Below are 53,735 nucleotides of genomic sequence, written 5' to 3' on the forward strand. Positions count from 1 at the left end.
CGGCGCCCGCGTGATGATCGCCGAAGAGGACCGCATCGGCGGCACCTGCGTCATTCGCGGCTGCGTGCCCAAGAAGCTCTTCGTCTACGCCAGCCGCTTCGCCGACGAGTTCGAGGACGCCGCCGGCTTTGGCTGGAGCGTCGGCAAGCCGCAGTTCGACTGGCCGACCCTGCGCGATGCCGTCGCCAAGGAAGTGACGCGGCTCTCCGGCCTCTACCGCAAGGGGCTCGACGGCGCCGGCGTCACGATTCGCGAGGAGCGTGCCGTCGTCACCGGGCCGCACGAAATCAGGCTGCAGAAGAGCGGCGAGGCGATCCGCGCCCGCCACATCCTGGTCGCGACCGGCGGCCACCCGGCCTTCGATCCGCCGATCCCTGGCGGCGAACTCGGCATCTCCTCGAACGAGGTCTTCCATCTGCCGCGCCTGCCCAAGCGCATGCTCGTCATCGGCGGCGGTTACATCGCGCTCGAGTTCGCCAGCGTCTTCGCCCGGCTCGGCGTCGCCGTCACGCTGCTGCATCGCGGAGACAATGTCCTGCGCGGCTTCGACGAGGATCTGCGCACCCGCCTGCGCGACGCGCTCGGCCATGCCGGCATCACCCTGCGCCTCGGCTGCGTGGTGAATCGCATCGAGCTTCTGCCGGACGGCACGCGCCGCGCCCATTGTGCCCATGGCGCGCCGATCGACGCCGATGTCGTCCTCGTCGCGACCGGCCGCCGCCCGAACACCGCGGGGCTCGGCCTGGAAGCCGCCGGCGTCAAGCTGGGCCCGACGGGCCAGGTCCTCGTCGACGCCGCCTCGCTTTCCAACGTCCCGTCGATCGCGGCGGTCGGTGACGTCACCGATCGTGTCAACCTGACCCCGGTCGCGATCCGCGAGGGCCACGCCTTCGCCGATACGACCTTCGGCGGCAAGCCGTGGACGGTCGACCATACCTTGGTCGCTTCCGCCGTCTTCACCACGCCGGAGCTCGGCACGGTCGGGCTCACCGAGCAGCAGGCGCTTGCCGCCGGCCGCCCGCTGCGCATCTTCGAGACCGGCTTCCGGCCGATGAAGGCGACGATCTCGGGCCGCGACGAGCGCATCTACATGAAGCTCGTCGCTGACGCCGAAACCGACCGGGTCCTCGGCGTCCACATCCTCGGTCACGATGCCGGTGAGATCGCCCAGTCGGTTGCCATCGCCGTCACCATGGGCGCGACCAAGGCCGATTTCGACCGCACCATCGCCTTGCATCCGAGCGCGGCCGAGGAACTCGTCACCATGCGCACGCCGCGCAAGAGCGCGCTCTGACGCAGGTTCAGGACTCTCGATCCGAGCGACGCCCATCATAAATCAGGCTTGCATTGGTCAGGCCGACATCGCGCGCCATGTGGGCGCTCAGCCCCTCTTGATCGAGACGGTCGTCGAGGGCGATCAGGCGATTGCGCCGGAAGCGGCGCAGCCGGGCCAGTACAGCCTGTATTACCGGCACTGAGCTGACATATCCATTGCTTCTGCTGACTTCGGCCGACATGATGCGGCTCCTGGAGTGGATTTCACTTGCACCCAGGGATGCCGCCGATCGATCCTGCGGACAAACCGGATTTCACTCCTGATGCATAAGGTCAGCTGATGGATGATCTGGCGATTGGCCTACCGCCGCTCAGCGCGGTGAGGGCATTCGAGGCGGCGGCCCGCCATGGCAGCTTCACCCGTGCCGCTGTCGAGCTCGGCATGACGCAGGCCGCGGTGAGCTACCAGATCAAGCTGCTGGAGGAGCGGCTCGGTCTGCCGCTGTTCCAGCGCCAGGCCCGCCGCGTCGTCCTGACCGAAGCCGGTGAGCGGCTCGCATCATCGGTGATGGAGTCCTTCGACGGCCTGCGCGCGGCCTTCGCCGCGGTCACGCAGACGGCCGAAGGCGTGCTCTCGATCCAGGCGCTGCCGACCATTGCCTCGAACTGGCTGGTGCCGCGCCTGGGGCTGTTCCAGTGCGAGAATCCCGGGTTGGCGGTGCGCATGGTCACGCAGGTCGGCCCGCACGATCCGCAGCGCGACGATTGTGACGTCGCCATCCACCGCGGCAATGGGCAATGGCCGGGGCTGGAGGCGCATTGGTTGATGAAGAGCGAGTTCACCCCGCTCTGCGGGCCGAACCTGTTCCGCGATCTCGGTCGCGCGCCAGAACCTTCCGACCTGCTGCGCGTGAACCGGATCGGCAAGGCCGAGGCCTGGGATCGCTGGTTCGCCGCCGCAGGCGTCGATTCCGAAACCATGCCGGCTGAAGCCCGCTTCGATCTCAGCGTGCAGCAGCTCGAAGTCACGGCCGCGCTTGCCAACAACGGCGCGGCCATGTGCTCGCCGATTTTCTTCCGGCGCGAACTGAGCGAAGGGCTGCTGATCCAGCCCTTCGACCTGATGCTTCCTGGTGGGAACGACTATTGGCTGACCTACCCTGTACGGCGCCGGACCGCGCGCAAGATCAGCCTGTTCCGCGATTGGCTGCTGGGCCAGGCGCGCGAGCCCGCGCCTATTTCGTCAGGCCCTTCTTCGCCAGCCAGTCCTGGATCAGCTGCGCCACAGCCAGATTATTCTTGTCCATCATGAGCATGTGCGAATTGCCGGTGATGCCGACGGCGGGCAGGTTGACGACGTCGACCGAACCTCCGGCGGCGGTGATCTTGTCGCCAAAATCGGTCGCGGTCTTGCGGATCGTCGGCCAGCGGGCATCCTGCTCGATATAGTCGCCGAACACCATCAGGACAGGCACGTCCTTCAGTGCCGCCGCCTTGGCCGGATCGCCGATGCCGGCCGGCTCGACCGCGATCAGCGCCTTGACCTTGTCGGGCCGAGCCTGCGCCACCTTGAAGCCGAACTGGCCGGACTGGCTGTGGAAGGCGATCACGCAGGGGCAGACCTTGTCGACCTCGGCGATATAGGCGTCGATGATCATCTGGTCGGTCGAGGTCCAGCGCGGCACGATCTGCTTGACGAAATTGTCGTAGCCCTCGGCCGGGAACTGGCTGCCCGGCAGGTATTTGCGCTTGGCAGGGTCGCCGTCGTAGCTGCCGCTGCCGGCGCCGATGCGGAAGCGCTCGAACGGGTTCGCCGTGGTCAGGAACAGCGGCTCGCCGGGGATGACATCGGGATACATCGCCCAGCTCGAGCGTCCGCGCTCGACCGCGTCGGAATTATAGACCGACCAGCCCTTGCGCAGGAAGAATTCGAGCCAGCCCTGGCGGCCGTCCGGCGTCGTCTCGTAATTGACGCCGGTCATGCCGCCGCCATGCCAGAGCAGCAGCGGTACGGTGCCTTTCTCGTTCTGCGGCAGGAAGTACTGAACGTACATCTGGCCGGTCTGGTAGGTGCCGTTCGGGTCGACGCGGGCAGGTGTGCCGCCGGGTGTGAACACCACGTCCTTGACCGGCCGGCCCGAAATCTCGACGAGCTTGCCGCCGACATGGAAGGAGCCCATGCCGCGCAGGGTGATCGGCTCCTGCGCCTGCTGGGCCTGCGCTGCTCCGAGGCCGCAGGCCATGCCGATAGCGGCCGCCAGAATGTGACGTCTCATGGTTCCTCCCGTCGCCGCCATGGGCGTTATCGATGCGCAGCCATCTTCGGCCGCGCCGCGCGAGGGAGACAATGGGCTTTGCGGGCGGGAGTGAAATGCTAATGCCGAAGCGATTGATGCGGGCGGCGCATCAAACCGCGCTCTGCCTCACTCCGCCTTGCCGAGATAGGCGGTCGCGTCGATCTCGACGAGGCAGTCGGGCGAGCCGAGCCCGTTGACGATGCAGGAGACGCGGTGCGGCGGCTCTTCGGCGAAGTTGGTGAAATAGACCTCGTTCATCGGCTCCCAATAGGCCCGGTCGGTGACGTAGACCGTGCACTTCACGATGTCCTTCAGGCTCGCTCCTGCCTCCTCGAGCAGCGCCTTAATGTTGTCGATGCATTGCTGCGTCTGTGCCCTGGCGTCGCCGGTCGCATATTTGCCCTGCAGATCCGCGCCGACGCAGCAGACGAACATGAAATCGCCGGCGATCGTCGCCTGGGCGAAGGGCAGGCGGCTCTTGTAGACACGCTCCGAGGAAACGCTGCGCTTGGGCATAAGGTCGTCCTTCTTCAGGCGTAGAGTTGGTTGAATCAATGTCCGAACAGGTTGAATCGCGCTCTCAGGCACTTGAAAAACGATCGTAGCGGAGCGTGCCAAGCACTTGACCGGATTCGCGCTTTCGCGTTGCGGCACATCGTGCTTGCCGTGACGGTGGCCAGCGACCATCTGCGGGTGTATAGGCCCCCCTTCGCGCCAAGATGAGGTTAATGGCAGGCGCGACGCGTGCAATCAGGAGCAAGACCCATGTCCGAGCGGTGGACGCCCGAGAGCTGGAGGGCAAAACCCGTCCAGCAGATGCCGGAATACCCGGATCAGGCAGCCTTGAAGGCGGTTGAGCAGCAGCTCGCCGGCTTTCCGCCGCTGGTTTTTGCAGGCGAGGCGCGCAAGCTCAAACGGGCGTTGGGCAAGGTCGCGGCTGGCGAGGCCTTCCTGCTTCAGGGCGGTGACTGCGCCGAGAGCTTCGCCGAGCACTCGGCCGACAACATCCGCGACTTCTTCCGGTTGTTCCTGCAGATGGCGGTGGTGCTGACCTTCGCCGGCGGTTCGCCGGTGGTGAAGGTCGGCCGCATCGCCGGCCAGTTCGCCAAGCCGCGCTCGGCCCCGAACGAGAAGATCGGCGATGTCGAGCTGCCGAGCTACAAGGGCGACATCATCAACGACAACGAGTTCACGGCGGAGTCGCGGATTCCCGACCCGCGCCGGCAGCTCGAGGCCTACAGGCAGTCGGCAGCGACGCTCAACCTGATCCGCGCCTTCGCGACCGGCGGCTATGCCAATCTCGACAACGCGCATCGCTGGATGCTCGGCTTCGTCAAGGACAGCCCGCAGTCGCATCGCTATCAGGAGCTGGGCGACCGCATCACCGAGTCGCTCGACTTCATGCGCGCCATCGGCGTCGATCCCGAGACGCATCCCGAGATGCGGACGACGGATTTCTACACCAGCCACGAGGCGCTGTTGCTCGGCTATGAGCAGGCGATGACGCGCACCGACTCGACCACGGGCGACTGGTACGCCACCTCCGGCCACATGGTCTGGATCGGTGATCGTACTCGCCAGCTCGACCACGCCCATGTCGAGTACTTCCGCGGCATCAAGAACCCGATCGGCCTGAAATGCGGGCCGTCCCTCAAGCCGGACGAACTGCTCAAGCTGATCGACGCGCTCGATCCGCAGAACCAGGCCGGCCGCCTCGTGCTGATCGGCCGCTTCGGCGCCGACAAGGTTTTCGACCACCTGCCGGCTCTGGTGCGCGCCACCAAGCGGGAAGGGCGCAATGTCGTCTGGTCCTGCGATCCAATGCACGGCAACACCGTCAAGGCGGCGAGCGGCTACAAGACGCGGCCGTTCGACCTGATCCTGACCGAGGTGAAGAACTTCTTCGCCGTGCATCAGGCGGAAGGGACGCATGCTGGCGGCCTGCATCTCGAGATGACCGGCAAGAACGTCACCGAGTGCACCGGCGGCGCGCGCGGCATGACCGACGCTGATCTCAACGACCGCTACCACACGGTCTGCGATCCGCGCCTCAACGCCGAGCAGGCGCTGGAACTCGCCTTCCTCGTCGCCGAATTGGTCAAGCGCGAGCGCGCCGGCAAGGCACGGCCGGAGGTCGAAGCGGCCGAGTGAACCAAAAGGTGACGGGCCGGCTTCATCGGCCCGTCACCTTGACCGCCTAACCCCCGCCTCCCATGGTCGACGCCGAGAGCGGCTGAAGCCGACGAGGCGCGGGGAGAGGGCGATGAAGCTCAAGTTTGCAGCGGCGCTGGCCGCTTGTCTGGTCGCAGTTCCGGTGCTGGCACAGGACGCTGCGAAGAAGCCGGCGGCTCCGAGCGGGCGCTTCGTCGAGATCGCACGCTTCAAGGCGCAGTCCGCACGCCAGGCTGCGGCGGTCGATGCCGGCCATGTCTACGCGATCACAGATCGCGCCATCGCCAAGCACGACAAGACGACCGGCGCCCTGGTCAAGGAATGGAAAGGGGCCGAGGACGGCCCGATCATCCATCTGGACAGTGGCGCGGTGATCGACGGCAAGCTCTACGCCGCCCATTCCAACTATCCGGCCTCGCCGATGACGAGCTCGGTCGAGATCTGGGACGCGCAGACGCTCGAGCATGTCGGCTCGCACAGTTTCGGCATCCTGCTGGGTTCGCTGACCTGGCTCGACAAGCATGATGGCGCCTGGTGGGGCGTCTTCGCCAATTACAGCCGCGTCTTCGGCCAGAGCCAGCAGCCCTACGGCAATTCCTACTGGACGACGCTGGTGAAGTTCGACGAGGCCTGGAAGCCGGTCCAGGGCTGGACCTTCCCCGCCGCCGTGATCAAGCGGGCCGAGCCGATGAGCATGTCGGGCGGCAGCTGGGGCAAGGATGGGCTGCTCTACGCCACCGGCCACGATCACAAGGAGGTCTACGCCCTGCGGCTGCCGAAGATGGGCTCTGTGCTGGAGCTGGTTGCGACCTACCCGATCGAGGGCGAGGGGCAGGGCATCGCCTGGGACCGCAGCGGCGCCGCGGATACGCTCTGGATGATCAGCCGGGCGAAGGCGGAGCTGATCGGCCAGCGCTTCGAGCGCTGACCGGCGCGGATTAGAATTTCAGTGCGGCGGCGACGCGAGCGGTGTTGACCGTCACCGTCGTGCCTTCGACCTCGGCGAAACGAATCAGCTGATACTCCCCGCGGAGGATGAGGTTGTCGGTCACGGCCCATTCCACGCCGGCGCCTGCGCTCAGGCCGAAGCCGTAGACGTTCTTCTTGGCGCCACCGACGATCGACGGATTGGTCGGCGTATAGCCGGCCGCGTAGAAGGCTTCGGTCGCGCCCGTCATCGGATTCGTGCGCGTCAGGAACCAGGTCGAACGGATCGACGAGACCGTATTGAAGCGACCGACAGCGCCACCGATCGTGGCATAGGGCATGAGGCGGCCATAGGCCCAGCCCATCCGTAGTCGGGCGGTGGCATAGTCGTTCAGCTTGGCGCCGTGACTGGTGGTGATGTTGACGTCGTTCAACCCTTCCGAGGTGGTGATGCGCCGGCCGATGAAGTCGTTGAGAGTGTATTCCTGGCTCGAGCGCGTATAGTCCACTTCGAAGCCGAGGACGACATCGTCGAAGAGGTAGTTGTAACCAACCATGCCGAAGAAGTTGGAGCCGCTGTCGCGCTTCTCGGCGAGATCGCCGACCAGCGAACCGATATTGCCCTCGGCGCCGAGAACCGTGTTGCGGAAGGCGTAGTTGGCCAGCGTGCCGAGACCTTGATCAGGCTTGAATTTCGTATCGCTGGCACCGGCGCCGCCGCCGAAATAGAAGCCTGACCAGTCGAAACGCCCGCCTCCGAACATCGGCGGCGCCTCGACCGGCTGTTCGATCTGCGAGCCCCTGAGGTAGTCGGCGCCCTGCGCCGCTTGCGGCAGAGCGAGCGCGCAAGCCAGTGCGATGACGGGGGCGAGGGCGGCGGTTGATGCAGCACGCATCGCGTGTCTCTCCGAGCAAGGGCCGACGCAGCGGTTGAGCTGGCCCGGAGACGATTGATGCGCTGTTAACCCTAATACGCGGTTAATGAGGTTGCCGATCCGGCCCGCCTCTGGAAGAGATCGCCCGCGCATGAGCGTGATTCCGGAAGTGGCCGGAGGAGGGCGGATGATCCGGCACATCGTGTTCTTCACCGGGAAGCACGCCGACGATATCGACAGGATCCGGCGCCTGCTCGGCCGGCTCGGCGAGATCCCGCATGCACTCGCTTTCGAGGTTGCGGCCAATGCCAGGATCGACCCGATCGGCGATGCCGCCGACATCGTCGTCTACGGCGAGTTCGCCGACGAGGCCGCACTCGCCGCCTGGAAAGCCCACCCGATCTATGACGAGACGACGCAGGCGGTGCGCCCCTTGCGCGAATTGCGCTGGTCGGCAGATTTCCAGTCGGCGCTCCGCTGACCTGACCCTGCGCAAACGCAGGGGCGGGCAGGACGCCGGCCCGTTGCTGGCGCATCGGCCGCGGGCTACATCCGGAGCATGACTAAGACGTCTCTTCGCCTGGCGCTCGCCCAGCTCAATCCGATCGTCGGCGATGTCGCCGGCAATGCGCAGAAGGTGCGTGTCGCCCGCCGCGAGGCGGCTGCCGGCGGCGCCGAGCTCGTCATGTTCCCGGAACTCTTCCTCTCGGCCTATCCGCCGGAGGATCTGGTGCTGAAGCCGGCCTTTCAGGACGCCTGCCGCAAGGCCTGCGAGGACCTCGCCCGCGAGACTGCGGATGGCGGCCCGGCCGTGCTTGTCGGCCTGCCCTGGCTCGAGGACGGCAAGCTCTACAACGCCTATGCGCTGCTCGATGGCGGCCTGATCCAGTCGGTGCGCTTCAAGGTCGACCTGCCCAATTACGGCGTCTTCGACGAGAAGCGTGTGTTCGAGCCCGGCCCGCTGCCCGGCCCGGTCGTCTTCCGCAACCATGTCCGCCTGGGCATTCCGATCTGCGAGGACATCTGGGGCGAGGAGGTCGTCGAGTGCATCGCCGAGACCGGCGGCGAGATCCTGCTCGTCCCGAACGGTTCGCCCTTCCGTCGCGGCGTGATCGAGGAACGGCTCAACGTCGCCGTGGCCCGTGTGGTCGAGAGTGGCCTGCCCATGGTCTACCTCAACCAGCTCGGTGGCCAGGACGAGCTCGTCTTCGAAGGCGCCTCCTTCGTCCTCAATGCCGACCGCAGCTTCGCCCACCAGCTTCCGGCCTTCCGCGAGGCTGTTCGCATCACGGACTGGGAGCGTGGGCCCGATGGCTGGAGCTGCCTGCCGGGCGAGGTGGTCGCCGTCGAGGCCGGTGACGAGGCCGACTATGCCGCCTGCGTGCTCGGCCTGCGCGACTATGTCGAGAAGAACCGCTTTCCCGGGGTGGTGCTTGGGCTGTCGGGCGGCATCGATTCCGCCATCTGCGCCGCCATGGCCGTCGACGCCCTCGGGGCCGAGCGCGTGCGCTGCGTGATGATGCCCTATCGCTTCACCTCGCAGGAAAGCCTGGACGATGCCAAGGCCTGCGCCGACGCGCTCGGCGTCCGCTACGAGATCGTGCCGATCGCCGATCCCGTGGAGGGTTTCGAGCAGGCGTTGGCCGAACTCTTCGCCGGCACCAATCGCGGCATCACCGAGGAGAACCTGCAGAGCCGCGTGCGCGGCACGCTGCTGATGTCGATCTCGAACAAGTTCGGGCCGATGGTGGTGACGACCGGCAACAAGTCGGAGATGTCCTGCGGCTACGCCACGCTCTATGGCGACATGAACGGCGGCTACAACCCGATCAAGGATCTCTACAAGACCGAGGTCTTCCGGCTCTCCGCCCTGCGCAATCGCTGGAAGCCGGCGGGCGCGCTCGGACCGGATGGCGAGGTGATCCCTGAGAACATCATCGTCAAGCCGCCGAGCGCGGAGCTGCGCGAGAACCAGAAGGACCAGGATTCGCTGCCGCCCTATGACGTGCTCGACGACATCCTCGCCTGCCTGATCGAGCACGAGATGCGCCTCGCCGACATCGTCGCCCGCGGCCACGGTCTGGAGACGGTGCAGAAGGTCGAGCGGCTGCTCTATCTCGCCGAGTACAAGCGCCGGCAGGCGGCGCCGGGCGTCAAGGTCACCCGCAAGAACTTCGGCCGCGACCGGCGCTACCCGATCGTCAACCGCTTCCGCGATCCGGGCGAGCCGGCGCATGAGCCGGACCGCTCACTGGTCAAGGGCGTCGGCAAGGCCGGCGGCGAGAGTTTCGACTTCTGAGCAAGGAACCGTGCCGTCATTCCGGGGCGCTGCGCAGCGGCGAGCCCGGAATCCATATTCGCCGACGCTGCCGAATAGGGCATTGCGGGGGCGGCCTCTCGATTGTCGTCGTGTTCATGGGTTCCGGGCTCAGGCCTGGCGGCCTGCCCCGGAATGACGACTGGGAGACGCAATCCAGACTACAGCCAGAACCCGCCGATCTGGTTCGCTGCCGGATTGGCGATGCAGGCGGTCATCCGGTCGAGCCAGATGCGTTGGTATTTGGCATTGGCACCGTGCTGGGTGTCGATGTCGTAGCGGCGCTGGATCAGCTTGACGCGCTTGTTGATGTGCAGGTCGACGAGGCTGTTGAGCTGCGTCACCAGCCCGCCGATCGTCGGGGCGCGGGCGATGGTGAGCTGATGCGCCAGCGCGCGGCAAACGACGAAGCCGACATCGTAGTGGAACTGCTCATGAGCCAGCAGGCCCGCGTCCAGCGTCACGCCGATCCGGACCTGGGCGTTCGGCCAGACCTCGATGTCGTTGGGCACGCCAAAGGCATAGTCGGTCCCGACCATGCGGGCGCCCTTGTCGAAGATCTCGTATTCGAAGGCCGTATAGGCGTCCTGCACCGTGCCGTCGGCCGGGTCCATCACCACCGGCACCTGCAGGAAATCGCCGGCCTTGAGCTTCACCGGCAGGCGCGAGGCGCTGACCACGACGCCGGCTGGCGCCGGGTTGTTCGCCATGTGCAGGAAGGTCTTGCCACCCGGATCGACCCTGGAATCCGGGCTGGTCATCTTCAGGAAGACCTGCTGGTAGCGCTTGATCCCGCCTCTGGTCAGCGGTCCGCAATCGCCGTCGACCTCAAGCAGATCGATGCCGAGCGCGGCCGTATGCGGGTTGATCATCGCCTGGACCAGGCGCGTATCGGGAACCGTATTCTTGCCGCCGAGCCCGACTGAAGCCGTGATGCTCATCCTCGCCTCCCAGCGCAGACATCGCCATCCCCATCGCATCCTAACCTTGCGTCAATCTGCGCCGTTGTCGATCTCCTTTCGCGAGGCCTGCGCCATGCCCTTGCCCTCGGGCGCGTCCCGCGCGACAAGCGGCCGGTCATGACCACTCCCTTCGTCCGCACCGCCCCGTCGCCGACCGGCTATCTGCACATCGGCAACGCCCGCTCGCTGATGTTCAACTGGCTTTTCGCCAAACGGCATGCCGGGCGCTTCCTGCTGCGCTATGACGATACGGACCAGGCGCGCTCGAAGCCGGAGTTCGCCGAGGCCATCGCCGAGGACCTCGCCTGGCTCGGTGTCACCCCCGATGCCAGCATCAAGCAGTCAGAGCGGATCGCGCTCTATGACGTGGCAGCCGACAAGCTGCGCGCCGCCGGCCGCCTCTACCCCTGCTATGAGAGCGCCGACGAGCTCGACCGTAAGCGCAAGCGCCAGCTCGCCCGGGGCCTGCCGCCGGTCTATGACCGCGCCGCGCTGAAATTGACTGCGGAAGAGCGCGCCAGCCTCGAAGCCGAAGGCCGAAAGCCGCATTGGCGCTTCCTGCTCGACTGGGAGGAGATCGGCTGGGACGATCTCGTCCGCGGCCCGTCCCATGTCGACTGCGCCTCGCTCTCCGATACGGTGCTGGTGCGCGAGGACGGCACTTATCCCTACACGCTGCCCTCGGTCGTCGACGATCTTGACATGGGCATCACCCATGTCATCCGCGGCGAAGACCATGTCACCAACACCGCAGTTCAGATCCAGATCATGCAGGCGCTGGGCGGGGCGCTTCCGGCTTTCGGCCACCACAACCTGCTGACTACCGCGAGCGGCGAGGGGCTGTCGAAGCGCCTCGGCCATCTCTCGCTGCGGGGCCTGCGCGAATCCGGCATCGAGTCGCTGGCGGTGGCGTCTCTCGCCGTGCTCACCGGCTCGTCGGACGCGGTCCGGCCGGTGTCGAGCCTCGACGAGCTCGCCGGGCTGGTCGATCTCGCCCATGTTTCGCGCGCGCCGGCCAAGTTCGACGAGCACGAGCTGGAGACGCTCTCGGCTCGTACCCTGCATCAGCTCGATTTCGCTACGGTCGAAGAGCGGCTGAAAGCGCTTGGCATTCCCGCCAGCGAACCATTCTGGCTAGCCGTACGCGGCAATCTCGCCCGGCTCTCGGGGGCGAAGGATTGGTGGCAGATTGCCGAGGGGCCGATTGAGACGCATATCGCCGATCCGGCGTTCGTGTCCGCAGCCGCCGCGCTGCTGCCGGCCGAGCCGTTCGATCAGACGACGTGGAAGAGCTGGACGCAGGCCGTTTCCGCGCAGACCGGCGCCAAGGGCAAGGCGCTGTTCATGCCGCTGCGCCAGGCTTTGACCGGCCTCGACCATGGCCCGGAACTCGCCGCGCTGCTGCCGCTGATCGGGCGCGAGAAGGCGCTGAAGCGATTGGCCGGCGAAGCGGCGTAACTCTAAAAAAAGCGCCGCCGGGATGACCGGTGGCGCGCGCATCGAACGGTGGGATCAGGCCGCGGCGTAGCCGACCGTGCCCTTGATCTCGAGGAATTCCTCAAGGCCGAAATCGGCGTATTCGCGGCCATTGCCGGACTGCTTGTAGCCGCCGAAGGGCGCGCCGGCGTCCCAGGCCGGGTAGTTGATGTAGACATTGCCGGAGCGCATCTGCGCCGCGACCTTGCGTGCCCGCTCCAGTGAACCCGACTGGACATAGGATGCCAGGCCATAGGGCGTGTCGTTCGCCCGCGCGATCACTTCCGCTTCGCTTTCATAGGGCAGGATCGAGAGCACGGGGCCGAAGATCTCTTCCCTGGCGATCGTCATCTCATCGGTCACGCCGCCGAACACCGTCGGGCGGACATAATAGCCGCGATTGAGGTCTTCCGGCCGGCCGGGGCCGCCGGTGACCAGTGTCGCGCCTTCCTTGATGCCGCTTTCGATCAAGCGCTGGATTTTGTCGTATTGCGTCTCGCTGACGACGGGGCCGAGGAAGACGCTGTCCGCCGACGGGGCGCCGACCTTGAGCGGCTCAGCGGTCGCCTTGGCGATGGCGAGCGCGTCCTCATGCAGCTTCGCCGGGACGAACATCCGGGTCGGCGCATTGCAGGACTGGCCGGAGTTGCGCATCACGCTCTCGACGCCGAGCTTCACCGCCTTCTTCAGGTCGACATCGTCCAGCAGGATGTTGGCCGACTTGCCGCCGAGCTCCTGATGGACGCGCTTGACGGTGTCGGCCGCCGCCTTGGCGACGAGGATACCGGCGCGGGTCGAGCCGGTGAAGGAGACCATGTCGACGCCGGGATGCCTAGCGATCGCCTCGCCGACAGTCGGCCCGTCGCCGTTGACGAGATTGAACACGCCCTTGGGCACGCCGGCCTCGTGCATCGCTTCGGCGAAGATGATCGCATTCATCGGCGCGATCTCGGACGGCTTCAACACCATGGTGCAGCCGGCGGCGAGGGCGGGCGCGACCTTGCACATGATCTGATTGATCGGCCAGTTCCACGGCGTGATCATGCCGACGACGCCGATCGCTTCCTTCGAGATCAGGGTCGAGCCGCGCAGCTCCTCGAACTCGAAATTCTCCAGCGTCTCGATCATCTTGGAGAGATGCGCCGTGCCCATCCCGGCCTGCGCCCGGTGGGCGAGCTCCTTCGGCGCGCCCATCTCGCGCGACAGGGTGTCGGCGACCTCGGAATAGCGGGCCTTGTAGGCCTCGAGCAGGCGGCGCATCAGCGCCAGGCGCTCTTCCTTGGAGGTCGCGGCGAAGGCTGGGAAGGCGGCGCGTGCCGCCGCCACGGCCTTGTCAACATCCGCCTGGCTGCCGAGCGCGATCTGGGCGAAAGCCTCCTCGGTCGAGGGATCGATCACGTCGAGCGTCTTCAGCCCGCCGGCGGGATCGACCCAGGCTCCATCGATGTAGAATTGAAGGGCATGGGACATCGGCTTCTCCTCGCAGGCTGCGAACGACCGCGTTGCATGCGGAGGATCACCGACCCACCATGCCGCGATCGCTATGTTGAGATAGATACAGCGTAGCAGCGCCGCTCCCCGGCTGTCACCGCGCGGCCGGCGAATAGGGGGAATGTCGGGCGCGGGGGAGGGCGGCGGCCGATACGACCCCGCCCGATGCCTAATGCTAAGGGCGTGGCCCGACCACCGGCCGGTCGGTCAGCTCGGGCGGCGCACCGAATTTGCGGGCGATCAGGCCCGGTATGCCCGGCGCCCTGCCATAGGCTTCGCAGGTCGCATATTTATGCGAGGCGCCGAGCCAGGAGCGCACGCGCTGTCGGGATGGCAGGGAGATGTCCAGCCCTTCAGGCTCTTCGCCAGTCACGAGGATGCGCGCGAACTCGCTGGCGAATGTCGAGGCGAGGCCATAGGCATCGGATACCTCGGATATCGTGGGCGCGTTCTGGATCGAATTGGCGCCGCGCCCCCAGACCATCGCAGCGCGCTGCATACCGCTGCGGTCGAGTGCTTCGGCCTCGACGGAGAGCCCTCCCAGCCCCACAGGAAGGCGCGGGATGCTGACCGGCAAGGCGAAGCCGCTCCCCAGGGTTACGATGGTCGAGACCCCTGCCATCGTCTTGTCGGTGAGGGTTATGTCGGTGACCACCGCCCGAACGGTCAAATCGGCCTGCTGGCTTGGCGGCACCATCTGGTATTTGTCGCTCAGGGCCACGCACAGCTCTCGGTCGAGCGCATTGGTGACCAATGCCTGGTCGGCGGGATTCCTTACAAGGTTGCGAAGATTCGCGGCTAGGGTCGTCGGAATGATTTTCGCCGTCTTCGCCGCGACCAATCCCAGGCCGTCGACATAGGTCCGGGTCTTCGACAACTTGCCCTTCTCCTCGCCGAGCTGCCGGTAGGTCGAAAGAGTGCCGGCCTGCTTTGGCGGCACCGTTGCGCAGCCGGCCGCCGCCAGCGCCATAGACAAGGAAACGCACGGGCCGGTATGGCGCATACCGGCGATGCGCGATGGCAGGCGGAGGAACAGGGCAGCTGGCAAACGCCTCGTCACGATCGTCATCCTCATCGCCGATGTCTCTTCGGCGAGGCTGGCGACTCAGTGTTGCCCTGGGGTTGCCTCCTTTTGCATTGCAGTATCCAAGTCGGCTCCGAGCATGATGCGCGGGTTCTTCCTCACTCATGCCGGTGCATCGCCGACTCGTGCTTGGTGTCGCGCATGGTCGAATAGACCAGCAGCGAGATGAAGATCACCGCCGAGAGATAGTAGTAGAACCACTGCTCGTGACCCTGCTGCTTGAAGAACAGAGCGATCGCCGGGGCGGTGCCTCCGAAGATCGAGACCGTCAGCGCATAGGGCACGGCGACGCCGGTGGCGCGGATCGAGGTCGGGAACAGTTCGGCCTTCACCACGGCGTTGATCGAGGTGTAGCCGGCGACGAAGAGCCAGGCGCCGGAAATCAGCAGGAAGGCGACCCAAGGCGATTTGGTCTGCTCCAGCGCCGACAGGATCGGCACGGTCAGCAGCGTTCCGGCGACACCGAAGAAGATCAGCAGCGGCTTGCGGCCGATCCGGTCGGAGACCCAGCCATAGATCGGCTGCAGGATCGAGGCGAAGATCAGCGATCCCGCGATGACATAGGTGGTGGTGATGTCGGTGAGGCCGACCGTTTGCTTCACGAAGGTCTGCATATAGGTGGTGAAGGTGTAGAAGGCCGCGGTGCCGCCGGCCGTCAGCCCGACCACGATCGCGACCTCGCGCGGGTACTTCAGCAGGCCGCGCAGCGAGCTCTCCTTCTTCTTGGTCTTGTTGGCTGCGGTGAAGGCCTCGGTCTCGTGCATATGCCGCCGCATAAACATGGCAGTGACAGCGAGCAGCGCACCGATCACGAAGGGGATGCGCCAGCCCCAGTCGACCAGCTGCTCATGGGTCAGGAAGACGTTCTGCAGGAGCAGCAGCACCAGGATCGCGGTGAGCTGCCCGCCGATCAGCGTCACGTACTGGAAGCTCGAATAGAAGCCGCGGTGGTCGGGATGGGCGATCTCGGTGAGATAGGTCGCGCTCGCCCCGTATTCGCCCCCTAAGCTCAGACCCTCGATGACCCGCGCCAGCGCCAGCAGCACCGGCGCGGCGAAGCCGATCGTCTCATAGGTCGGCGTCAGCGCGATGATCAGCGAGCCGAAGCACATCATCAGCACCGAGATCGTCAGCGACAGCCGCCGCCCATAGCGGTCGGCGATATGGCCGAACAGCCAGCCACCGATCGGGCGCACGATGAAGCCGGCGGCGAACAGGGTCGCGGCGTTGAGCTGCTGCACCACGGGGTCGTGCGAGGGGAAGAATTTGGGCGCGAAATAGAGCGCGAAGGCGGTGTAGGCGTAGAAATCGTACCACTCGACCAGGTTGCCGACCGAACCGATGAAGATCGCCTTCAGGCGTCGCGCCGTATCGGCGACATCCATGCCGTGAGGGGCGGGGGTGGCGGTTGCTGGATTCGACATGGCTCGCTCCGCGTTTTCAGGCGGCGCGAGCAGCAGCGGGCGCCGGCAGCTATACGCTGATCTACGCCTTGCGTTCCTTGCCAGTCAGCGGCGAGAAATGTGGTCGGAATTGCTTCTGGTGCATGACAGGCGCGGCCTTAGGGCCGCGCGGTCGCGCCGACACCGAGATTGGGCGCGAGGTTCGGCGCGACGATCCGCACCGTGCGCCGCTCGCCGGTGACGCTCTTGCTCTCGCGCTTCAGGCCGTCGCCCTGCTGCAGCGTCTTCTCGCCGTCGATCCGCTGTGGGCCGACGCCGGCGGATTCGGTGCTGGCGGTCGGCACGTTGGCGTCCGGCGTCGGCTCGTCGCCGGGAGCGGCCTGGAGCGTTGTCGGGGCAGGGGCCGGCGGCGTATTCGGCTTGGCCTCCGCCGTATTGGCTGCGCCCTTCTTGCCGCGCTGCGGTTGCTCGGGCTTCGGCCGCGACAGTTCCTGCGAACGCTGCTCGGTGACGATGATGTCGCCCTTGCGCTGCTCGAGCATCTGCTCGGCATTCGCCAGCGCCTGGGCCCAGCTCTGGCCCTGGGCCCGGCAGGTGCAGGAGGCGTCGAAACTGCGAGTGTATTTCAGCGCGTTCGGCAACGACGAGTAGGGCTGCCCGGTGGTACGCGCTACCGCGTTCTGGATGTCGCCGCCGCTGCTCATGCCATAGGCCAGCGTCTCGGTGCCGGGGCAGAGCGACTGGCACATCTCGTCTTGGCTCTCGCGCCCGCCCGGACTGTTGGCGAGCGGGAAGAAGTAGCCGTCGCAACTGCGCACGCAGACCGAATAGGGCCCACCTTGGCGCGCGCCGCCCTCGGTGGGCTCGCGCGGCTCGTCGGGGTCGAGCTCTGGCAGGGTCGAATCGATCTCGCCACGGCGAGGCTCGATGCCGAAGATCGTCTCGAAGAAGCCGCGCGGCTGCGCCCGGCAGTTGTTGTTGATCAGCGCGGCGAGCTGGGCGCGGCGCTGCTCGACACCGCCGCCCTGGGCCTGTTGTTGGAGCTGGGCATATTGCTGTTGTAGCCCGCCGAGCTGGGCCCGGATGCCGCCGCATTGCGGCGGCGGCGCCTCGCCGAAGAACAGGAAGCCGCCGCGGTCGCAGCCCATCGCCCGGTACTGATTGGAGAGCTGCGCAAGTTGGCCGGCGACGCGCTGCGCCGCCTGAGCGGCACGGGCATCGCCACCGCGCTGGCCCTGCAGGCTGGACAGCTCGGCCCGCCAGTTGTCGCAAGCCGGCGACTGCGCCAAGGCTGCGCCCGTCAGCGCGGCGAAGGCCAGCGCCGGAGCGAGCGCGCGTCGAAGCGAAGCGAAAATCATCGAAGGCAGAGTTGCTATCCCTGTGACTCATCCCATGCCGGCGTCGGTCGCCTGCGCTGTCAAAGCACATGCTACAAACGCGACGGAACTAAGGAGGCGCCTGCCGGATCGCCTGCGAAAGCCGATTCGGAACGTCGCCCGGAGGCTTTGCGCATCGCATATCGCGCCCCGGGCGACAAATCACCCGCTCCGGATCACGGTTTCGAGATCAGGCCTCCTCGGTCTGGTAGGCGCCGGCGAGATGGCGGCCACGCTCGGTCAGCACCGCCAGCACGCGCTCGAAGACGCGCAGCTCCTCCGGCGAGACTCCCTCGATCCAGCGCTCCTCGAAGGCCAGCGCCAGCGGCACGATCTGGGCGTAGAGGCGCTGGCCGGCAGGGGTGAGGGTGATGAAGGCCTCGCGTCGGTCGGCTCGGTTCTCCGCCCGCATCACCAGCCCGCGCTTGTCGAGTTCCGAGACGGCACGCGAGACCTTCGTCTTGTGCATCTGCGAGAGCTCGCCGATGTCGCGCGAGGTCAATTGGCCGAACTCGCCGAGCTGCGCGATCACCCGCCATTCCGGGATGCCGATGCCGAAGCGCGTGCCGTAGACGCGGCCGAGCGCCCGGCTGGCGAAGAAGCCAACCACGTTGAGTCGATAGGGCAGGAACTGCTCGAGATGCAGGGCGCGGTCCGGGGTGGTTTTTGGCTTCATTGACATTAGTTGCACATGTAACTAATTGGGGTGAGAGAAAAGGCCGCTGGCGGCCGCCGCGCGATCATTACCGAACGGCAGCGCCTGTCAAAGTGTGCGAGCATCTGATCGAAGAATGGACACCGTTTTTCGACGCAATACGATGCTCGACCAAGGCAAGGATCGTCCTGCGCCGACCGGGCCGGGCGATCGACGAGATCGGGAGGAGGCCCAGCCATGAACGTGCAGACCACGGTTCAATCGAGCTTCGGCGAGCAGGTCCGGGGCGGGCGCCGCTACATGTCGGGCTTCGGCAATTCCTTCGAGACCGAGAGCCTGCCGGGCGCGCTGCCGATCGGGCGCAACTCGCCGCAGAAGGCTGCTTACGGCCTCTATGCCGAGCAGCTTTCCGGCTCGCCCTTCACCGCACCGCGCTCCACGAACGAGCGCTCCTGGCTCTACCGCATCCGCCCGAGCGTCAAGCATGGCGGGCGCTGGAGGCTCGTCGACAAGGGGCTGATGCGCACCGCGCCCTGCCGTGACGAGACGCCGCCCTCGCTCGGCCAGTTGCGCTGGAGCCCGATTCCGCTGCCGCAGGAGAAGCTCACCTTCCTCACCGGCCTGCGCACTTTGACCACCGCCGGCGATGCCGACAGCCAGGCCGGCATGGCCGCCCATATGCTCTTCGTCACCGCCTCGATGGAGCGCGAATATCTCTTCAACGCCGATGGCGAGTACCTCGTCGTCGCGCAGGAGGGCAGCCTGCGTTTCTTCACCGAGTTCGGCATCATCGAGATCGAGCCGGGCGAGATCTGCATCATCCCGCGCGGCGTGATGTTCCGCGTCGAATTGATGGGCGGGCCGGCGCGCGCCTATGTCTGCGAGAACTATGGCGGCGGCTTCACCTTGCCCGATCGCGGGCCGATCGGCGCCAACTGCCTCGCCAATCCCCGCGATTTCCTCACCCCCGTCGCGGCCTATGAGGATATCGAGGAGCCCTCGACCCTGTACGCGAAGTGGGGTGGGGAACTGTTCTCGACGGAGGTCGGCCAGTCCCCGCTCGACGTCGTCGCCTGGCACGGCAACTACGCACCCTACAAATACGATCTGCGCCATTATTCGCCGGTCGGCGCGATCTCCTTCGACCACCCAGATCCGTCGATCTTCACCGTGCTGACCGCTCCATCGGAGACGCCCGGCACCGCCAATATCGACTTCGTCATTTTCCCCGAGCGCTGGATGGTGGCCGAGAACACCTTCCGGCCGCCCTGGTACCACCGCAACATCATGTCGGAGTTCATGGGGCTGATCTACGGCGTCTACGACGCCAAGCCCGAGGGCTTCACCCCCGGCGGCTTCAGCCTGCACAACATGATGCTCTCGCACGGGCCGGACACCCAGGCCTTCGAGCATGCGTCGACCAGCGAGCTGAAGCCGGTAAAACTCACCGGCACCATGGCCTTCATGTTCGAGACCAGGTTTCCGCAGCGGCTGACCGGCTACGCCGCCGGCCTGCCGGAACTGCAGGACAACTATGCCGATTGCTGGAGCGGGCTGAAGAAGCGCTTCGACCCGAACAAGCGCGAAGCGTGGTGAAAGGCCGTCATTCCGGGACTTTGCGAAGTGAATAACCTGGAATCCTTGGCTGCACCTCTTCCGTCATGGTCGGGCTTGTCCCGACCATCCATGTCTTCGCTGGCCGAGTGCGGTGTTCAAGACGTGGATGCTCGCCACAAGGGCGAGCATGACGGCGTGCAGGAGCGTCGCGGCCTACCGGCTGCGCAGCCGGTTCATGAAGGCGTCGTAGGACAGTTCCGCCACCTGCCACCAGAGCAGGTTCTCGCCGCGGAAGGCGACCATCGACTCATAGCCCTTCTTGAAGGCTTCGCTCTTCGTCGCGGTCTCGGCGTAGTATTCCTCGGCCGCCTTGAGCGAGGCTTCCATGATCGGCTGCGGGAAGGCCTTGAGCTGCGCGCCCTGGGCGATCAGCTTGCGCAAGCCGCCGGGGTTCACGAAGTCGTACTTCGCCAGCATCCAGTTGTTGGCGGCTTCGCAGGCATTCTGCACGATCGCCTGATAGTGCTTGGGCAGCTTGTTCCACTGCTCCTGATTGATGACGAGGTGCAGCATGGCGCCGCCCTCCCACCAGCCGGGATAGTAGTAATAGGGCGCGACCTTCACGAAGCCGAGCTTCTCGTCGTCATAGGGGCCGACGAACTCGGCGGCGTCGATCGTGCCGCGCTCCAGCGCCGGATAGACGTCCCCGGGCGCGATCTGCGTCGGCACCACGCCGAGCTTGGCCAGAACCGAGCCGCCCATGCCGCCGATGCGGAACTTCAGGCCCTTGAGGTCCTCGACGCCCTTCAGTTCCTTGCGGAAGAAGCCGCCCATCTGGCAGCCGGAATTGCCGCAGGGGATCGAGTAGGCGTTGAACTTGGCCAGCGCGCCGTTGATGATCTGCTCGCCGCCGCCGAAATACCACCAGCTGTGCTGCTGGCGGGCATTGAGGCCGAAGGGGATGCCGGTGCCGAGGCCGAGCGCCGGCTCCTTGCCGATATAGAAATAGGTCGGCGTATGCGCGCATTCGACCGTGCCGGAGGTGACGGCGTCGAGCGCCTGCAGGCCGGGCACGATCTCGCCGGCCGAGAAGGTCTGGATCTGGAACTTGCCGTCGGTCGCCTCGCCCATGAACTTCGCGAACTGCTGGGCGGTGCCGTAGATCGTGTCGAGCTGCTTGGGGAAGCTCGAGGTCAGGCGCCACTTTATCTCAGGCATCGATTGCGCGATCGCCGGCATCGCGATCGGCGCGGCGGCCGCGGCGAGCGCGCCCGTCTTCAAAAACATACGGCGTTGCATGGACTTTCCTCCCGGGGACAGATTTGCTGCCATCATCACTGTTCGGCGAGGATTGAAAAGAGATGAAACTAGCATCCCTCATGCACGGCCGGGATGGCCGCCTCGTCGTCGTCTCGAACGACCTGACCCGCGCGACCGATGCCTTCCCGGTCGTCGCGACGCTGCAGGGGGCCCTCGACGACTGGGATCGCTGCACGCCGCGTCTCGCCGATCTCGCCGAGAGCCTGGAGCACGGCTCGGTCCCGTCCTTCCGCTTCCACGAGCATGACTGCGCCTCTCCCCTGCCGCGTGCCTATCAGTGGGTCGACGGCTCGGCCTATGTGAATCATGTCGAGCTGGTCCGTAAGGCGCGGGGGGCTGAGATGCCCGAGAGCTTCTGGACCGATCCGCTGATGTACCAGGGTGGCTCCGACTCCTTTCTCGGCCCACGCGAGGCGGTGAAGCTCGCCAGCGAGGATTACGGCATCGATCTCGAAGCTGAAATCGCCGTGATCACCGGCGACGTGCCGATGGGCGTTAGCCCTGATGAGGCGAGGGGGCTGATCCGCCTCGTCATGCTCGTCAATGACGTGAGCTTGCGGAATCTGATTCCGAACGAATTGGGCAAAGGCTTTGGTTTCCTTCAATCAAAGCCGTCTTCGGCCTTCTCGCCGGCGGCGGTGACGCCGGACGAGCTCGGCCCGGCCTGGAAGGACGGCAAGCTCAGCCTGCCGCTGCTCGCCCAGGTCAACGGCAAGCCCTTCGGCAAGCCGCAAGCCGGCGTCGACATGACCTTCGATTTCGGCGTGCTGATCGCGCACGCCGCCAAGACCCGCCCGCTTGTCGCCGGCACCATCGTCGGCTCCGGTACGGTCTCGAATCGCGATGCCGATGGTGGGCCGGGCAAGCCGGTTTCGGAAGGCGGGCTCGGCTACGCCTGCATCGCCGAGCAGCGCATGGTCGAGACGATCCGGCACGGTGCGCCCAAGACGCCCTTCCTGCGCTTCGGCGACAGCGTCCGCATCGAGATGAAGGACGCCGCCGGCCATTCGATCTTCGGCGCGATCGAGCAGGACATCCTGCCGCATGCACAATAGCCCGCACCGTCATTCTCGGGCGAAGCGAAGCGCAGACCCGAGAATCTCCTGACGGGGAGGCGCTTCCCAGCGCCCCTTCCTGCCTGAGATGCTCGGGTCGAGCCCGAGCATGACGCCAGTATCGACAAGCTTACGAGGTAGTTCGATGTCTTCGCCCGCTTTCGCCTCCACCGCCGATCTCGGCGAGAAGACCGTCTCCTTCGACGAGATCGGCAAGGGCGTCTACGCCTATACCGCAGAGGGCGACCCCAACAGCGGCATCGTCGTCGGCGACGACAGCGTCCTCGTCTTCGACGCGCAGGCGACGCCGACCATGGCCGAGCGCGTCATCGCGAGGGTGCGCGAGGTCACCGACAAGCCGGTCAGCCATGTCGTGCTCTCGCATTACCACGCCGTGCGCGTGCTCGGCGCACCGGCCTATGGCGCGAAGGAGGTCGTCTGCTCGGACGCTGCGCGGGCGATGATCGTCGAGCGCGGCGAGGAGGACAAGGCGAGCGAGATCGGCCGCTTCCCGCGGCTCTTCCAGGGTGCTGATTCGATCCGCCCCGGCCTGACCTGGCCGACCACGACCTTCTCGCACAACGCCTCGATCTGGCTCGGCAGCCGCGAGGTCCGGCTGATGAAGCTCGGCCGCGGACACACCGCCGGCGACATCGTCGCCTGGATGCCCGACACCAATGTGATCTTTGCCGGTGATCTCGTCGAATACGGCGCGACCCCCTATTGCGGCGATGCCCATTTCACCGACTGGCCGGCAACGCTGGATGCGCTCGCCGCTTTCGCGCCGGCTGCAATGGTGCCGGGCCGCGGCGCGGCACTGACCAATCGCGGCATGGTCGCCGACGGCATCAAGGGCACGCGCGCCTTCCTCACCGACCTGTTCGAGGCGGTTAAGGGCCATGTCGCCGCCGGCCGCTCGCTGCGCGAGACCTTCGAGCGTGTCCACGAGACGCTGAAGCCGTCCTATGGCGACTGGGTGATCTTCGAGCACTGCCTGCCCTTCAACGTCACCCGGGCCTATGACGAGGCAGGCGGCCTCGACCATCCGCGCATCTGGACCGATGAGCGCGACCGCCAGATGTGGCTGGATCTGCGGGGTTAGGTCGGATCAGGCGGCGCGGGGATGGATTGCGGAATAGTCTTGCTCGGCTTGGGCTTTGGACAGGTCGTGAGCGGCCTGGAGATTGAGCCAGAAGCGCGGATCGGTGTCGAAATAGCGGCCGAGCCGGATCGCCGTGTCGGCAGACACGTCACGGCGCTCGCGCGCGATGTCGCTGATCCGATTGCCGGGCACGCCGAGCGCCTTGGCGAGGGCGCGGGCGCTCATTCCGAGCGGCTCAAGGTATTCCTCGCGCAAGACCTCGCCGGGATGAGTTCTGATCCGAGCCATCGCGATCTCTCCTCAATGATAGTCGACGATCTCGACATCTGCCGGGCCGTCGCCGTCCCAACGGAAGCAGAGTCGCCATTGGTCGTTGATCCGGATGCTCCACTGGCCCTTGCGGTTCCCCTTCAACGCCTCCAGCCGATTGCCGGGCGGCGAGCGCAGATTGGAGAGCGTGACAGCGGCGTCGAGCATATCGAGTTTTCGCAACGCGATCCTCTCGATCGCTCGCCACCGGGCAGCGCAGGCTTCGCCGCGAAACGAGCGTTCCGTATCCCTGTCGGCGAAGCTCAGGATCATATCGCAAGATATGATACGTATCGCGTACCGGTCAAGGAGTTGGCTTGATGCAGCCCTTCCGCCAGTTCGCCTATCGCCGCAGCCCGGACCAGGACGCTGCCGTGCCCGCCCGGCATCCCGTCGTCATCGTCGGCGCCGGCCCGGTCGGGCTGACACTGGCGCTCGATCTGGCGCGGCGGCAGGTGCCGGTCGTGCTGATCGACGATGCCGACCGGATCGGCGAGGGCTCGCGCGCCATCTGTTTCGCCAAGCGGACGCTCGAGATCTTCGACCGGCTCGGGCTGGCTGAGGCGATGGTCGAGAAAGGCGTTACCTGGCAGAAGGGCAGGGTCTTCCGCGGTGAGGTCGAGCTCTACGAGTTCGACCTTCTGCCCGAGGGCGGCCACAAGCAGCCGGCCTTCATCAATCTCCAGCAATTCTATGTCGAAGCGGCGCTGGTCGACGCCGTGCTGGCCGAGCCGCTCGTCGATCTGCGCTGGAGCAATCGCCTGGCTGGCCTCGACAATCGTGCGGATGGGGCGAAGCTCATCATCGCCACGCCGGACGGGGATTATTCTCTCGAAACCGACTGGCTCATCGCCTGCGACGGCGCCCGCTCGCCGACGCGTGGCCTGCTCGGCCTGGAATTCCGCGGCGAGGCCTTCGAAGACCGCTTCCTGATCGCCGATGTGAAGATGACCGCGCCGTTCCCGACCGAGCGCTGGTTCTGGTTCGATCCGCCCTTCCACTCCGGCCAGTCGGCGCTGCTGCACAAGCAGCCCGACGATGTCTGGCGCATCGACCTCCAGCTTGGTCCCGATGCCGACCCCGATCACGAGAAGCGGCCTGAGATCGTGCGCCCGCGGATCGAGCGCATGCTCGGCCATGCCGAATTCGCGCTGGAATGGGTCTCGGTCTATCGTTTCCAGTGCCGCCGGCTCGACAGGTTCCTGCATGGGCGGGTGGTCTTTGCCGGCGATGCCGCCCATCAGGTCTCGCCCTTCGGTGCGCGCGGCGCCAATTCCGGCATCCAGGATGCCGACAATCTCGGCTGGAAGCTGGCGCTGGTTGCCCAGGGCAGAAGTCCTGCTTCGCTGCTCGAAAGCTATGACAGCGAGCGTGTCGCCGCCGCCGACGAGAACATCCTGAACTCGACGCGGGCGACCGACTTCATCGCGCCGCGCTCGCCGGGCGAGCGCCTGCTGCGCGAGGCGGCCTTGTCGCTCGCGCCGCTGACCGGCTTCGCCAAGCGCTTCGTCAATTCCGGACGGCTTTCGGTGGCCTCGGCCTATGCCTATTCGCCGCTTTCGAGCGAGGGCGACAGCCGGGAGGATGGTCTGCCGCCAGGTGCTCCCTTCCTCGACGCGCCGCTCGCAGGTGCCTCCCAAGCCTGGCTGAGCGAGGCCTTCTCGATGGGTCAAGCGATCTTGCTTGGCGAAGGCGCCGCAGGGATTGCGCCCGCCGGCGTCCTCGCCATCGAGCCGGCTGCTGGCAATGGCACATTGCGCCAGCGTTATGCCCTGGAGGCAGATGCAGCAGTGCTGCTGCGGCCGGATGGCCATGTCGCTGCCCGCTTCCGGCAGCCGACGCGTGCTGCGATCGAGGCCGCGATCGAACGAATGGAGGGCAGAGGATGAATGCCGCGCCCACCATGCCGCCTGTGAGCAAGCTCGCCCGCGAATCGCGTTTTGCCGATCCCGACGCCGCTTTCCGCCTGCTGGCCCAGGCGCATCGCGATCTCGGCGAGCACGAGAGTGCCGCGTTCAATGCCCGCCTCGTCCTGATCCTCGCCAATCACATCGGAGATGAACAGGTTCTGCGCGAGGCCGTGGCGCTGGCGCGCGAGGCAGGCTAGGTTCGGCTCACGACGCCTTGGAGTCCTGAGCCTGATGGAAGATCTGCCGACCTTCTACTCAACCCTGATCCCGCTCGGCTTCTTCTTCTGGGGGCCGGCGCTGGTGGTGCTGACGCTGCTCCTGTCCTGGCTCTGGGCACGCAGCCTCAAGGTCGATCGGGCACTGGAGAGCGATCTCAACGGCTTCACCAAGGAGGATGTCGAGAAGCTGTTCTCCCTCTACGGCCCCGAGCGCCGGGCGATCTATCGCAACAAGCTGCTGCCGGCCGATCTCGCCTTCGCGCTGGTCTATGCGGTCGTCGGCGCGCTGATCGTCACCGGCCTCTCGATGCGCGGCTATCCTTGGTGGGTGGCGGCGCTTTGCGGCGGCGGCTGGCTCTTCGGCGGGCTCTGCGACATCGTCGAGAACCTCGCCATCGCTCGTCTGCTCGATCGCTTTCCGATCCTTGATGACGGCACTGTGGCAATCGCCAGCGGCTTCACCCGGCTGAAGCTTGTTCTGACCGGGCTGGGCTTCGTCGGCGCGATTGCGGCCTATTATCTGGCGTTCAAGCCGATCGTGGGCTGAACGCGCGGCTGGCACGCAGTCACCGTCTGGCGAAAGCAGGCGGCCGGGACCGGCGGGTAGCCGATCGTCACTGAATCACGGGTGGTGTCGCTTTCGAAACCCAGTCTCTCGGCGAGGCGCAGCGATGCCGCATTCTCCGGATGCGTCACGATCGCGATCGCCGGCAAGCCCAGCGCATCGAGGCCGTGCCGTACCAATCGCTCCGACGCTTCGGAGGCATAACCCTGTCCCCAGTGCCTGACGGCGAAGCGATAGCTGAGCTCGGCGGTTCCAGCCTCTTGCTCGGCGCGCCACGGGATCAGCCCGACATAGCCGAGCGGCTTGCTTTCAGCGGTGCGGGCGAACACCGTCCGGTAGCCGAGCCCGCGTTCGGCATGGAGGAAGCTGCGTGCCGCGACACCTTCGCGCCCCATCGCCGGGTCGCCCAGCGCCGCGATATGGCGCATCACCTCACGATCGGCGTTGAGCGCGGCGACGAAGTCGAGATCAGCCTCGGTCCTTGGCTTCAGCAGGAGGCGCTTGCTTTCCAGCACCGGCAGCATGGTCGTCGCCTTGTCGCATCGTTCGGGGATTGCTCGCGTGTGCACTGGTGCGGAACAGTCCGCCATCCCATATCCTGCCGGCCCCTCTGCGGGAATGCTCTGGGAGAATCTGGATGAGCTTTCGTCGTTGTCTTCTCGCCGCCTCGGCGGTGCTTGCGCTCGTTGGCGTCACAGTGCCGGCCGTGGCGCAGGAGGACCTGATCTTCAAGAAGTCGACGGTCTGGAAGATGCTGACCCCGGATGACAAGCTCGCCGTCTACGGCGTCGACGACCCTGTCGTCGAGGGTGTCGCCTGCCACTACACCGTGCCCGAGAAGGGCGGCGTCTCCGGCATGTTCGGCGTCGCCGAGGAGGTTTCCGACGTCTCGCTCGCCTGCCGGCAGATCGGGCCGATCCGCTTCAAGGAGAAGGCTTCGCAGGGCGATGTCGTCTTCCGTGAGCGCCGCTCGCTGATCTGGAAGAAGATGCAGATCGTGCGCGGCTGCGACGCCAAGCGCAACGTGCTGATCTACATGGTCTATACCGACAAGCTGATCGACGGCTCGCCGCAGAACTCGACTTCGAGCGTGCCGATCATGCCCTGGGGCACGAGCGGCGATGTGCCGAAATGCTCGGAATGGGTGAGGTGAGGCGCGTTCGGTGTGCTTCTCAACGCAGCGTATAGCTGCCGGTGTAGTTGCAGTTCGCGCCATGGAATGGCGTGCAGGCGCCGCTCTCCGTCACCGTGAGAACACGGCCCTTGCGGCGAATCTCGAGCCGGCAGATTTCGCCATACTCCGTTGCTTCGGCCACAAGCCGGTCGCCCTGGGTGCGGCCGCGGGCCGAGATGACGCCGACGCAGCTCCTGCTGCCGATCTCGGCATCGACCTTGAACATGCCGGCGCCGGCCGGGCGGATCGTCATGCTGCCGCCGAGCGTCCGGTAGCGGCCCTCGAAGGCCTCGGCCGGCAGGAGTGTCGTCAGCACGAGGATTGAAGCGAGAGCTGGACGAACCATGATCGGCGACCCCCTTGTTCAGCCGCGCCAGAATTGCGGCTGTCGTAGGGTAAGGTCTGCGTCGATCCGGGGAAATCTCGCCCGACGGGATTAGCCCCCGCAGGTGATCGTCAGCGGCAACTCGGTCTGCGCCACATTGGCCGGGCGCGGGGTCGAGCCGGTGATGTCTTCGCGGGCGGCGACGCCATAGGCGGTGGCGGTGCGATGGCCTTGCGACTCGCACCAGGCGTCCGCGACGATCTGGCCGCATTCCGACTTGCTGGTGATGCAGTCGGCGACGCCGTAGCCGTCGCCCGCCGGGATCAGATAGGTGCGCTCGGCCTTGGGGGCGGCGACGGTGCCGGTGGCGGGCAGCATGGCGAGCGACAGGCCGGCGCCGAGGATTCCGAAGAGCCCGACCAGAGCAACGGCGCGGCGCATAATACTGTCCCTGAGACCCGACCGGGGCTGAACCTTCGACATGTCAAACTGGTTCCAAATGGTTAAGACTGCGTGAACCACGGCAATCTTGGTTGCGCGCAAACCGTCTTCCGCTTGTGGCGGCATTGCGGCGGCGAGAGCGTAAATCGCGGGATGGGGGCAAGACGCCGGCGGACCGTTGCCAAGCTGCCACTTGACGTAAGCGCACATGACAGGCATCACCGCTAGATGACGCGAGCCCTTGCCATTACCTGCATTATTTGCCGCTAGCTTTCGCTGGCCGGCTGCTCACGTCCTCGTCCCAACGAAAAGACAGACAGCGCCCCGGCCAGCGGCCAGGATGCCCGTTTTTCGCTTTTCGCCAGGACTGACCCGATGTCGCCGACCCTCAGGCTCTACAACACGCTGACGCGGACGAAGGAGGTCTTCACCCCCGTCGATCCTCAGAACGTGCGCATGTATGTCTGCGGCCCGACGGTTTATGACTACGCCCATATCGGCAATGCCCGGCCGGTCATCGTCTTCGACGTGCTCTACCGGCTGTTGCGGCACCTCTATGGCGAAGCCCAAGTCCGCTACGCTCGTAACCTCACCGACGTCGACGACAAGATCAATGCCCGTGCTGCGCGCGACTATCCCGATCTGCCGCTGAACGAGGCGATCGCGAAGGTCACTGAGACGACGACGGCGCAGTTCCACGCGGACGTCGATGCGCTCGGCAATCTGCGCCCCGACGACGAGCCGCGCGCCACCGGCCATATCGAAGAAATGAAGGCGATCATCGAGCGCCTGATCGCCCGCGGCATCGCCTATGTCGCCGAGGAGCACGTGCTCTTCCACGTGCCGGCCGTCGCCGGGCTGAAGGACGCGCCGAAATACGGCTCGCTCGCCCGCCGCTCGCTCGACGAGATGGTGGCCGGCGCGCGTGTCGACGTCGCCCCGTACAAGCGCGACCCGATGGATTTCGTGCTGTGGAAGCCGAGCCGCGACGGCATCGATCCGGGCTGGCCTTCGCCGGCCGGTATCGCCACGCCCGGCCGTCCCGGCTGGCACATCGAATGCTCGGCCATGTCGATGGCCAAGCTCCTGACGCCCTTCGGCGGCGGCCTGCAATGCGATGATCCCGTCCGGAACGTCTTCGACATCCATGGCGGCGGCATCGACCTCGTCTTCCCGCACCACGAGAACGAGCTAGCCCAGAGCTGCTGCGCCTTCGGCGGAGCCGAGGGTGCGCCGCGCATGGCCAATGTCTGGATGCACAACGGCTTCCTGCAGGTCGAAGGCGAGAAGATGTCGAAATCGCTCGGCAACTTCGTCACCATCAACGAGCTGTTGGCCACGGAGAGCTTCGGCGGGCGGACATGGCCCGGCGAGGTGCTGCGCCTCGCCATGCTCAAGACCCATTACCGCCAGCCGATCGACTGGACGGTGAAGGCGCTGGAGGAGGCGGAGAGGACGCTGGCCGATTGGGCGGCGGCTGCCGGAGACGCCGAGGCCGGCCAGGTCCCGGCCGGCGTGATCGAAGCGCTTGCGGACGATCTCAACACCTCGCAGGTGCTCGCCGAGCTGCATGCCCTGCGCAAGGCTGGCGACCATGCCGGCCTGAAGGCGAGCCTTGCCTTGCTCGGCATCGCCCTGCCGGAGGTGGCCGCCGCCGAGATCGACGATGCTTTGCGCGCGAAGGTCGAGGCGTCGATCGCCGCCCGTCTCGCTGCCCGCAAGGCGAAGAACTTCGCCGAATCCGATCGTCTCCGCGACGAGCTCGTCGCGATGGGCATCGTGCTCATGGACGGCAAGGACCCGGCCACCGGCGAGTTGATTACCACCTGGGAGGTGAAGCGGTAGCTTCACCTCCCAGCGAGCGCCTTGAACCTCTTGCCGCACTGCGGCGTTGCCCCATTCAGTTGAAAGAACACCAAGAACAATGACCACCGAAGCCCCGAAGATTCGCAAGCGTGGTTCGCTCTCGATCGCGATGAAGCTCGTCATGCTCGCCATGGTGATGCCGAAGGTGTTGCGCTACCGGCTGCGGTCCAGGCTATGAGCACTGTAGCCCCCGCCACATTGGCCGAAGTCGCGCCGCGCAAAACCGGCGACGCGGCGCTCGCCCGCATCCATCTCTTCGACACGACGCTGCGCGACGGTGCCCAGACCACGGGCGTCGACTTCTCGCTCGACGACAAGCGCGCGGTCGCCGGCCTGCTCGACAAGCTCGGGATCGACTATGTCGAGGGCGGCTATCCCGGCGCCAATCCGCTCGACACCGCTTTCTTCGCGGAGAAGCCGACGCAGCGGGCGAAATTCGCCGCCTTCGGCATGACCAAGCGGGCAGGGCGCTCGGCGTCGAACGATCCCGGCATCGCCGCACTGCTCGACGCCAAGGCCGACGCGATCGTCTTCGTCGCCAAGAGCTGGGACTATCATGTCCATGTCGCGCTCGAGATTTCGCTGGAGGACAATCTCGACGGCATCCGCGACAGCGTCGCCACCGCCAAGGCCGCCGGCCGCGAGGTGATGCTCGATTGCGAGCACTTCTTCGATGGCTACAAGGCCAATCCCGACTACGCGCTCGCCTGTGCCCGCGCCGCCTATGAGGCCGGTGCCCGCTGGGTCGTGCTCTGCGACACCAATGGCGGCACGCTGCCGGACGAGGTCGGGAGGATCGTCGCCGAGGTCGCGAAGGTCGTGCCGGGCGACAATCTCGGCATCCATGCCCATGACGATTGCGGCTGCGCCGTCGCCAATTCGCTCGCTGCGGTCGAGGCTGGCGTGCGCCAGATCCAGGGCACGCTCAACGGCCTCGGCGAGCGCTGCGGCAACGCCAACCTCGTCACGCTGATCGGTGCGCTCAAGTTGAAGGAGCGCTACAATCGCCGCTTCACACTTGGCGTCGACGAGGCCGAGCTCGGCGAGCTCACCCATGTCTCGCGCGCGCTCGATGAGATGCTGAACCGCGCGCCGAACCGGCACGCGCCCTTCGTCGGCGCCTCGGCCTTCGCCACCAAGGCCGGCATCCACGCCTCGGCCGTGCTGAAGGACCCGCGGACCTACGAGCATGTCGCGCCCGATGCGGTCGGCAATGTCCGGAAAGTGCTGGTCTCCGACCAGGGCGGCAAGTCGAACCTCGTCGCCGAGCTGGAGCGTATCGGCGTCACTATCGGCCGCGACGATCCAAGGCTCTCGCGCGTGCTGGAGGAGCTGAAGGAGAAGGAGGCGCAGGGCTACGCCTTCGAGGGCGCCGACGCTTCGTTCTATCTGCTCGCCAAGCGCATCCTCGGCGAATTGCCGGCCTATTTCGAGATCGAGCGCTTCACCGCCAATGTCGAGCGCCGCTACAACGCGCTCGGCGAGCTCGTCACCTTCTCGGAGGCGATCGTCAAGGTGAAGGTCGGCGAGGAAACGCTGATCTCGGTCGCCGAAAGCGCGCTCGGTCCGGTCAACGCGCTGGACCTCGCCTTGCGCAAGGATCTCGGCCGCTACCAGTCGCTGATCGGGGGCTTGAGGCTGGTGGACTATAAAGTCCGCGTCTTCCAGGGCGGCACCGACGCGGTGACGCGCGTGCTGATCGAATCCGCCGACGAGACCGGCGAGCGCTGGACCACGGTCGGCGTCAGCGCCAACATCATCGACGCCTCGTTCCAGGCGCTGGTCGACTCGATCACCTACAAGCTGATGCGCGAAGGCGCGACGGCGTAGCCAGCCTCCTTCTCCCCCGAGGGGAGAAGGGGAAGGGTCACTCCGTCAGGCGCAGCGACCTCTCCTTGCAGAGGTCGATGCCGTCATTGTCGCTTTCGCTCTCGTCGCTGAACTTGCCGAGCAGGTAGTAACTGCAGCCAGCGGGCTTGTTCAGCTTGAGCGCGATGCTCTGGCCCGGTGCAAGTGGCTTGGCAAGCTTGGCGACGAGACGGGGCTGCTCGCCCGTGGTCGTGATCTCCAGCGACTCCAGCGGCACGGTGCGGGCATTGGTGATCTTGATCTGCGCCGGTGGGCGCGATTGCGCGAGCGCCGGCGCGATCGGCAGCAGCGCGAGCGCGCAGGCGGCGGGAAGAATGCGTCGGAGCATCATGGGCGTCTTCTCCTGGCCTCAGCCTTAAAGGCTTTAAAGCAGTCTGACCCCGCAGTTGCGACCAGAACAAGGCGGGAGCGGCACCGGCCAATGGCAGCGAGGCCGGTTGCGGGCGCCATGGGCATCGCCGATCCTGTGGCGGAACGCCGAAGGCTCGGGTCTTTTTCGTGATGCAGACTGCCGAAGATATTGCTGCCGGGATCGTCGAACGGGCCGGTGACCTTCGCCGCATCATCGTCGCGCTCGCCGGCCCGCCGGGTGCCGGAAAGTCGACTCTGAGCGAACATCTCCTCGCCGCGTTGCCCGCCGGAGAGGCGGCGCTGGTGCCGATGGACGGCTTCCATTTCGACAACGCGGTGCTGGACGCGATGGGCTTGCGAAACCGCAAGGGCGCGCCCGAAACCTTCGACTGCGCGGGGCTCGGGGCGGCTCTGCTGCGCATCCGGTCGGGCGAGGAAGATGTCGCCGTGCCGGTTTTCGATCGCGAGGCCGATCTCGCCCGCGCCGGCGCAGCGATCATCCCGGGCGATATCCGGCTCATTCTGGTCGAGGGCAACTACCTCCTGCTCGACCGGGCGCCCTGGTCCGAGCTCGCACCGCTCTTCGACCTGACCATTTTCATCCACGTGCCGATGGCCGAGCTGGAGCGCCGGCTCCTCGCGCGCTGGATCGATCTTGGCCGCAGTGCAGAGGCCGCGCGCGGCTGGGTCGAGGGCAATGATCTGCCGAATGCGCGGCTGGTGATCGAAGGTAGTCGGCAGGCGGATGTCGTTTGGAGCAATGTCCCACAGCCCTCATCCTGAGGAGCCGCGAAGCGGCGTCTCGAAGGATGCTCCAGAAGGCTCCGGAACCAGCTTAAGCATCCTTCGAGACGTGCTCCTGCGGAGCGCTCCTCAGGATGAGGACCTGAGAATGTTCGGGCTGGCGCTCCAGCTCGGTGCGGATTTCTTCTCCCGCCCCCTGCATTCCCCGGAGAATCCGCCTATATCGGCGGTTCCATTTGGAAGCATTTCAATGTCCTCGCCTGCCACGCCGGTTCCGGCGCCCCTCGCGCGTACCGCCGTGCTCCAGTCCGGCTCCGGCTTCATCGCCACTTTCCAGGCGCTCTGGCCCTATCTCTGGCCACCGGAGCGAGCCGATCTGCGCCAGCGCGTCGTCGCCGCCTTCGTGCTGCTGGTGATCGGCCGCCTCGTGCTGATGGGTGTGCCCTTCACCTTCAAATGGGCGACGGACGCGCTCGCCAACAATCCGACGACGCTGTCGAACTGGCTGCCTTTCCTGGTCGGCGCGCCGCTCGCGCTGACGGTGATCTACGGCTTCGCCCGCGTCGGCTCGGCCGCCTTCGTGCAATTGCGCGATGCGATCTTCGCGCCGGTCTTCATGCATGCGGTCCGCACGCTGGCTCTGCAGACCTTCGGCCATCTCCATCATCTTTCGCTGCGCTTCCATCTCGAGCGCAAGACGGGCGGGCTCACCCGCGTGCTCGAGCGTGGCCGCAACGGCATCGAGGAGATGGTCCGCCTCGGCCTCAACCAGCTCGTACCGGTGATCATCGAGGTCTCGCTGATCATTGCCGTGCTGCTCTATCTGTTCGACTGGCGCTATGTCGTCGTGCTGGTGGCGATGGTGGTCGGCTACATGGCCTACACCATCAAGGCCACCGAATGGCGCATCGCCATCCGCGCCCAGATGAACGAGTCCGACACCGACGCCAACGCCAAGGCGATCGACTCGCTGCTCAACTACGAGACGGTGAAGTATTTCGGCGCCGAGGCGCGTGAGACGGCGCGCTACGACCTCTCCATGGCGCGCTACGAGCGCAACTCGATCAAGGCCTACACCTCGCTCGCCTGGCTCAATTTCGGCCAGGCCGCGATCTTCGCGATCGGCCTCACCATTTCGATGGTGATGTGCGTGCGCGGCTTCCAGGCCGGCACCAACACAGTCGGCGACTTCGTGCTGATCAACGCCATGCTGATCCAGCTCTACATCCCGCTGAACTTCATGGGCACCGTCTACCGCGAGATCAAGCAGGCGACGCTCGACATCGAGCAGATGTTCTCGCTGATCGGCCGCGACCCGGAGATCCAGGACGAGCCGGGCGCGCCGCCGCTCGATGTCCGCGCCGGCACCGTCACCTTCGAGGATGTCCACTTCGCGTATGTGCCGGAGCGGCCGATCCTGCGCGGCATCTCCTTCGAGGTGCCGGCCGGGCGCACGGTCGCGATCGTTGGGCCCTCGGGCGCCGGCAAATCGACGATCTCGCGCCTGCTCTTCCGCTTCTACGAACCGCAGGGCGGCCGCATCCTGATCGACGGCCAGGACATCGCCGAGGTTCAGCAGGTCTCACTGCGCTCGGCGATCGGCATGGTCCCGCAGGATACGGTGCTGTTCAACGACACCATCGAATACAATCTGCGCTATGGCCGGCCCGAAGCCACACAGAGCGAGATCGAGGACGCGGCGCGCCTCGCCCAGATCGATCGCTTCATCAAATCGCTGCCGGAGGGTTACCAGACCTCGGTAGGCGAGCGCGGCCTCAAGCTCTCCGGCGGCGAGAAGCAGCGCGTCGCCATCGCCCGCACCATCCTGAAGGGGCCGCCGGTGCTGGTGCTCGACGAGGCGACCTCGGCACTCGATTCCTTCACCGAGAAAGAAATCCAGGACGCGCTCGACCGGGTCAGCGAGGGGCGCACCACTTTGGTGATCGCCCACCGGCTCTCGACCGTGGTCAACGCCGACGAGATCATCGTGCTTGACAAGGGGCTGATCGTCGAGCGTGGCCACCATCGCGACCTGCTCGCGGCCGATGGCGTCTATGCCGCGCTCTGGAACCGCCAGCGCCAGGTCGACGAGGCCAAGGCCACGCTGCAGCGCGCGACCCAGGAAGAGGGCGAGAGCGTCAGGGTCAGCCTGACGCAGTGACACCATCGCTTCGCTGCCGGTTGTGGACGATCGATCAAGCGGGCCATTATTCGGAATGATAGTCACGGGTCTCTCGGAGGGAGAGAGCCTGCCATGTCGGTCGCGGATACGGCGCTTTGGATCATCGAGCGCAATTCGAGCCAGGAGCTGACGCTGAGCTCGATCGCGGCAGCCTGCAAGGTCTCGCGCTCGCATCTCGCCAACGCCTTCGGCACGGCCAGCGGCTGGCCTGTGATGGCCTATCTTAGGGCGCGGCGGCTGAGTGAAGCCGCCAAGCGCCTGGCCGCCGGCGCTCCCGACATCCTCTCCGTCGCGCTCGAGTTCGGCTACGGCTCGCATGAAGCCTTCACCCGCGCCTTTCGCGACCAGTTCGGCACCACGCCGGAAGAGGTCCGCAACAGCGGCAGCACCGAGCGGATCGAGCTCGTCGCGCCGCTGCGACTGACGAATAGCTGCGCGCGCACGCCGATCCCGACTGTGCGGGAGCTGCGCCGGCTGCGCCTCGTCGGCCTGTCCGCCCCATGTTCGTATGAATCGGCGATCGGGATTCCGGCACAGTGGCAGGTGTTCATGTGCGACCATTATGCCGACATTGCCGACAAAGCTCCGGGCATACCGATCGGCGTCTGCCGTGCGCCGGATGAGGATGGCTGCTTCGAGTATATGTGCGCTGCCGAGGTCTGCTCGGCCGTTTCGCCGCGGAAGCCGCTCGCCGCTCTGGAGATCGAACCCAGGGGCTACGCCGTCTTCGACCATCGCGACCATGTCTCGACGATCTTCGACACCTATACGGCGATCTGGAACGAGGCATTGCCGGCCGCCGGGCTGATGGCGGCCAACGGTCCCGTGCTCGAATTCCACAACGACGCCTTCGATCCGGGCACCGGTCTCGGCGGCCTGACGATCTGGATTCCGCTGGAGAGAGATCGAAACGGGAGCGGGAGATGACGGCATCGGAGACGCCCAAGGAGAGTGGGCAGGCGAACCGCTCGGCTTCCAACACATCGACTCTCACCGGTTATGAAGGCTGCGCTGACGAGTACGCGGAAACGACGGCGCCCAAGCCGGAGGCGGCCGATCAGCCAGCACTGATCGAGCTGCTGAAAGCTGTCGAACCGGGCAGCCGCCTGCTTGAGATCGGCTCCGGCCCGGGCTGGGACGCCGACTGGCTGGAGGAGAGGGGGCTCGCCGTCAGGCGCACCGACGGGGCGGAGTCCTTCGTGCAGTTCCAGGCCGCACGCGGCCGCCAGGCCGAGCGCCTTGACGTCATCCACGAGCCGCTCGGCGGCCCCTATGACGGAGTCGTCGCCCTTCACGTGCTCCAGCATGTCGAGCGCGAAGTCCTGCCCTCCGTCTTCGCCGCCATTGCGGCCGCGATCCGCGATGGCGGCGCCTTCCTGCTCGCGCTCCGGGAAGGGCAAGGCGAGACCGCCGAAATCGGCTCGAAGGGCAACGAATATTACGTCGCACTCTGGCCACGTGCCGAGATCATCGCCATTCTGGCGGCGCTCGGCCTCGGCCTGCTCTGGTCGCACTCCTTCGAAGGGCGCGAGGGGCGCTGGTTGACCGCTCTGTTCAGGAAGGGCGCATCGCTATGAGCCGAAAGGCCTTGGTCCTCTTCCTCGCCCTCGGCGTGATCTGGGGCGTGCCCTATCTGCTGATCCGGATCGCCGTCGCCGACTATCATCCGCTCATCGTGGCGTTCGGGCGCGCCGCCATCGGCGCGCTGGTGCTGTTGCCCTTCGCGCTGCGTGGCAAGGGCATCATGGCCGGTTTCCGCAAGCCGGGCTGGCTGCTCCTGTTCACGTTCGCCGAGATCAGCGGGCCCTGGTTCCTGATCGGCTTTGCCGAGACGCGGGTCACGAGCTCGCTCGCCGGCCTGATCATCGCGTTGACGCCGATTCTCGCCGCGCTCCTGGGTGTCGTGCTCTCGCAGGAGCGGCTCGGAGCAGGCCGCCTCATTGGTCTTGCACTCGGCCTGGCCGGCGTCGCTGCGCTGCTCGGCTTCGACGAGCAGCCGGTCGAACTGTGGCCGGTTTTGGCGTTGGCCGCGAGCGCATTCGGCTATGCGCTCGGACCGATCATCGTGGCGCGCAAGCTCGCCGATACCGACGATGGCGCGGTGGTCGTCGCCTCGCTCATCGTCGCATCCGTCCTCTATCTGCCCTTCGTCCCCGCCTATTGGCCGGCGCGTTTCCCGCTGGATGCATCTCTCGCGGTGGTCACTCTCGCTATCATCTGTACGGCCCTGGCCTTCCAGTTGCTGTTCGCGCTGATTGCCGAGGTCGGTGCGTCGCGCGCGACGGTCATCGCCTATCTCAACCCGGCCGTGGCGGTGCTGCTGGGGGTGGTCGTGCTCGACGAGCCGTTCTCTCTCGCGCTGCTGGCGGGCTTCGCGCTGATCGTCGCCGGCTCCTATTTCTCCACCGCTCGAAAATCGGTCGAGGCTCAACCCGAGGAGATCCGGGCCGCGGCGGAATGATACAGTTGAGAAGAATTCCACAAAGCCCTCGCCAGGGTGGCCCGGGATTTGCCAGTATGGCGCACTGCGGTTGAAGCGGGGGGCTTCATCATGTTCGTGCTCGATCCGACCACTCTGGTCGGCTTCCATACCTGGCTCAGCATCATTGCCATCGTCGCCGGCTTCCCGATGACGGCGGCCCTGCTGAAGGGCCATCTCAGTCCGCGCTGGAACGGCATCTATCTCTCGACAGCCTTCGCGACCAGTGCGACCGGCTATGCCTTTCCGTTCAGCGGAGTGCTGCCCTCGCATATCGTCGGAGCGGTCTCGCTGGTGTTGATCGTGCTCGCGGGGCTCGCGCTCTATGCCTTCGCCCTGCGCGATGTCTGGCGACGGATCTACGCGATCACCGCGGTGCTATCCTTCTATCTGCTGATCTTCGTGCTGATCGCCCAGCTCTTCCTCAAGGTGCCGGCCCTGCACGACATGGCGCCGACCCAGAGCGAGCCGCCCTTCGCGATCGCCCAGGCGCTGGCCCTGATCGTCTTCCTGATCCTGACCCTGGTCGCGGCTCGGCGCTTCAACGCCGGCGTGCCGGCTACCAGAGCGGCATAAAAAAATGGGCGGCCGATTGGCCGCCCGAGTTCTCACCACGTTCTTATGAATCGCTTCAGTTGCGGTCGATGTCGACGATCTCGCCGCGCCAGTTGATCTCGACGCGAAGATCGTCGCCGCGCCTGTCGGCGCCGTCGATCACCCAGACATTGCCGCTCCAGCGCGCCTGGTCGATATCGGCGACGCCGTTACGTCGCGCGATCCTGATCGCCTCGCGCTGCGAGATCGTGTCGTAACGGGCGCCATCATAGCCGCCTCGGTCATAGCCTCGGCGGTAATCGTCCGGCTTGTAGGTGCCGCCCCGATAAGGCGCGTTGTCGTTGCTGGTCGGCCCGCGCTCATATTTCGGGATGCTGTTTTCCGGCCGCAGGTCGACGCCTTGCGCGACTGCCGCGACCGACGACAGCGCCAGCGCGCCAGCCACCAGTCCAATCTTCAGAGGTTTCATCCTCATCCTCCAGGGTTGATGATGTGTCCTGAGGATTCAACCGCTTGGAAGGACTGACGTTCCAAAGTCTTTCATGACTATTCTGCGGCAAAAAAATAATTCGCCCAATGATCTAGCTGTGGCCGCCGATGACCGGCAGGATCTCGCCGGTGATGTAGCTGGAGCACTGTGGCGAGGCGAGGAAGACATAGGCCGGCGCGATTTCCTCCGGCTGGGCAGGGCGCTTCATCGGCACTTGCGAACCGAATTCCGCCACGGCTTCGGCCGGCCGGTCCGATGGGTTGAGCGGCGTCCAGACCGGGCCGGGCGCGACGGCGTTGACCCTGATCCCGCGCGGGAGCAGATGCGCCGCGAGCGAGCGGGTAAAGGCGTGGATGCCGCCCTTGGTCGTGGCGTAGTCGATCAGCTCCTTGCTGCCTTCGAGCCCGACGACCGAGCCGGTGTTGACGATCGCGCAGCCCTTGCCGAGATGCGGCAGTACCGCCTGGGTCAGATGGAAATAGCCGTGCAGATTGGTGCGGATCGTCGTGTCGAAATGCTCCTCGCTGAGATCCTCGAAACGCGGGGCGTGCACCTGGAAAGCGGCATTGTTGACGAGGATGTCGAGCCCGCCGAGCGCCTGCACCGTCTTTGCCACGGCATTGCGGCAGAAGCCTGAATCGCGGATATCCCCAGAAATGGCGATGCCCTTGCGGCCTTCCTTCTCGATCGCCGCCAGCGTCTCGCGAGCATCGACATCCTCGCCGAGATGCAGGATCGCGACATCGGCGCCCTCGCGCGCGAACAGCACGGCGACGGCCCGACCGATGCCGGAATCGCCACCGCTGATCAGCGCGACCTTGCCTTCGAGCTTGGCCGAGCCCTTGTAGTAGGGCGCGTCATACATCGGCGCCGGATCGAGCGCCGCCTCCGAGCCGGGTTTCGCCTGATGCTGGCGCTTGAACGGCGGAACGGGATAGAGGCGCGCCCCGGCCTGAACCGCGCCATCCTTCTTCTTCAGCGGTCGGGCATCGGCGCGGGCGATGTCCTTCTGGATACGCCGCTGTTGTTTCGCTGCGGCCTTCACCGATTTCGGCAGCTTGTCGTCCTTCCGCTTCGCGGCACTCTTGGCCATTACTCGCCTCCTCGCGCGCTTCCTCCGTTCTTTCGGCAACGTGCCGTTCCGGCCGTGGTTCCGCGGCTGACCGGATCGCGCCCTTGCGATCTGGCGATTTCTCGGCAAGCTCAACCGGAACGGGAATCCCGTAGCGGGGAGGATGCATGGCGCTCGATGCGGATGTGGTCGTCGTCGGCGCAGGCCTTGCCGGCCTCGTCGCCGCCGCCGAGCTGGCCGATGCCGGCCGCAAGGTCATCATCGTCGAGCAGGAGCCGCGGGCCTCGCTGGGCGGTCAGGCGCACTGGTCCTTCGGCGGACTCTTCCTGATCGATTCGCCCGAGCAGCGCCGCCTGCGGATCAGGGATTCGCTCGCTCTCGCCCGGCAGGACTGGTTCGGCTCGGCCGGTTTCGATCGGCAGGAGGACCACTGGCCCAAGGCATGGGCTGAAGGCTATCTCGATTTCGCCGCTGGCGAGAAACGCAGCTGGCTGCACCAGCAGGGTATGCGCTGGTTCCCGGTGGTCGGCTGGGCCGAGCGCGGCGGTTATCTCGCCACCGGCCACGGCAATTCCGTGCCGCGCTTCCATGTCACCTGGGGCACGGGGCCCGGCGTGCTCGAGCCCTTCCTGCGCCGCGTCGCGGAGGCTGAGAAGAAGGGGCTGGTCGAGCTGCGGTTCCGCCATCGCGTCACCGGGCTGACGCGGAGCGGCGGCGTCGTCGACGGAGTCGAAGGCGAGGTACTGGAGGAGAGTGCGGTCGGGCGCGGTCAGGCGAGTTCGCGCAGCGTGACCGGCAGCTTCGGGCTCAAGGCTCAAGGCGTGATCGTCGCCTCCGGCGGAATTGGCGGTAATCACGAGCTCGTCCGTCGCAACTGGCCGCAGCGCCTTGGCGAGCCGCCGAAGCACATGCTGTCGGGCGTGCCGGCCCATGTCGACGGGGCCATGCTCAGCGTCGCCGAAGCTGCCGGCGGCCGGCTGATCAATGGCGACCGGATGTGGCACTATGTCGAGGGCATCGCCAACTGGGCGCCGATCTGGCCGGCCCATGCGATCCGCATCCTGCCCGGCCCATCCTCGCTCTGGTTCGATGCGCGCGGCAACCGCTTGCCGGTGCCGCTCTTTCCCGGTTTCGACACGCTCGGCACGCTGGAGCACCTGCGCAAGACCGGCTTCGACCATTCCTGGTTCGTCACCAGCCGCAGCATCGTCGCCAAGGAGTTCGCGCTCTCCGGTTCCGAGCAAAACCCGGACCTCACCGGCAAGAGCTGGCGCCAGGTGATCCAGCGCGCCCGGGCTGGCATGCCGGCGCCGGTCCAGGCTTTCCTCGACAAGGGCGGGGACTTCATCGTCGAGACCGACTTCTCGCGCCTGGTCGCCCGGATGAACGAACTCGGCGGCTCCGGGCTGATCGACGAGGCGTATTTGCGGGCGCAGATCGAGGCACGCGACCGCGATGCCGACAACCCCTATGGCAAGGACCTGCAGGTCACCGCGCTACGCGGCGCCCGGGCCTATCTCGGCGACCGGCTGATCCGTACGGCAAAACCGCACCGCATCCTCGACCCGGCCCATGGCCCGCTGATCGCGGTTCGCCTCAACATTCTCACGCGAAAGTCTCTGGGCGGGCTGATGACCGATCTCTCGGCGCGCGTCCTGGGCGCAGAGGGTGAGCCGGTTCCCGGTCTCTACGCGGTCGGCGAGGCCGCCGGCTTCGGCGGCGGCGGCCTGCACGGCTATCGCGCGCTGGAGGGAACCTTCCTCGGCGGCTGCCTGCTTTCCGGGCGTGTGGCGGGGAGGGCGGTGGCCAGGACAGTGGGGTGATTCCTGCTATTTCTAGTAGTGGGCGAGAGCCCAACTGCTATTGGTGAACATGATCACACTCCCCATCATCACGGATGAGCAGGCTTTCGCGAATTGGCGCGCGAAGCCGGAAAATTGGCAAGTTCCTGTCAAGGACATTGCCCGATCAGAGAATGTCTCGGCGAACATCCTTGCGCCCTATCGGACTGGGACGAATCTCGTTGTCGACCTGAACGGCAGCTTGGTACTGAAGCTCTTTCCACCTCTTTATAGGAGCCAGTTCGTTTCCGAGCGTGCGACCCTTCGCGTGCTGGATGGGAAGCTTTCGGTTCCCACTCCTCGGATTGTGGCGGAAGGAGCGCGCGGCGGCTGGTCTTACCTCATCATCACCCGCTTGCATGGCATTCTAGGATCGGAGGCTTGGCCAACTCTGGCTGAATCTCAAAAAGAGCGGGTGCTCAGACAGATCGGTCGAACAATAGCGGATGTGCAGTCGGTGGCGCCCGGTGAACTCGCGACGATCGAGCCCACCTGGCCGAGTTTCATCGCCGGACAGGTTGCCGGCTGTATCGAGCGGCATCGTCGACAAGGCCTCGCTTCAGGTCTCCTATCCGATCTCGAAGAGCTTCTCCATGACGTGCCAGCAACTGTGCCGCTTGACGCGCCGCCCGTAATCCTGACTGGCGAGTGGATACCGGAGAACTTCCTTCTCACCGAAGAGCTGGGGCAGTGGCGTCTCGCGGCTCTGATCGACTTCGGCGATGTGATGACCGGCTGGCGCGAATACGATCTCCTCGGGCCGAGTGCCTTCATGTGCGCGGGTCTGCCCGGTCGCGTCTGTTGTCTCCTAGAAGGGTATGGTCTGGAGCCAAGAATGTTGGGCTCCGAAATGAGGCGACGGCTGCTGACGCTCATGGTTTTGCACCGTGCCAGCGATTTACGGCATGTCTACATTGAGGGCTGGGAAACTCGGATCAGAAAACTGGTCGATCTTGAGACCATCATTTGGCCTGTGTTGGCCCATTCGTGAAGGCCTGAAACAATATGCCACCCCAAGAGGCACTGGCGCCGGCCTTGGTCGGGGATCGATTGTCGCGCCAGCCGCGCGCCCCTTTCGCAAATGCCTGCAAAAGCCTAAACAGCTTCGCCGTCTTGCGGCCTCAACCTCGCCGCGACGGCACTGCCAGATGCGCGCACCGCGCCAACAAGAGCAACAGGACTAACGCCCATGTCTCTCGTCGACTCCGTCCGCCGGACGATCGTGCCGATCCACAAGGAAGGCTATGTCTTCATCGCCATCGGCGTGGTGGCGACGCTGGTGCTCGGCCAGCTCTGGGGGCCTTTCGGCTGGATCGGCACGCTGATCACGCTGTGGATCTGCTATTTCTTCCGCGACCCTGTCCGAATCGTGCCGCAGCGCGAGGGGCTGGTGATTTCGCCGGCCGACGGCCGCATCAGCCAGATCGCCACCGCCGTGCCGCCGCCGGAACTCGAGCTGCCGGCCGAGCCGATGACCCGCATCTCGGTGTTCATGAACGTCTTCGACTGCCATGTGAACCGCAGCCCGGTCGCCGGCCGCCTCACCAAGATGGCCTATACGCCCGGCCTCTTCCTCAATGCCGAGCTCGACAAGGCGAGCGAGGACAATGAGCGCAATGCGCTGGCGATCGAGACGCCGGCCGGCACCATCGCCGTCGTCCAGATCGCCGGCCTGATTGCCCGCCGCATCGTGCCCTTCGTCAAGGAGGGCGATCCGCTTGGCCAGGGCGAGCGCTTCGGGCTGATCCGCTTCGGCTCGCGCGTCGACGTCTACCTGCCGCAGGGCGTGACTCCACTGGTCGGCGAAGGCCAGACGGCGATCGCCGGCGAGACCGTGCTGGCGGATTTTTCCGGCAACGATACGGCCCGGGTGTTCCGGGGGATTTGAGACAAGGCCGTCATTCTCGGGCAGAGCGAAGCGCAGACCTGAGAATCTCGTAACAAGAGGGTAGCCGCCCACTGGTTCTGAGATGCTCGGGTCAAGCCCGAGCATGACGCTATGCGCTTCGCCCCACGCCTAGCCTCCCATCATAAAACCGCGTATTCGGGCTGATATGAGCGACCTCTTTCCGCCTTTCGAGCCCGAGCGCGTCGAGACCAAGCGCGCGCGCTTCAAGCCGATCCCGTTCCGGCTGATCGCGCCGAACGTCATCACGCTGCTGGCGCTCTGCCTCGGCCTGACCGCGATGCGCCTCGTCGTCGAGGGTAAGCTCGAGACCGCGACGATCTGCATCCTGATCGCCGCGGCGCTCGACGGCGTCGACGGCCGCCTTGCGCGCCTGCTCAAGGGCACCTCGCGCTTCGGTGCCGAGCTCGATTCGCTCTCGGATTTCGTCAATTTCGGCGTCGCCACCGGCTATGTGCTCTGGGTCTTCGTCCTGCACGACCTGAAGTCGTTCGGCTGGATCATCGTGCTGACGTTGGCCTGCGCCATGGCGCTCAGGCTCGCGCGCTTCAACGTGATGATCGACGATCCCAACCGGCCGGAATGGCAGAAGAACTTCTTCGTCGGCATGCCGGCTCCGGCCGGCGCGATCACCGCGATGCTGCCGCTGTATCTCCAGTTTATCGGTGTGCCAGTGCAGGACTATGGCGCGCCGTTCGTCGGCCTCTACATCCTGTTCATCGCCTTCCTGACGATCTCGCGCATCCCTTGCTACGCCGGCAAGACGCTCGGCACCCGCATTCCGCGCGACCAGGTTCTGCCGATCTTCGTCGCCGTCGTCGTCGTCGCCGGCCTGCTCTTCGCCTATCCGTTCGAGATGCTGGCGCTGGTCGTCGCCGCCTATCTCGCACTGATCCCGGTCAGCGTCGCGCGCTACCGCAAGCTCGAGCGCGACCATGCCGCAGGTCAGGGTCGGCCGGAGGGAGCAGCAGGCGAGGCGGTGGTCGCTGCTGCGGAGACGAAAGTCGACGAGTAGATTGCCCGTGCTCTGGCGACGGCACGCGCAAGGGCCGTCATGCCCTGCCGAGCTGTTTGACCAGTGCAGGCCACAGGCTCCAGATTTCGTTCGTCTGTTCGACAGCCGTCTGGACCAGGACGAGCTTGGACGTGGGATCGACGCAGATGCGATGCCCGTAGTCGCCGAACAGGGCGAACTGACGAGCGCCCCAGGGCAGCAGCCACATCAGATACCCATAACCGAACGTCGGATCGGCTTTGGCCGGCGCGAGATAGGAGTCTGAAGGCCGCACCGTCGTTGCGTCCATCATCCACTGCGCCGGGATGATCTGTTTCCCGTTCCAGGCGCCATCATGGGCAAGCAGGCGTCCCAGCCGCGCATAGTCGCGCAGGACGGCGTTGAAGAACCCGTGTGCGACCTCGAAGCCCTGTGCGTCGACCAACCAGCAGGAATCGGCCTCGGCGCCGATCGGTTTCCAGATCTTTTCCTGCAGATAGGAAGACAGGGTCTGGCCGGTTGCCTGACGAAGCACCAGACCGAGCACGTCCGCTTCGATGCTGGCATAGAAAAATCGTGATCCTGCCGGGGCGACACGGTGGTTGAACTGCCTGATGCCGCCGATCGTTCCCTTTGCCTGGCTGGCATAGCTCGGTACGTACCCGCCCATGAGGTCGAGCCAGAGCCGGTCGAGATCACGCTCGTTATCGGCCTGTTCTCCGAATTCCACGCCGGAGGACATGTGCAACAGATCGCGGATTGGCGTCTTGCCGTATTCGCTTCCGGCAAGGGCGGGAACATAGGTCTCCACGGTATCGTCGACTGCTCGGATGGCGCCTTCGGACTGCGCAATCCCGATCAGCAGCGCGACAAGCGACTTCGCCATCGATTGCGAGGCTAGCCGATCATGGTCGGTGCGGGCGTATTGATAGTGCTCGAACAGGATCTCGTCGTCTTTGGCGACGAGAAGCCCGGTGACGGGGTTGCCGCTCACGTAGTCGTTCAGCGACAGGTGCTTGCCCATGTATGTGTATCGGACGCTTGCTGACGCGCGTTTGAAGTTCCACGGCGTTGCGGGGCGTTCGATCCAGCGGGTCGGGTAGAGCTGGTCGAAACGGCTGAATGTTCCGACGCGATATCTCGGCTCATAGGGAGCACGGTGCGCCGGAAAACCCTCTTCAATGCCATAGCGGCCTGCGTCAGGCCCGGTTGCGGAAAACACCGGGCCCTCCATCGCGATTGTCTGCGCCCAGGTGAGGTTTGGCGTCGCGGCGGCGGCAAGCCCGGCGAGCACCTTGCGGCGCGAGAACAATCTTGCTTGCGTGTGCGTCATGGCCAAGCGGCGCTGCCGATCTCGCGGACCTCAGGACCGGATCGCATCACCGAATTGCGGCGAATATCCCGGTTGAGCCTAAGTGTTCGCCGCGAACTCGGCAAGGCGGCAGAGTGACATGCTGATTTCGCATGGGCCAATATCTGACGCTTCTACGAGGAGGAGTCTGTCGTCGTCGCCCTGCGGGCATGCGCGCGCCGGAGGGCTTTTGTTGGCCGAGGCTGGCGCCGGGAGCCAGGCAAACAGTCAGCCGCGACGACGGCTTAATCGGCTGGCATTGGCGCGGGTGCGCCGCGAGAACGGCTCCAGCGTGCTGTGGACCGCCTTGGCCGTCGCTTCGCCAAGCCCGTTCGGGGTCAGCGGGTTGAGCGCCATGCTCCACCAGAACAGCGCCGCGGCGTGACCAATGGCGAAGCTGCTCTCCGCCATCGCGGCGGCCTTTTCGACCACGGCCTTGCTCGCCTCGCGCTGGCCCCTGGCGTCGCCGAGCGCGCCCTTGGCCAGGATCGGGAGGCGCATCGCGATGGTGAGCCCGGCGTCGACCTGCATCGCGACCATCTCGGCGAGAACGCTTTGTGCGTCCGCAGCCAATGCGACAGTCGAAGCCGATCCAGTCCGTGACGCCATGGCGAAAGCTCTCCGTTGACGAGAAAAGGGGCCGCACGGGCCGAGCCTCGCGGGCGCCGCCACACCCGCTTGCCGAATGTGGCAAGCTGAACAGTTTAGCACAATCCAAAGCCGCGCATGTCGGTGTTCGAAGTTGTGTACAGTGCACAGGGGATGCAAGGCGTCTCGCGCGTTCGCTTGGGCTGGCACCGCTCGCGAAAGAGGTTCCCACAGCAGCAGAACATGCTCTAAAGCCTTGCACGACATTCGCCCGGGACGCGCAGCGAGCCGACAGCCTTGAATCTCTTCAGCTCCCAGAAGCCGCCGGGCTGGCGGCCCAAGCTGGTCCTGGCCTCGGCCTCGCCGCGCCGCCTCGCCTTGCTAGAGCAGGCCGGCCTCAAGCCCGACGCGCTGCTGCCCTCCGATCTCGACGAGAGTCCGCTCAAGGGCGAGCGCCCGCGCGATCTCGCCCGCCGTCTCGCCCGCGCCAAGGCCGAAGCCGGGCTCGCCGGGCTGAGAGGGCGTCCCGATCTCGACGGCGCCTATATCCTCGCCGCCGACACCGTGGTCGCGGTCGGCCGGCGCATCCTGCCCAAGGCCGAGATCGTCGACGAGGCCGCCGCCTGCCTGCGCCTGCTCTCCGGCCGGGCGCACCGGGTCTATACCGGCGTCGCGCTGGCGACGCCCTCGGGCGGCATTCGCGAGCGCATCGTCGAGACGCGCCTGCGCTTCAAGCGGCTCTCCGGCGAGGACCTGGAAAACTATCTCGCCTCGGGCGAATGGCGCGGCAAGGCCGGCGCCTACGCCATCCAGGGCATTGCCGGCTCCTTCGTCGTCAAGCTCGTCGGCTCCTATACCGGCGTGGTCGGCCTGCCGCTCTACGAGACGGTCAACCTGCTCGGCGGCGAGGGCTACCCGGTCCGCCTGGGCTGGCTGAACGTCGGCTGAGGCAGGCGGCGCCTGATAGCCATGATCCTGATCTGGCTCTCGCCGCTGATCCTCTTCCTCGGACTGATCCTCTCGGGGCGCTCCGCGCTGACCGCCGGGCTGGTCGGCACCATCTGTGCCGCACTCGTCGCCTATGTCGCTGGGCCCAACCAACCGGACGCCGCTGCGATCGCCAGGCATTTCGCCGCCGGCGCCTGGATCGGCCTGCCCGCGACGCTGGTCATCGTTGCCGGGCTCGCCTTCTCGCTCAGTCTGGAACGGGCAAAGGACGAGGATGGCTCGGCTAATTCCGGACATGGCGCGCTCGCCGAGGCCTGCCTGCTGCGCGGCCCGTTCCTGGAAACCTCGACCGGCTTCGGCGTCGGCTATGTCGTCGCGGTCTCGGGTGCCCGCAGCCTCGGCGTCGAGAAGGCGCCAGCATTGGCGCTCGCGACCTTCAGCCAGATCCTGGTGCCCTGGGGGGCGCTCGGCATCGGAACCAGGATCAGCGCCGACATCGCCGGCGTCTCGCTCTCGGAGCTGATCTGGCGGATCGCGATCGTGACGGCGCTGCTCTGCGCTGCGCTGCTTCCCCTGTTCTGGCGGCTGTCGCGGCAGGCCGGCCTGCCGCCGGCGCTCGCCGACCGCCTCGAATGGGCCGGCCTCATCGCCTTGCTGATGGCCCTGCTGGTCGCAGCCAATCTCACTTTGCCGCTGGAACTCTCAGCGATCGCGGCGCTGGCGCCGGTGATGCTGCTGCGCTTCCTGCGGGTGAAGGGCTGGGCCGGGCTCGACCGGGCACTGCTGGCGCGCCTTGCGCCCTATATCGCGCTCGTCGTCGCGCTGGCGCTGATGCGGCTGGTGCCGGCGATCCATGACCGGCTGGAGCACCCCTCCTTCAAGCCCTTCGCCGACGCTTCGGCCTTCGCGCCGCTGCTCTCACCGGCCATCCCTCTGATCGTCATCGCGCTCGTGGTCGCAATCCGCCGCGGCGGGGCAAGGCAGGCGACGGTGCTGATGAAGCTGACGCTGCAGCGCGCCGGCCGCGCGGCGCTGCTGACCTTCCTGCTCGTCGGCATGGCCTGGATCATGGTCGGCTCCGGCCTTGCCGGCGGCATCGGCCTTGCCGTCAGCGGCGTGCTCGGCTCCTGGTCGGCCGGCATTGTTCCGGTCGCGGGCGCGCTCGGCGGCTATCTCACCGGTTCGAACACCGGCGCCGGCGCCGTCTCGATGCCGCTCGCGACCGCGCTCGTCCCGGCGGGCGAGGCGCGGCTTCTGGTGATCGCCGCCGCGGTCGTCGCCGGCAGCCTGCTCACGGCCGTCAGCCCGGTCCGCGTCACCATGGGCCAGGTCCTGATCAAGGCGACGACGGCCGAGACCGGGCAGGCGCTGCGTTCGCTCTGGCCATGGTTCGCGCTGGTCGTCGGCCTCACCACCGCGATCGCGCTCGCGGCCGCACAACTCGCCTGAGGACGCGCCAGAGCGCATGCCGGCTTGCGTGCCGTGCGCTTGCCCAGGCCGCTGCGAGTGCCGATGGTGGCGCCGACAACTTGTAAGCACGCAGGGCAGGGAACACCGCTATGACTGGACGTCTCGAAGGCAAGGTCGCGATCGTCGCGGGCGCGGGCTCGATCGGCCCGGGCTGGGGCAATGGCAAGGCGACCGCGACCGTGTTCGCCCGCGAAGGCGCCAGGGTCGTCTGCGCCGACCGCAATCTCGAGGCGGCGCAGGAGACCGCCAGCATCATCGCTGGCGAGGGCGGCGAGGCCTTCGCCATCCGCACCGACGTCACCAGCGAGGATGATCTCAGCGCGTTGGTCGAGGCGACGCTCAAGGCCTATGGCCGTATCGACGTGCTCGACAACAATGTCGGCATCGCCGAGGTCGGCAGCGTCGTCGACCTGCCGCTCGAGACCTGGGAGCGCGTCTTCAAGGTCAACCTGACCGGCTGCTTCCTGGCGATGAAGCACGTCATCCCGGTGATGCAGCGCCAGTTTGCGCAGAGCGGGCAGGGCGGTTCGATCATCAACATCTCCTCGATCGCCTCGATCCGCCACACCGGCGTGCCCTATGCCAGCTATGGCGCCAGCAAGGCGGCGATGAACCAGCTCACCCGCACCACCGCGGCGCAATACGCTCCCGAGAAGATCCGCGTGAATGCCGTGCTGCCCGGGCTGATGAAGACGCCGATGGTCGAGCATTCGGCTGGGCTCGCCCAGACCTATGGCAAGGGCGATGTCGCGGCGATGTGGGCCAAGCGGGACTCGCAGGTGCCGATGGGCCATATGGGCGAGGCTTGGGACGTCGCCTGGGCGGCGCTCTTCCTCGCCAGCGACGAAGCGCGCTATGTCACCGGCATCGAGCTTCCAGTCGATGGTGGAGTGACCTTGCAATATGGCGCCTGAGCAACCCGAGAATCCTGCCTCGCCTGCGCGGCCCTGTCCGATCTGCGGCAAGCCTTCCGTGCAGCGCTTCAAGCCGTTCTGCTCGTCGCGCTGCGCCGATATCGACCTCGGCCGCTGGCTCAAGGGCAGTTACGTGATTCCGGGCGAGCCGCTGGAGGAGACCGAGGAAGCGCCGATGCGGCGCGACGAGGACGTCTGACATGGAAAGGCCCGGCGCATCCCTTTCGGGAGGACGCCGGGCCGTTCGCTGACGCGTCGCATGCGACGGGTCAGGACTATCCGGAGGGCGATATCGCCCGAATTCCGCCTCCCGCGCGATCGAACTGCCGGTACATCCGCGGCTTGCTCGAGATCGGCGGTAGGCACGGCGCCATCGCTGGCGCCGCCGCATCAACCCGGTTACCGCGCTTTGGTTCCAGGACTTGTCAGCATCTGTGCCGCGATCCGTGCCCGGGATGTGCCGGGCCGGCGCCGCAGTCGCGTCCGGCGCGGCAAAAAGGCTGTGCCGGCCGTGGTTTTCGCACCTTTGCAGGCCCGGATGAAATTTTCCCACCGGCAGGATCGTTTGTCGGCTGGACAGCCCGCGCCCATGCCTCTATATCGCCTCGCACCAACCGAAGCGCAGCGCGCTTCGCGGGAATGCCCAGGTAGCTCAGTTGGTAGAGCATGCGACTGAAAATCGCAGTGTCGGTGGTTCGATTCCGCCCCTGGGCACCATTTTTCTTGAGCCTTGTTTCGCTTCAAGAAGTTAGGCCTTCCCAGAGCCTTGTGCCGATGAGACCGTAACAACGGCGTGCATCAATGCTCTACAGGCTGGTCCGCTCAGTGACCCCTGTGGACAGCCCGCATGTAAAGCGCGTCAGTCAATCTCTGTCTTGATCGGCAGGCCGCGACGACGAGCCTCCTTGAGATAGTTGATAACATTCTCCGGCAGTTGCCTCTTCTGTCGTGCGCCGCGGTTGCGCATTTCCTCAACCTCACATCGTCTGATCTCAGCGGCTTGCAGGCTCAGCCCAAACCGCAAAGCAATCTCGTGAGCATTGTCATGAGGGCCGATCAAGTCAGCTGGCGCCAAAAAGGCCGCGGCAAATCGCATTGCTTCGCGCTCGGCGCTCCGGACGCTCGCCAGATACTTCTCTGCCGCGCCCGGCTGCATCGCTCGGTTACGAACGCCAGCGTGCTTCAAAGCAAAATGCCCCATTTCGTGGGCAACGGTCATGCGAGCTCGCTCATTGCCATTTTGCATGCCCTGAAAGACCGACTCTCGCATGCTGATGACGCCCGTCTCGCTATCAAACTGAGCCTCGGCATCGGGCATACCGCGGTCAGGGACCCGGAGGTAATCGAACCTCTTGAATTTCCCCTTGGCCTTATGAATCACCGTCATAAGGTCAAGCCGCAACTGCTTGTCGAGGCCCAGCTCCTTGCGAAGTGCAGTGGCTCTGCGCTCGATCTCGTCGTCAGTCAACATTTTGATGCCTCACATCCGGTGCGCTACATCATCTAGTAAAAATCTATCGGATTTACGGCAGAATGTCGATAGGAGCGGCTAGGGCGGTCATGAGTGCCGCTCACGAGTAACAGCATGTGTCGCCAATCCCGTGCGGTGGGTGATAGACCGGAGCTCGGGAGGCCCGGAGCTTGAATCCGCACCATACAGCTGCGGCTTGTTATTCTTTGGCAGCCTGCATAAGCCCAAGTTGCCGAAGCAATGGGCGTCAATTCAACCTACGTCGATCACGACAGCCGCCGGTCCTTAATGTCGAAGATCTGTTCAATCAGATTTTGATGCTCCGCCAGCAATTCCTGCAGCGGCCCCATGGCTCGGAACGCCCGCTGGTCCTGTTCTTCCTCGCCTTGCTCTTCCCAGTTGGCGATCGCCGCGTCGGCGGCGGCGAGGTGATTGGCTGACAGAGCGGGCGGCGGCGGGGCGCCGGCTTCCTCGACGAGACGCCTGGCGATCTGATGGCGCAGCTCTTCCTCGCGTTGGAGCAGCGGCTCGAGCGGGTCGGTATAGGGCATCTGTCGAACCTTGCTTTGAACCGGCGATCTCAGTCGCCGGCATCACGCACGGCAACACCTCGCTTCCTCGCGCGTTCAAGCCCCGCGGGCAATCGCTGCGGGGAGGGCGGGATGAGCGTCACTGGCATGAGCTTCGATGTTTGGGGAGAGATCGATCTGCTGCTGCGCCTGCTGGCGGGGATGGCGGCCGGGATCGTCGTCGGCTGGGAACGCACCGGCAAGCAGCGCGCCGCCGGCATCCGCACCTTCGGTCTCGTCGGCCTCGGCACCGCCGCCGCCGCAACCATCTTCAGCGAGCCGGATCAGATCGACGCCGCCAGCCGTGTCGTCCAGGGGCTGGTCACCGGCATCGGCTTCCTGGGCGCCGGCGTCATCGTGCTGCGCAAGGGGCATGCGACGCCGCAAGGCCTGACCACGGCGGCGGCGATCTGGGTCACCGCGGCGCTCGGCTGCGCCGCCGGGCTCGGCGACCATGCGATCGTGCTCTCGGCGACCGTGCTCGCCATGGCGCTGCTCGCCGTCGATCACTCGATCGAGCGCTGGGCCGGCAGGCCGGAGCGACCGCGGGACGGCGGCGACGGCGCCGCCTGACCGTTGGAAATCGCCGTGCCACCAGTTGAATCTCGGTCTGAAGACCGGTCGCTTTCCCAGTTGAAATCAGCGTATTGAGACAAAACCCTCACCTGGCGCGCGGTGGCGCGCCTTGCGGATCCTGTTGACGGGGCGCCTTCAGCCTTGCTGCGGCCGCCCGAATCTCCCGTCATGTTTAATCACAGAATTGCCGTCTTTCTTAAGCAAAGGCGCCCATCCTTCCGACTGCCGATCCCGCGATCTCCCCCTGCAAGGCGGACCATGACGATGTGGTTTCGACCATGACGACGCCTGTCTCGTTCGCCTCATGGGCTCTCGGCATCGTGCTGCTGGCGGGGTCTCTGCCGGGGCCCGCCCAGGCCGAGCAACTCGCCGCCAGGACCCGCGGATCGGCCTCGCCGCCGCCGGCCTTCGTCAATTTCTGCGCCAGGAACCCGGCGGAATGCCGCCGCGCCGGCGCCCTGACGCGGCAGGTCGTCCTGACCCCGGAGCGCCAGCGCGACCTGCAGGAGGTCAATGCGCGGGTGAACTCCGCCATCTCGGAGATTTCCGACCAGGCGCATCATGGCCGCGAGGATGTCTGGAGTATCCCGACCGATGGCCAGGGCGATTGCGAGGATTTCGCGCTTTTGAAACGCAAGCAATTGATCGAGCGCGGCTGGCCGTCCTCGGCCCTGCTGATCGCGGTCGTCGCCACGCCAGCCGGCGAGGGCCATGCGGTGCTGATGGCCGCGACCTCCGAGGGCGATCTCGTCCTCGACAACAAGACCTCGCGTCTGCTGCCCTGGACGCAGACCGGATATCTGTTCTTCACCCGCATGTCGCAGGCCAATCCGCGTGCCTGGGAAGCGATCGATGGCGGCACCGTCGTGGTGACCGCGGCGACCAGGCGCCCATACCGGCCCTGAGCGGACCGGTCCTCGCAGATGTCTTGTCTGCAAAGCCGGGACATGTGCAGCGTGCTCGCTCCGGTCTCTGTCGATTTGCTGGCCGAGGGGGCGATCGCCGTTCGCCCGGGAATGAGCGCAATCCGGCCAGGCTGGTGCGCAGCCTGACCGGATAAGAGGGCTCGCTCAACGAACGTTGCTGCCGCCGCTGCTGCCGCCGCCACCGTGACCACCGCCTCCGCCGTGACCACCGCCTCCGCCGTGGCCGCCGCCGCCGTGGCCGCCGCCACCGCCGTGGCCGCCGCCACCGCCGTGGCCGCCGCCTACGC

55 protein-coding genes and 1 tRNA gene (1 of these 56 cut by a window edge) are annotated in these 53,735 nt (G+C 66.1%); 33 read left to right on the top strand and 23 right to left on the bottom strand.

The features are described from left to right. Positions 1-1,294 carry the 3' portion of a glutathione-disulfide reductase gene (gene gor / locus ACQKLX_RS24660; RefSeq protein ID WP_427364195.1) on the top strand. The gene continues 80 nt to the left of window position 1, outside the view, so the window shows 1,294 of its 1,374 coding nt (coding positions 81-1,374); its start codon lies off the left edge, out of view; its stop codon occupies positions 1,292-1,294. A 7-nt stretch (positions 1,295-1,301) separates the two neighbouring features. On the opposite strand, the gene ACQKLX_RS24665 is transcribed toward gor, so the two are convergent. After that, positions 1,302-1,517, bottom strand: a complete 216-nt coding sequence (locus tag ACQKLX_RS24665; RefSeq protein ID WP_427364196.1) for a hypothetical protein — start codon at positions 1,515-1,517, stop codon at positions 1,302-1,304. 98 nt (positions 1,518-1,615) lie between these two features. Here ACQKLX_RS24665 and ACQKLX_RS24670 point away from each other — a divergent pair, with 98 nt between their 5' ends. Next, on the top strand, positions 1,616-2,587 hold the full coding sequence (locus ACQKLX_RS24670) for a LysR family transcriptional regulator (protein WP_427364197.1): 972 nt from the start codon (positions 1,616-1,618) through the stop codon (positions 2,585-2,587). Here the strand turns inward: ACQKLX_RS24670 and ACQKLX_RS24675 are convergent. Continuing rightward, positions 2,511-3,551: an alpha/beta hydrolase gene (locus ACQKLX_RS24675; protein ID WP_427364198.1), complete on the bottom strand. Its 1,041-nt coding sequence runs from the start codon at positions 3,549-3,551 to the stop codon at positions 2,511-2,513. The two genes, ACQKLX_RS24670 and ACQKLX_RS24675, sit on opposite strands and share 77 nt — an antisense overlap. A gap of 147 nt (positions 3,552-3,698) precedes the next feature. Next, positions 3,699-4,088: a RidA family protein gene (locus tag ACQKLX_RS24680; protein WP_427364199.1), complete on the bottom strand. Its 390-nt coding sequence runs from the start codon at positions 4,086-4,088 to the stop codon at positions 3,699-3,701. 249 nt (positions 4,089-4,337) lie between these two features. Here ACQKLX_RS24680 and ACQKLX_RS24685 point away from each other — a divergent pair, with 249 nt between their 5' ends. Together ACQKLX_RS24685 and ACQKLX_RS24690 are read left to right on the top strand one after the other, a co-directional pair. Further along, a complete protein-coding gene (locus ACQKLX_RS24685) occupies positions 4,338-5,723 on the top strand; it encodes a class II 3-deoxy-7-phosphoheptulonate synthase (RefSeq protein ID WP_427364200.1) in 1,386 nt (461 codons plus the stop codon). 112 nt (positions 5,724-5,835) lie between these two features. After that, positions 5,836-6,672 carry a cycloisomerase gene (locus ACQKLX_RS24690; protein ID WP_427364201.1) on the top strand — a complete coding sequence of 279 codons (837 nt, stop codon included), beginning with the start codon at positions 5,836-5,838 and terminating at the stop codon, positions 6,670-6,672. A gap of 10 nt (positions 6,673-6,682) precedes the next feature. Here the strand turns inward: ACQKLX_RS24690 and ACQKLX_RS24695 are convergent, their stop codons facing one another. Next, positions 6,683-7,567 (bottom strand): outer membrane protein, encoded by an 885-nt coding sequence (locus ACQKLX_RS24695; protein ID WP_427364202.1) that lies wholly within the window; start codon positions 7,565-7,567, stop codon positions 6,683-6,685. Between the two features lie 166 nt (positions 7,568-7,733). Between ACQKLX_RS24695 and ACQKLX_RS24700 the strand changes: the two genes are divergently transcribed. Further along, positions 7,734-8,027 (top strand): Dabb family protein, encoded by a 294-nt coding sequence (locus ACQKLX_RS24700; RefSeq protein ID WP_427364203.1) that lies wholly within the window; start codon positions 7,734-7,736, stop codon positions 8,025-8,027. 78 nt (positions 8,028-8,105) lie between these two features. Continuing rightward, entirely contained in the window at positions 8,106-9,845 is a 1,740-nt protein-coding gene (locus tag ACQKLX_RS24705) for an NAD+ synthase (RefSeq protein WP_427364204.1), read from the top strand. 179 nt (positions 9,846-10,024) lie between these two features. On the opposite strand, the gene ACQKLX_RS24710 is transcribed toward ACQKLX_RS24705, so the two are convergent. Then, positions 10,025-10,804: a hypothetical protein gene (locus ACQKLX_RS24710; RefSeq protein WP_427364205.1), complete on the bottom strand. Its 780-nt coding sequence runs from the start codon at positions 10,802-10,804 to the stop codon at positions 10,025-10,027. Positions 10,805-10,942: 138 nt separating this feature from the next. Between ACQKLX_RS24710 and gltX the strand changes: the two genes are divergently transcribed. Further along, positions 10,943-12,283 (top strand): glutamate--tRNA ligase, encoded by a 1,341-nt coding sequence (gene gltX, locus ACQKLX_RS24715; RefSeq protein ID WP_427364206.1) that lies wholly within the window; start codon positions 10,943-10,945, stop codon positions 12,281-12,283. Positions 12,284-12,337: 54 nt separating this feature from the next. Here the strand turns inward: gltX and ACQKLX_RS24720 are convergent, their stop codons facing one another. The 5 genes from ACQKLX_RS24720 to ACQKLX_RS24740 all read right to left on the bottom strand — a co-directional run bounded on the left by ACQKLX_RS24720 (position 12,338) and on the right by ACQKLX_RS24740 (position 18,331). After that, the gene (locus ACQKLX_RS24720) at positions 12,338-13,771 is read right to left on the bottom strand and encodes an aldehyde dehydrogenase family protein (protein ID WP_427364207.1); all 1,434 of its coding nucleotides are present in this window, start codon (positions 13,769-13,771) and stop codon (positions 12,338-12,340) included. Positions 13,772-13,967: 196 nt separating this feature from the next. Continuing rightward, the gene (locus ACQKLX_RS24725; RefSeq protein WP_427364252.1) at positions 13,968-14,795 is read right to left on the bottom strand and encodes a DUF3313 domain-containing protein; all 828 of its coding nucleotides are present in this window, start codon (positions 14,793-14,795) and stop codon (positions 13,968-13,970) included. Between the two features lie 179 nt (positions 14,796-14,974). Beyond that, positions 14,975-16,300, bottom strand: coding sequence for an MFS transporter (locus tag ACQKLX_RS24730; protein WP_427364208.1), 1,326 nt, complete (start codon positions 16,298-16,300; stop codon positions 14,975-14,977). 137 nt (positions 16,301-16,437) lie between these two features. Continuing rightward, a complete protein-coding gene (locus ACQKLX_RS24735) occupies positions 16,438-17,637 on the bottom strand; it encodes a DUF2865 domain-containing protein (protein WP_427364209.1) in 1,200 nt (399 codons plus the stop codon). A gap of 208 nt (positions 17,638-17,845) precedes the next feature. Next, on the bottom strand, positions 17,846-18,331 hold the full coding sequence (locus tag ACQKLX_RS24740) for a MarR family winged helix-turn-helix transcriptional regulator (RefSeq protein WP_427364210.1): 486 nt from the start codon (positions 18,329-18,331) through the stop codon (positions 17,846-17,848). Between the two features lie 216 nt (positions 18,332-18,547). Here ACQKLX_RS24740 and hmgA point away from each other — a divergent pair, with 216 nt between their 5' ends. Further along, on the top strand, positions 18,548-19,906 hold the full coding sequence (gene hmgA, locus ACQKLX_RS24745; protein WP_427364211.1) for a homogentisate 1,2-dioxygenase: 1,359 nt from the start codon (positions 18,548-18,550) through the stop codon (positions 19,904-19,906). A 174-nt stretch (positions 19,907-20,080) separates the two neighbouring features. Here hmgA and ACQKLX_RS24750 read toward each other — a convergent pair whose 3' ends face one another. Next, the gene (locus tag ACQKLX_RS24750) at positions 20,081-21,166 is read right to left on the bottom strand and encodes a TRAP transporter substrate-binding protein (RefSeq protein ID WP_427364212.1); all 1,086 of its coding nucleotides are present in this window, start codon (positions 21,164-21,166) and stop codon (positions 20,081-20,083) included. 62 nt (positions 21,167-21,228) lie between these two features. On the opposite strand from ACQKLX_RS24750, the gene ACQKLX_RS24755 reads away from it, so the two are divergent. Together ACQKLX_RS24755 and ACQKLX_RS24760 are read left to right on the top strand one after the other, a co-directional pair. Further along, positions 21,229-22,242 carry a fumarylacetoacetate hydrolase family protein gene (locus ACQKLX_RS24755; RefSeq protein ID WP_427364213.1) on the top strand — a complete coding sequence of 338 codons (1,014 nt, stop codon included), beginning with the start codon at positions 21,229-21,231 and terminating at the stop codon, positions 22,240-22,242. 145 nt (positions 22,243-22,387) lie between these two features. After that, on the top strand, positions 22,388-23,344 hold the full coding sequence (locus ACQKLX_RS24760) for an MBL fold metallo-hydrolase (protein WP_427364214.1): 957 nt from the start codon (positions 22,388-22,390) through the stop codon (positions 23,342-23,344). A gap of 6 nt (positions 23,345-23,350) precedes the next feature. Here ACQKLX_RS24760 and ACQKLX_RS24765 read toward each other — a convergent pair whose 3' ends face one another. Together ACQKLX_RS24765 and ACQKLX_RS24770 are read right to left on the bottom strand one after the other, a co-directional pair. Next, positions 23,351-23,632 carry a HigA family addiction module antitoxin gene (locus ACQKLX_RS24765; RefSeq protein WP_427364215.1) on the bottom strand — a complete coding sequence of 94 codons (282 nt, stop codon included), beginning with the start codon at positions 23,630-23,632 and terminating at the stop codon, positions 23,351-23,353. Between the two features lie 12 nt (positions 23,633-23,644). After that, the gene (locus ACQKLX_RS24770; RefSeq protein ID WP_427364216.1) at positions 23,645-23,926 is read right to left on the bottom strand and encodes a type II toxin-antitoxin system RelE/ParE family toxin; all 282 of its coding nucleotides are present in this window, start codon (positions 23,924-23,926) and stop codon (positions 23,645-23,647) included. Positions 23,927-23,973: 47 nt separating this feature from the next. On the opposite strand from ACQKLX_RS24770, the gene ACQKLX_RS24775 reads away from it, so the two are divergent. Genes ACQKLX_RS24775 through ACQKLX_RS24785 form a run of 3 tightly spaced genes read left to right on the top strand, consistent with a single transcriptional unit; the run spans position 23,974 to position 26,328 of the window. After that, entirely contained in the window at positions 23,974-25,542 is a 1,569-nt protein-coding gene (locus ACQKLX_RS24775; protein WP_427364217.1) for an FAD-dependent oxidoreductase, read from the top strand. Continuing rightward, a complete protein-coding gene (locus ACQKLX_RS24780; protein WP_427364218.1) occupies positions 25,539-25,760 on the top strand; it encodes a DUF2783 domain-containing protein in 222 nt (73 codons plus the stop codon). The genes ACQKLX_RS24775 and ACQKLX_RS24780 overlap by 4 nt, the downstream gene beginning before the upstream one ends. A gap of 34 nt (positions 25,761-25,794) precedes the next feature. Next, on the top strand, positions 25,795-26,328 hold the full coding sequence (locus ACQKLX_RS24785) for a hypothetical protein (RefSeq protein ID WP_427364219.1): 534 nt from the start codon (positions 25,795-25,797) through the stop codon (positions 26,326-26,328). On the opposite strand, the gene ACQKLX_RS24790 is transcribed toward ACQKLX_RS24785, so the two are convergent. Continuing rightward, positions 26,298-26,936, bottom strand: a complete 639-nt coding sequence (locus ACQKLX_RS24790) for a GNAT family N-acetyltransferase (protein ID WP_427364220.1) — start codon at positions 26,934-26,936, stop codon at positions 26,298-26,300. The genes ACQKLX_RS24785 and ACQKLX_RS24790 overlap by 31 nt on opposite strands. Positions 26,937-26,983: 47 nt before the next feature. Here ACQKLX_RS24790 and ACQKLX_RS24795 point away from each other — a divergent pair, with 47 nt between their 5' ends. Continuing rightward, positions 26,984-27,499 (top strand): CreA family protein, encoded by a 516-nt coding sequence (locus ACQKLX_RS24795; protein ID WP_427364221.1) that lies wholly within the window; start codon positions 26,984-26,986, stop codon positions 27,497-27,499. Between the two features lie 19 nt (positions 27,500-27,518). Here ACQKLX_RS24795 and ACQKLX_RS24800 read toward each other — a convergent pair whose 3' ends face one another. Both ACQKLX_RS24800 and ACQKLX_RS24805 read right to left on the bottom strand, forming a co-directional pair. Next, a complete protein-coding gene (locus ACQKLX_RS24800) occupies positions 27,519-27,866 on the bottom strand; it encodes a hypothetical protein (RefSeq protein WP_427364222.1) in 348 nt (115 codons plus the stop codon). 90 nt (positions 27,867-27,956) lie between these two features. Continuing rightward, positions 27,957-28,286, bottom strand: a complete 330-nt coding sequence (locus tag ACQKLX_RS24805; RefSeq protein ID WP_427364223.1) for a hypothetical protein — start codon at positions 28,284-28,286, stop codon at positions 27,957-27,959. Between the two features lie 375 nt (positions 28,287-28,661). On the opposite strand from ACQKLX_RS24805, the gene cysS reads away from it, so the two are divergent. Together cysS and cimA are read left to right on the top strand one after the other, a co-directional pair. After that, positions 28,662-30,131 (top strand): cysteine--tRNA ligase, encoded by a 1,470-nt coding sequence (gene cysS / locus ACQKLX_RS24810; protein WP_427364224.1) that lies wholly within the window; start codon positions 28,662-28,664, stop codon positions 30,129-30,131. 195 nt (positions 30,132-30,326) lie between these two features. Next, a complete protein-coding gene (gene cimA / locus ACQKLX_RS24815; RefSeq protein WP_427364225.1) occupies positions 30,327-31,982 on the top strand; it encodes a citramalate synthase in 1,656 nt (551 codons plus the stop codon). Positions 31,983-32,019: 37 nt separating this feature from the next. Here cimA and ACQKLX_RS24820 read toward each other — a convergent pair whose 3' ends face one another. Beyond that, on the bottom strand, positions 32,020-32,352 hold the full coding sequence (locus ACQKLX_RS24820; RefSeq protein ID WP_427364226.1) for a hypothetical protein: 333 nt from the start codon (positions 32,350-32,352) through the stop codon (positions 32,020-32,022). A 170-nt stretch (positions 32,353-32,522) separates the two neighbouring features. On the opposite strand from ACQKLX_RS24820, the gene ACQKLX_RS24825 reads away from it, so the two are divergent. From ACQKLX_RS24825 to ACQKLX_RS24850, 6 genes are all read left to right on the top strand, one after another. Next, complete coding sequence (locus ACQKLX_RS24825) at positions 32,523-33,155, top strand: nucleoside triphosphate hydrolase (protein WP_427364227.1); 633 nt, start codon at positions 32,523-32,525, stop codon at positions 33,153-33,155. Positions 33,156-33,366: 211 nt separating this feature from the next. Next, on the top strand, positions 33,367-35,277 hold the full coding sequence (locus tag ACQKLX_RS24830; RefSeq protein WP_427364228.1) for an ABCB family ABC transporter ATP-binding protein/permease: 1,911 nt from the start codon (positions 33,367-33,369) through the stop codon (positions 35,275-35,277). Positions 35,278-35,370: 93 nt separating this feature from the next. Then, a complete protein-coding gene (locus ACQKLX_RS24835; RefSeq protein ID WP_427364229.1) occupies positions 35,371-36,225 on the top strand; it encodes an AraC family transcriptional regulator in 855 nt (284 codons plus the stop codon). Then, positions 36,222-36,875, top strand: coding sequence for a class I SAM-dependent methyltransferase (locus ACQKLX_RS24840; protein WP_427364230.1), 654 nt, complete (start codon positions 36,222-36,224; stop codon positions 36,873-36,875). The genes ACQKLX_RS24835 and ACQKLX_RS24840 overlap by 4 nt, the downstream gene beginning before the upstream one ends. Beyond that, positions 36,872-37,759: a DMT family transporter gene (locus tag ACQKLX_RS24845; RefSeq protein ID WP_427364231.1), complete on the top strand. Its 888-nt coding sequence runs from the start codon at positions 36,872-36,874 to the stop codon at positions 37,757-37,759. Before ACQKLX_RS24840 ends, ACQKLX_RS24845 begins: the two co-directional genes overlap by 4 nt. A 90-nt stretch (positions 37,760-37,849) precedes the next feature. Continuing rightward, complete coding sequence (locus tag ACQKLX_RS24850) at positions 37,850-38,353, top strand: hypothetical protein (RefSeq protein ID WP_427364232.1); 504 nt, start codon at positions 37,850-37,852, stop codon at positions 38,351-38,353. A 55-nt stretch (positions 38,354-38,408) separates the two neighbouring features. Here ACQKLX_RS24850 and ACQKLX_RS24855 read toward each other — a convergent pair whose 3' ends face one another. Both ACQKLX_RS24855 and ACQKLX_RS24860 read right to left on the bottom strand, forming a co-directional pair. After that, positions 38,409-38,801: a hypothetical protein gene (locus ACQKLX_RS24855; protein WP_427364233.1), complete on the bottom strand. Its 393-nt coding sequence runs from the start codon at positions 38,799-38,801 to the stop codon at positions 38,409-38,411. Positions 38,802-38,913: 112 nt separating this feature from the next. Next, on the bottom strand, positions 38,914-39,915 hold the full coding sequence (locus ACQKLX_RS24860) for an SDR family oxidoreductase (protein ID WP_427364234.1): 1,002 nt from the start codon (positions 39,913-39,915) through the stop codon (positions 38,914-38,916). A gap of 146 nt (positions 39,916-40,061) precedes the next feature. Here ACQKLX_RS24860 and ACQKLX_RS24865 point away from each other — a divergent pair, with 146 nt between their 5' ends. From ACQKLX_RS24865 to ACQKLX_RS24880, 4 genes are all read left to right on the top strand, one after another. Next, positions 40,062-41,717, top strand: coding sequence for an FAD-binding dehydrogenase (locus ACQKLX_RS24865; protein WP_427364235.1), 1,656 nt, complete (start codon positions 40,062-40,064; stop codon positions 41,715-41,717). 49 nt (positions 41,718-41,766) lie between these two features. Then, positions 41,767-42,726, top strand: a complete 960-nt coding sequence (locus ACQKLX_RS24870) for an aminoglycoside phosphotransferase family protein (RefSeq protein WP_427364236.1) — start codon at positions 41,767-41,769, stop codon at positions 42,724-42,726. A 150-nt stretch (positions 42,727-42,876) separates the two neighbouring features. Then, entirely contained in the window at positions 42,877-43,623 is a 747-nt protein-coding gene (locus tag ACQKLX_RS24875) for a phosphatidylserine decarboxylase (RefSeq protein WP_427364253.1), read from the top strand. 166 nt (positions 43,624-43,789) lie between these two features. Then, positions 43,790-44,656 (top strand): CDP-alcohol phosphatidyltransferase family protein, encoded by an 867-nt coding sequence (locus tag ACQKLX_RS24880; protein WP_427364237.1) that lies wholly within the window; start codon positions 43,790-43,792, stop codon positions 44,654-44,656. Positions 44,657-44,693: 37 nt separating this feature from the next. On the opposite strand, the gene ACQKLX_RS24885 is transcribed toward ACQKLX_RS24880, so the two are convergent. Together ACQKLX_RS24885 and ACQKLX_RS24890 are read right to left on the bottom strand one after the other, a co-directional pair. Continuing rightward, positions 44,694-45,968, bottom strand: coding sequence for a serine hydrolase domain-containing protein (locus ACQKLX_RS24885; RefSeq protein WP_427364254.1), 1,275 nt, complete (start codon positions 45,966-45,968; stop codon positions 44,694-44,696). A gap of 246 nt (positions 45,969-46,214) precedes the next feature. Continuing rightward, positions 46,215-46,595 (bottom strand): hypothetical protein, encoded by a 381-nt coding sequence (locus ACQKLX_RS24890; protein ID WP_427364238.1) that lies wholly within the window; start codon positions 46,593-46,595, stop codon positions 46,215-46,217. Between the two features lie 276 nt (positions 46,596-46,871). On the opposite strand from ACQKLX_RS24890, the gene ACQKLX_RS24895 reads away from it, so the two are divergent. From ACQKLX_RS24895 to ACQKLX_RS24915, 5 genes are all read left to right on the top strand, one after another. Next, the gene (locus ACQKLX_RS24895) at positions 46,872-47,522 is read left to right on the top strand and encodes a Maf-like protein (RefSeq protein ID WP_427364239.1); all 651 of its coding nucleotides are present in this window, start codon (positions 46,872-46,874) and stop codon (positions 47,520-47,522) included. Between the two features lie 21 nt (positions 47,523-47,543). Continuing rightward, entirely contained in the window at positions 47,544-48,971 is a 1,428-nt protein-coding gene (locus tag ACQKLX_RS24900; protein ID WP_427364240.1) for an L-lactate permease, read from the top strand. Between the two features lie 110 nt (positions 48,972-49,081). Further along, on the top strand, positions 49,082-49,906 hold the full coding sequence (locus tag ACQKLX_RS24905; RefSeq protein ID WP_427364241.1) for an SDR family NAD(P)-dependent oxidoreductase: 825 nt from the start codon (positions 49,082-49,084) through the stop codon (positions 49,904-49,906). Further along, positions 49,896-50,105, top strand: coding sequence for a DNA gyrase inhibitor YacG (gene yacG / locus ACQKLX_RS24910; protein ID WP_427364242.1), 210 nt, complete (start codon positions 49,896-49,898; stop codon positions 50,103-50,105). Before ACQKLX_RS24905 ends, yacG begins: the two co-directional genes overlap by 11 nt. Before the next feature lie 442 nt (positions 50,106-50,547). Then, positions 50,548-50,623, top strand: a tRNA-Phe gene (locus ACQKLX_RS24915). Between the two features lie 142 nt (positions 50,624-50,765). Here the strand turns inward: ACQKLX_RS24915 and ACQKLX_RS24920 are convergent. Both ACQKLX_RS24920 and ACQKLX_RS24925 read right to left on the bottom strand, forming a co-directional pair. Continuing rightward, positions 50,766-51,377: an ImmA/IrrE family metallo-endopeptidase gene (locus tag ACQKLX_RS24920; RefSeq protein ID WP_427364243.1), complete on the bottom strand. Its 612-nt coding sequence runs from the start codon at positions 51,375-51,377 to the stop codon at positions 50,766-50,768. Between the two features lie 266 nt (positions 51,378-51,643). After that, positions 51,644-51,928, bottom strand: a complete 285-nt coding sequence (locus ACQKLX_RS24925; protein WP_427364244.1) for a hypothetical protein — start codon at positions 51,926-51,928, stop codon at positions 51,644-51,646. A 111-nt stretch (positions 51,929-52,039) separates the two neighbouring features. On the opposite strand from ACQKLX_RS24925, the gene ACQKLX_RS24930 reads away from it, so the two are divergent. Together ACQKLX_RS24930 and ACQKLX_RS24935 are read left to right on the top strand one after the other, a co-directional pair. Further along, positions 52,040-52,519, top strand: coding sequence for an MgtC/SapB family protein (locus ACQKLX_RS24930; RefSeq protein ID WP_427364245.1), 480 nt, complete (start codon positions 52,040-52,042; stop codon positions 52,517-52,519). Positions 52,520-52,800: 281 nt separating this feature from the next. Continuing rightward, positions 52,801-53,427, top strand: coding sequence for a transglutaminase-like cysteine peptidase (locus ACQKLX_RS24935; protein ID WP_427364246.1), 627 nt, complete (start codon positions 52,801-52,803; stop codon positions 53,425-53,427). The last annotated feature ends 308 nt before the right edge of the window (positions 53,428-53,735 follow it).

The organism is Allobosea sp. NPDC003192 (assembly GCF_050275675.1).
In the GTDB taxonomy this organism is placed as follows: Bacteria; Pseudomonadota; Alphaproteobacteria; order Rhizobiales; family Beijerinckiaceae; genus Allobosea.

Coding starts and splice junctions, on each gene's coding strand:
- ACQKLX_RS24665 (WP_427364196.1), bottom strand. CDS start 1,517: ATGTCGGCCGAAGTCAGCAGAAGCAATGGATATGTCAGCTCAGTGCCG.
- ACQKLX_RS24670 (WP_427364197.1), top strand. CDS start 1,616: ATGGATGATCTGGCGATTGGCCTACCGCCGCTCAGCGCGGTGAGGGCA.
- ACQKLX_RS24675 (WP_427364198.1), bottom strand. CDS start 3,551: ATGAGACGTCACATTCTGGCGGCCGCTATCGGCATGGCCTGCGGCCTC.
- ACQKLX_RS24680 (WP_427364199.1), bottom strand. CDS start 4,088: ATGCCCAAGCGCAGCGTTTCCTCGGAGCGTGTCTACAAGAGCCGCCTG.
- ACQKLX_RS24685 (WP_427364200.1), top strand. CDS start 4,338: ATGTCCGAGCGGTGGACGCCCGAGAGCTGGAGGGCAAAACCCGTCCAG.
- ACQKLX_RS24690 (WP_427364201.1), top strand. CDS start 5,836: ATGAAGCTCAAGTTTGCAGCGGCGCTGGCCGCTTGTCTGGTCGCAGTT.
- ACQKLX_RS24695 (WP_427364202.1), bottom strand. CDS start 7,567: ATGCGTGCTGCATCAACCGCCGCCCTCGCCCCCGTCATCGCACTGGCT.
- ACQKLX_RS24700 (WP_427364203.1), top strand. CDS start 7,734: ATGATCCGGCACATCGTGTTCTTCACCGGGAAGCACGCCGACGATATC.
- ACQKLX_RS24705 (WP_427364204.1), top strand. CDS start 8,106: ATGACTAAGACGTCTCTTCGCCTGGCGCTCGCCCAGCTCAATCCGATC.
- ACQKLX_RS24710 (WP_427364205.1), bottom strand. CDS start 10,804: ATGAGCATCACGGCTTCAGTCGGGCTCGGCGGCAAGAATACGGTTCCC.
- gltX (WP_427364206.1), top strand. CDS start 10,943: ATGACCACTCCCTTCGTCCGCACCGCCCCGTCGCCGACCGGCTATCTG.
- ACQKLX_RS24720 (WP_427364207.1), bottom strand. CDS start 13,771: ATGTCCCATGCCCTTCAATTCTACATCGATGGAGCCTGGGTCGATCCC.
- ACQKLX_RS24725 (WP_427364252.1), bottom strand. CDS start 14,795: ATGCGCCATACCGGCCCGTGCGTTTCCTTGTCTATGGCGCTGGCGGCG.
- ACQKLX_RS24730 (WP_427364208.1), bottom strand. CDS start 16,300: ATGTCGAATCCAGCAACCGCCACCCCCGCCCCTCACGGCATGGATGTC.
- ACQKLX_RS24735 (WP_427364209.1), bottom strand. CDS start 17,637: ATGATTTTCGCTTCGCTTCGACGCGCGCTCGCTCCGGCGCTGGCCTTC.
- ACQKLX_RS24740 (WP_427364210.1), bottom strand. CDS start 18,331: ATGAAGCCAAAAACCACCCCGGACCGCGCCCTGCATCTCGAGCAGTTC.
- hmgA (WP_427364211.1), top strand. CDS start 18,548: ATGAACGTGCAGACCACGGTTCAATCGAGCTTCGGCGAGCAGGTCCGG.
- ACQKLX_RS24750 (WP_427364212.1), bottom strand. CDS start 21,166: ATGCAACGCCGTATGTTTTTGAAGACGGGCGCGCTCGCCGCGGCCGCC.
- ACQKLX_RS24755 (WP_427364213.1), top strand. CDS start 21,229: ATGAAACTAGCATCCCTCATGCACGGCCGGGATGGCCGCCTCGTCGTC.
- ACQKLX_RS24760 (WP_427364214.1), top strand. CDS start 22,388: ATGTCTTCGCCCGCTTTCGCCTCCACCGCCGATCTCGGCGAGAAGACC.
- ACQKLX_RS24765 (WP_427364215.1), bottom strand. CDS start 23,632: ATGGCTCGGATCAGAACTCATCCCGGCGAGGTCTTGCGCGAGGAATAC.
- ACQKLX_RS24770 (WP_427364216.1), bottom strand. CDS start 23,926: ATGATCCTGAGCTTCGCCGACAGGGATACGGAACGCTCGTTTCGCGGC.
- ACQKLX_RS24775 (WP_427364217.1), top strand. CDS start 23,974: ATGCAGCCCTTCCGCCAGTTCGCCTATCGCCGCAGCCCGGACCAGGAC.
- ACQKLX_RS24780 (WP_427364218.1), top strand. CDS start 25,539: ATGAATGCCGCGCCCACCATGCCGCCTGTGAGCAAGCTCGCCCGCGAA.
- ACQKLX_RS24785 (WP_427364219.1), top strand. CDS start 25,795: ATGGAAGATCTGCCGACCTTCTACTCAACCCTGATCCCGCTCGGCTTC.
- ACQKLX_RS24790 (WP_427364220.1), bottom strand. CDS start 26,936: ATGGCGGACTGTTCCGCACCAGTGCACACGCGAGCAATCCCCGAACGA.
- ACQKLX_RS24795 (WP_427364221.1), top strand. CDS start 26,984: ATGAGCTTTCGTCGTTGTCTTCTCGCCGCCTCGGCGGTGCTTGCGCTC.
- ACQKLX_RS24800 (WP_427364222.1), bottom strand. CDS start 27,866: ATGGTTCGTCCAGCTCTCGCTTCAATCCTCGTGCTGACGACACTCCTG.
- ACQKLX_RS24805 (WP_427364223.1), bottom strand. CDS start 28,286: ATGCGCCGCGCCGTTGCTCTGGTCGGGCTCTTCGGAATCCTCGGCGCC.
- cysS (WP_427364224.1), top strand. CDS start 28,662: ATGTCGCCGACCCTCAGGCTCTACAACACGCTGACGCGGACGAAGGAG.
- cimA (WP_427364225.1), top strand. CDS start 30,327: ATGAGCACTGTAGCCCCCGCCACATTGGCCGAAGTCGCGCCGCGCAAA.
- ACQKLX_RS24820 (WP_427364226.1), bottom strand. CDS start 32,352: ATGATGCTCCGACGCATTCTTCCCGCCGCCTGCGCGCTCGCGCTGCTG.
- ACQKLX_RS24825 (WP_427364227.1), top strand. CDS start 32,523: ATGCAGACTGCCGAAGATATTGCTGCCGGGATCGTCGAACGGGCCGGT.
- ACQKLX_RS24830 (WP_427364228.1), top strand. CDS start 33,367: ATGTCCTCGCCTGCCACGCCGGTTCCGGCGCCCCTCGCGCGTACCGCC.
- ACQKLX_RS24835 (WP_427364229.1), top strand. CDS start 35,371: ATGTCGGTCGCGGATACGGCGCTTTGGATCATCGAGCGCAATTCGAGC.
- ACQKLX_RS24840 (WP_427364230.1), top strand. CDS start 36,222: ATGACGGCATCGGAGACGCCCAAGGAGAGTGGGCAGGCGAACCGCTCG.
- ACQKLX_RS24845 (WP_427364231.1), top strand. CDS start 36,872: ATGAGCCGAAAGGCCTTGGTCCTCTTCCTCGCCCTCGGCGTGATCTGG.
- ACQKLX_RS24850 (WP_427364232.1), top strand. CDS start 37,850: ATGTTCGTGCTCGATCCGACCACTCTGGTCGGCTTCCATACCTGGCTC.
- ACQKLX_RS24855 (WP_427364233.1), bottom strand. CDS start 38,801: ATGAAACCTCTGAAGATTGGACTGGTGGCTGGCGCGCTGGCGCTGTCG.
- ACQKLX_RS24860 (WP_427364234.1), bottom strand. CDS start 39,915: ATGGCCAAGAGTGCCGCGAAGCGGAAGGACGACAAGCTGCCGAAATCG.
- ACQKLX_RS24865 (WP_427364235.1), top strand. CDS start 40,062: ATGGCGCTCGATGCGGATGTGGTCGTCGTCGGCGCAGGCCTTGCCGGC.
- ACQKLX_RS24870 (WP_427364236.1), top strand. CDS start 41,767: ATGATCACACTCCCCATCATCACGGATGAGCAGGCTTTCGCGAATTGG.
- ACQKLX_RS24880 (WP_427364237.1), top strand. CDS start 43,790: ATGAGCGACCTCTTTCCGCCTTTCGAGCCCGAGCGCGTCGAGACCAAG.
- ACQKLX_RS24885 (WP_427364254.1), bottom strand. CDS start 45,968: ATGACGCACACGCAAGCAAGATTGTTCTCGCGCCGCAAGGTGCTCGCC.
- ACQKLX_RS24890 (WP_427364238.1), bottom strand. CDS start 46,595: ATGGCGTCACGGACTGGATCGGCTTCGACTGTCGCATTGGCTGCGGAC.
- ACQKLX_RS24900 (WP_427364240.1), top strand. CDS start 47,544: ATGATCCTGATCTGGCTCTCGCCGCTGATCCTCTTCCTCGGACTGATC.
- ACQKLX_RS24905 (WP_427364241.1), top strand. CDS start 49,082: ATGACTGGACGTCTCGAAGGCAAGGTCGCGATCGTCGCGGGCGCGGGC.
- yacG (WP_427364242.1), top strand. CDS start 49,896: ATGGCGCCTGAGCAACCCGAGAATCCTGCCTCGCCTGCGCGGCCCTGT.
- ACQKLX_RS24920 (WP_427364243.1), bottom strand. CDS start 51,377: ATGTTGACTGACGACGAGATCGAGCGCAGAGCCACTGCACTTCGCAAG.
- ACQKLX_RS24925 (WP_427364244.1), bottom strand. CDS start 51,928: ATGCCCTATACCGACCCGCTCGAGCCGCTGCTCCAACGCGAGGAAGAG.
- ACQKLX_RS24930 (WP_427364245.1), top strand. CDS start 52,040: ATGAGCGTCACTGGCATGAGCTTCGATGTTTGGGGAGAGATCGATCTG.
- ACQKLX_RS24935 (WP_427364246.1), top strand. CDS start 52,801: ATGACGACGCCTGTCTCGTTCGCCTCATGGGCTCTCGGCATCGTGCTG.